Source organism: Streptomyces sp. BK208, assembly GCF_004364245.1.
In the GTDB taxonomy this organism is placed as follows: Bacteria; Actinomycetota; Actinomycetes; order Streptomycetales; family Streptomycetaceae; genus Streptomyces.
Map to the genome: position 1 here is coordinate 113,893 of NZ_SOAV01000001.1, position 57,054 is coordinate 170,946.

At 72.8% G+C, this 57,054-nt stretch carries 52 protein-coding genes and 1 pseudogene (2 of these 53 cut by a window edge); 37 read left to right on the top strand and 16 right to left on the bottom strand.

The features are described 5' to 3' along the window. From EV562_RS00555 to EV562_RS00570, 4 genes are all read left to right on the top strand, one after another. Positions 1 to 1,508 carry the 3' portion of a beta-L-arabinofuranosidase domain-containing protein gene (locus tag EV562_RS00555; RefSeq protein WP_133884621.1) on the top strand. Its footprint begins 811 nt before the window's first position, so the window shows 1,508 of its 2,319 coding nt (coding positions 812-2,319); its start codon lies off the left edge, out of view; it ends in the stop codon at positions 1,506 to 1,508. Between the two features lie 220 nt (positions 1,509 to 1,728). Then, positions 1,729 to 2,328 (top strand): helix-turn-helix domain-containing protein, encoded by a 600-nt coding sequence (locus tag EV562_RS00560; protein WP_133884622.1) that lies wholly within the window; start codon positions 1,729 to 1,731, stop codon positions 2,326 to 2,328. After that, a complete protein-coding gene (locus EV562_RS00565; protein ID WP_133884623.1) occupies positions 2,328 to 2,516 on the top strand; it encodes a hypothetical protein in 189 nt (62 codons plus the stop codon). The genes EV562_RS00560 and EV562_RS00565 overlap by 1 nt, the downstream gene beginning before the upstream one ends. 110 nt (positions 2,517 to 2,626) lie before the next feature. After that, on the top strand, positions 2,627 to 3,292 hold the full coding sequence (locus tag EV562_RS00570) for a ThuA domain-containing protein (protein ID WP_133884624.1): 666 nt from the start codon (positions 2,627 to 2,629) through the stop codon (positions 3,290 to 3,292). A gap of 87 nt (positions 3,293 to 3,379) precedes the next feature. Here EV562_RS00570 and EV562_RS00575 read toward each other — a convergent pair whose 3' ends face one another. Both EV562_RS00575 and EV562_RS00580 read right to left on the bottom strand, forming a co-directional pair. Further along, entirely contained in the window at positions 3,380 to 4,066 is a 687-nt protein-coding gene (locus EV562_RS00575) for a YoaK family protein (RefSeq protein ID WP_133884625.1), read from the bottom strand. 182 nt (positions 4,067 to 4,248) lie between these two features. Continuing rightward, positions 4,249 to 4,872: a hypothetical protein gene (locus tag EV562_RS00580; RefSeq protein ID WP_133884626.1), complete on the bottom strand. Its 624-nt coding sequence runs from the start codon at positions 4,870 to 4,872 to the stop codon at positions 4,249 to 4,251. A 170-nt stretch (positions 4,873 to 5,042) separates the two neighbouring features. Between EV562_RS00580 and EV562_RS00585 the strand changes: the two genes are divergently transcribed. Next, entirely contained in the window at positions 5,043 to 6,557 is a 1,515-nt protein-coding gene (locus tag EV562_RS00585) for a helix-turn-helix transcriptional regulator (RefSeq protein WP_133884627.1), read from the top strand. A gap of 215 nt (positions 6,558 to 6,772) precedes the next feature. On the opposite strand, the gene EV562_RS00595 is transcribed toward EV562_RS00585, so the two are convergent. The 8 genes and pseudogenes from EV562_RS00595 to EV562_RS00630 all read right to left on the bottom strand — a co-directional run bounded on the left by EV562_RS00595 (position 6,773) and on the right by EV562_RS00630 (position 13,640). Then, positions 6,773 to 7,987, bottom strand: coding sequence for a nucleotide disphospho-sugar-binding domain-containing protein (locus EV562_RS00595; protein ID WP_133884629.1), 1,215 nt, complete (start codon positions 7,985 to 7,987; stop codon positions 6,773 to 6,775). Continuing rightward, positions 7,984 to 8,784, bottom strand: a complete 801-nt coding sequence (locus EV562_RS00600; RefSeq protein ID WP_133884630.1) for a MerR family transcriptional regulator — start codon at positions 8,782 to 8,784, stop codon at positions 7,984 to 7,986. Before EV562_RS00600 ends, EV562_RS00595 begins: the two co-directional genes overlap by 4 nt. A gap of 27 nt (positions 8,785 to 8,811) precedes the next feature. Further along, positions 8,812 to 9,048 (bottom strand): annotated as a pseudogene (locus tag EV562_RS35400) (hypothetical protein); the annotation flags it as partial. Between the two features lie 121 nt (positions 9,049 to 9,169). Then, the gene (locus tag EV562_RS00610) at positions 9,170 to 9,664 is read right to left on the bottom strand and encodes a potassium channel family protein (RefSeq protein ID WP_133884631.1); all 495 of its coding nucleotides are present in this window, start codon (positions 9,662 to 9,664) and stop codon (positions 9,170 to 9,172) included. 118 nt (positions 9,665 to 9,782) lie between these two features. Continuing rightward, positions 9,783 to 10,334, bottom strand: a complete 552-nt coding sequence (locus EV562_RS00615) for an EF-hand domain-containing protein (RefSeq protein ID WP_133884632.1) — start codon at positions 10,332 to 10,334, stop codon at positions 9,783 to 9,785. Between the two features lie 191 nt (positions 10,335 to 10,525). Further along, entirely contained in the window at positions 10,526 to 10,786 is a 261-nt protein-coding gene (locus EV562_RS00620; RefSeq protein WP_133884633.1) for a helix-turn-helix transcriptional regulator, read from the bottom strand. Further along, a complete protein-coding gene (locus EV562_RS00625; protein WP_133884634.1) occupies positions 10,786 to 11,277 on the bottom strand; it encodes a DUF2975 domain-containing protein in 492 nt (163 codons plus the stop codon). The genes EV562_RS00620 and EV562_RS00625 overlap by 1 nt, the downstream gene beginning before the upstream one ends. A gap of 50 nt (positions 11,278 to 11,327) precedes the next feature. Continuing rightward, positions 11,328 to 13,640, bottom strand: a complete 2,313-nt coding sequence (locus tag EV562_RS00630) for an Orn/Lys/Arg decarboxylase N-terminal domain-containing protein (protein WP_133884635.1) — start codon at positions 13,638 to 13,640, stop codon at positions 11,328 to 11,330. Between the two features lie 125 nt (positions 13,641 to 13,765). Here EV562_RS00630 and EV562_RS35405 point away from each other — a divergent pair, with 125 nt between their 5' ends. The 4 genes from EV562_RS35405 to EV562_RS00655 all read left to right on the top strand — a co-directional run bounded on the left by EV562_RS35405 (position 13,766) and on the right by EV562_RS00655 (position 17,892). Beyond that, a complete protein-coding gene (locus tag EV562_RS35405) occupies positions 13,766 to 14,347 on the top strand; it encodes a hypothetical protein (RefSeq protein ID WP_243859939.1) in 582 nt (193 codons plus the stop codon). A 39-nt stretch (positions 14,348 to 14,386) separates the two neighbouring features. After that, positions 14,387 to 14,929, top strand: a complete 543-nt coding sequence (locus tag EV562_RS00640; protein ID WP_133884636.1) for an MOSC domain-containing protein — start codon at positions 14,387 to 14,389, stop codon at positions 14,927 to 14,929. A 374-nt stretch (positions 14,930 to 15,303) separates the two neighbouring features. Beyond that, complete coding sequence (locus EV562_RS00650; RefSeq protein ID WP_166661507.1) at positions 15,304 to 15,729, top strand: cold shock domain-containing protein; 426 nt, start codon at positions 15,304 to 15,306, stop codon at positions 15,727 to 15,729. A gap of 258 nt (positions 15,730 to 15,987) precedes the next feature. Continuing rightward, complete coding sequence (locus EV562_RS00655; RefSeq protein ID WP_166661508.1) at positions 15,988 to 17,892, top strand: ATP-binding cassette domain-containing protein; 1,905 nt, start codon at positions 15,988 to 15,990, stop codon at positions 17,890 to 17,892. Between the two features lie 170 nt (positions 17,893 to 18,062). Here the strand turns inward: EV562_RS00655 and EV562_RS00660 are convergent, their stop codons facing one another. Then, complete coding sequence (locus tag EV562_RS00660; protein ID WP_243859963.1) at positions 18,063 to 18,497, bottom strand: ATP-binding protein; 435 nt, start codon at positions 18,495 to 18,497, stop codon at positions 18,063 to 18,065. A gap of 207 nt (positions 18,498 to 18,704) precedes the next feature. On the opposite strand from EV562_RS00660, the gene EV562_RS00665 reads away from it, so the two are divergent. The 3 genes from EV562_RS00665 (at position 18,705) to EV562_RS00675 (ending at position 21,106) form a co-directional block, all read left to right on the top strand. Continuing rightward, positions 18,705 to 19,073: an STAS domain-containing protein gene (locus EV562_RS00665; protein ID WP_133884638.1), complete on the top strand. Its 369-nt coding sequence runs from the start codon at positions 18,705 to 18,707 to the stop codon at positions 19,071 to 19,073. Positions 19,074 to 19,324: 251 nt separating this feature from the next. Beyond that, positions 19,325 to 20,518 (top strand): SpoIIE family protein phosphatase, encoded by a 1,194-nt coding sequence (locus tag EV562_RS00670; RefSeq protein WP_133885332.1) that lies wholly within the window; start codon positions 19,325 to 19,327, stop codon positions 20,516 to 20,518. Between the two features lie 144 nt (positions 20,519 to 20,662). Next, complete coding sequence (locus tag EV562_RS00675) at positions 20,663 to 21,106, top strand: ATP-binding protein (RefSeq protein WP_133884639.1); 444 nt, start codon at positions 20,663 to 20,665, stop codon at positions 21,104 to 21,106. 300 nt (positions 21,107 to 21,406) lie between these two features. Here the strand turns inward: EV562_RS00675 and EV562_RS00680 are convergent, their stop codons facing one another. After that, a complete protein-coding gene (locus tag EV562_RS00680; protein ID WP_133884640.1) occupies positions 21,407 to 21,940 on the bottom strand; it encodes a hypothetical protein in 534 nt (177 codons plus the stop codon). A 99-nt stretch (positions 21,941 to 22,039) separates the two neighbouring features. After that, on the bottom strand, positions 22,040 to 22,453 hold the full coding sequence (locus EV562_RS00685; protein WP_133884641.1) for a Fur family transcriptional regulator: 414 nt from the start codon (positions 22,451 to 22,453) through the stop codon (positions 22,040 to 22,042). A 190-nt stretch (positions 22,454 to 22,643) separates the two neighbouring features. Here EV562_RS00685 and EV562_RS00690 point away from each other — a divergent pair, with 190 nt between their 5' ends. Together EV562_RS00690 and EV562_RS00695 are read left to right on the top strand one after the other, a co-directional pair. Further along, complete coding sequence (locus EV562_RS00690) at positions 22,644 to 24,107, top strand: catalase (protein ID WP_133884642.1); 1,464 nt, start codon at positions 22,644 to 22,646, stop codon at positions 24,105 to 24,107. A 99-nt stretch (positions 24,108 to 24,206) separates the two neighbouring features. Beyond that, positions 24,207 to 24,602 carry an ankyrin repeat domain-containing protein gene (locus tag EV562_RS00695; RefSeq protein WP_133884643.1) on the top strand — a complete coding sequence of 132 codons (396 nt, stop codon included), beginning with the start codon at positions 24,207 to 24,209 and terminating at the stop codon, positions 24,600 to 24,602. Positions 24,603 to 24,648: 46 nt separating this feature from the next. On the opposite strand, the gene EV562_RS00700 is transcribed toward EV562_RS00695, so the two are convergent. Further along, positions 24,649 to 25,428: an NAD(P)H-dependent oxidoreductase gene (locus tag EV562_RS00700; RefSeq protein WP_133884644.1), complete on the bottom strand. Its 780-nt coding sequence runs from the start codon at positions 25,426 to 25,428 to the stop codon at positions 24,649 to 24,651. A 144-nt stretch (positions 25,429 to 25,572) separates the two neighbouring features. On the opposite strand from EV562_RS00700, the gene EV562_RS00705 reads away from it, so the two are divergent. The 22 genes from EV562_RS00705 (at position 25,573) to EV562_RS00810 (ending at position 54,496) form a co-directional block, all read left to right on the top strand. Then, the gene (locus EV562_RS00705; protein WP_133884645.1) at positions 25,573 to 26,379 is read left to right on the top strand and encodes a helix-turn-helix transcriptional regulator; all 807 of its coding nucleotides are present in this window, start codon (positions 25,573 to 25,575) and stop codon (positions 26,377 to 26,379) included. 497 nt (positions 26,380 to 26,876) lie between these two features. Next, a complete protein-coding gene (locus EV562_RS00710) occupies positions 26,877 to 28,343 on the top strand; it encodes a sugar transferase (RefSeq protein ID WP_347877061.1) in 1,467 nt (488 codons plus the stop codon). Positions 28,344 to 28,413: 70 nt separating this feature from the next. Continuing rightward, positions 28,414 to 29,730 carry a nucleotide sugar dehydrogenase gene (locus EV562_RS00715; protein ID WP_133884647.1) on the top strand — a complete coding sequence of 439 codons (1,317 nt, stop codon included), beginning with the start codon at positions 28,414 to 28,416 and terminating at the stop codon, positions 29,728 to 29,730. After that, positions 29,711 to 31,009 carry a glycosyltransferase family 4 protein gene (locus EV562_RS00720; RefSeq protein ID WP_208298261.1) on the top strand — a complete coding sequence of 433 codons (1,299 nt, stop codon included), beginning with the start codon at positions 29,711 to 29,713 and terminating at the stop codon, positions 31,007 to 31,009. Before EV562_RS00715 ends, EV562_RS00720 begins: the two co-directional genes overlap by 20 nt. Continuing rightward, positions 31,006 to 32,373, top strand: coding sequence for a Wzz/FepE/Etk N-terminal domain-containing protein (locus EV562_RS00725; protein ID WP_133884648.1), 1,368 nt, complete (start codon positions 31,006 to 31,008; stop codon positions 32,371 to 32,373). Before EV562_RS00720 ends, EV562_RS00725 begins: the two co-directional genes overlap by 4 nt. Continuing rightward, positions 32,370 to 33,899, top strand: a complete 1,530-nt coding sequence (locus tag EV562_RS00730) for a Wzz/FepE/Etk N-terminal domain-containing protein (protein ID WP_133884649.1) — start codon at positions 32,370 to 32,372, stop codon at positions 33,897 to 33,899. The genes EV562_RS00725 and EV562_RS00730 overlap by 4 nt, the downstream gene beginning before the upstream one ends. Positions 33,900 to 33,902: 3 nt before the next feature. Next, positions 33,903 to 35,837, top strand: coding sequence for an asparagine synthase (glutamine-hydrolyzing) (gene asnB, locus EV562_RS00735; protein ID WP_133884650.1), 1,935 nt, complete (start codon positions 33,903 to 33,905; stop codon positions 35,835 to 35,837). Positions 35,838 to 35,943: 106 nt separating this feature from the next. Next, positions 35,944 to 38,142, top strand: coding sequence for a bi-domain-containing oxidoreductase (locus EV562_RS00740; RefSeq protein ID WP_208298262.1), 2,199 nt, complete (start codon positions 35,944 to 35,946; stop codon positions 38,140 to 38,142). Then, positions 38,139 to 40,097: an alginate lyase family protein gene (locus EV562_RS00745; protein ID WP_133884651.1), complete on the top strand. Its 1,959-nt coding sequence runs from the start codon at positions 38,139 to 38,141 to the stop codon at positions 40,095 to 40,097. The genes EV562_RS00740 and EV562_RS00745 overlap by 4 nt, the downstream gene beginning before the upstream one ends. 32 nt (positions 40,098 to 40,129) lie before the next feature. After that, positions 40,130 to 41,671, top strand: coding sequence for a right-handed parallel beta-helix repeat-containing protein (locus EV562_RS00750; protein WP_133884652.1), 1,542 nt, complete (start codon positions 40,130 to 40,132; stop codon positions 41,669 to 41,671). Between the two features lies 1 nt (position 41,672). Then, on the top strand, positions 41,673 to 42,908 hold the full coding sequence (locus tag EV562_RS00755) for an O-antigen ligase domain-containing protein (protein ID WP_133884653.1): 1,236 nt from the start codon (positions 41,673 to 41,675) through the stop codon (positions 42,906 to 42,908). Positions 42,909 to 42,910: 2 nt separating this feature from the next. Further along, the gene (locus EV562_RS00760) at positions 42,911 to 44,152 is read left to right on the top strand and encodes a glycosyltransferase (protein WP_133884654.1); all 1,242 of its coding nucleotides are present in this window, start codon (positions 42,911 to 42,913) and stop codon (positions 44,150 to 44,152) included. Next, a complete protein-coding gene (locus tag EV562_RS00765; protein ID WP_133884655.1) occupies positions 44,149 to 45,399 on the top strand; it encodes a class I SAM-dependent methyltransferase in 1,251 nt (416 codons plus the stop codon). The genes EV562_RS00760 and EV562_RS00765 overlap by 4 nt, the downstream gene beginning before the upstream one ends. After that, a complete protein-coding gene (locus EV562_RS00770) occupies positions 45,396 to 46,205 on the top strand; it encodes a glucose-1-phosphate cytidylyltransferase (protein ID WP_133884656.1) in 810 nt (269 codons plus the stop codon). The genes EV562_RS00765 and EV562_RS00770 overlap by 4 nt, the downstream gene beginning before the upstream one ends. Further along, entirely contained in the window at positions 46,202 to 46,849 is a 648-nt protein-coding gene (locus EV562_RS00775) for a PIG-L family deacetylase (RefSeq protein ID WP_133884657.1), read from the top strand. The genes EV562_RS00770 and EV562_RS00775 overlap by 4 nt, the downstream gene beginning before the upstream one ends. A 3-nt stretch (positions 46,850 to 46,852) precedes the next feature. Beyond that, a complete protein-coding gene (locus EV562_RS00780) occupies positions 46,853 to 47,878 on the top strand; it encodes an SDR family oxidoreductase (protein ID WP_133884658.1) in 1,026 nt (341 codons plus the stop codon). Further along, positions 47,875 to 49,149, top strand: coding sequence for a DUF4910 domain-containing protein (locus EV562_RS00785; RefSeq protein WP_133884659.1), 1,275 nt, complete (start codon positions 47,875 to 47,877; stop codon positions 49,147 to 49,149). Before EV562_RS00780 ends, EV562_RS00785 begins: the two co-directional genes overlap by 4 nt. A 5-nt stretch (positions 49,150 to 49,154) precedes the next feature. Then, positions 49,155 to 50,444: a hypothetical protein gene (locus EV562_RS00790; RefSeq protein ID WP_133885335.1), complete on the top strand. Its 1,290-nt coding sequence runs from the start codon at positions 49,155 to 49,157 to the stop codon at positions 50,442 to 50,444. Continuing rightward, on the top strand, positions 50,441 to 51,388 hold the full coding sequence (locus EV562_RS00795; RefSeq protein WP_133884660.1) for a glycosyltransferase family 2 protein: 948 nt from the start codon (positions 50,441 to 50,443) through the stop codon (positions 51,386 to 51,388). The genes EV562_RS00790 and EV562_RS00795 overlap by 4 nt, the downstream gene beginning before the upstream one ends. Beyond that, a complete protein-coding gene (locus EV562_RS00800) occupies positions 51,385 to 52,614 on the top strand; it encodes a polysaccharide pyruvyl transferase family protein (protein WP_133884661.1) in 1,230 nt (409 codons plus the stop codon). Before EV562_RS00795 ends, EV562_RS00800 begins: the two co-directional genes overlap by 4 nt. Continuing rightward, positions 52,611 to 53,162, top strand: coding sequence for a dTDP-4-dehydrorhamnose 3,5-epimerase family protein (locus EV562_RS00805; protein WP_133884662.1), 552 nt, complete (start codon positions 52,611 to 52,613; stop codon positions 53,160 to 53,162). The genes EV562_RS00800 and EV562_RS00805 overlap by 4 nt, the downstream gene beginning before the upstream one ends. An 8-nt stretch (positions 53,163 to 53,170) precedes the next feature. Next, complete coding sequence (locus tag EV562_RS00810; RefSeq protein ID WP_133884663.1) at positions 53,171 to 54,496, top strand: glutamate-1-semialdehyde 2,1-aminomutase; 1,326 nt, start codon at positions 53,171 to 53,173, stop codon at positions 54,494 to 54,496. 58 nt (positions 54,497 to 54,554) lie between these two features. On the opposite strand, the gene EV562_RS00815 is transcribed toward EV562_RS00810, so the two are convergent. Next, positions 54,555 to 55,346 (bottom strand): phosphatase PAP2 family protein, encoded by a 792-nt coding sequence (locus tag EV562_RS00815; protein WP_133884664.1) that lies wholly within the window; start codon positions 55,344 to 55,346, stop codon positions 54,555 to 54,557. A 212-nt stretch (positions 55,347 to 55,558) separates the two neighbouring features. Continuing rightward, positions 55,559 to 56,377 (bottom strand): SAM-dependent methyltransferase, encoded by an 819-nt coding sequence (locus EV562_RS00820; RefSeq protein WP_133884665.1) that lies wholly within the window; start codon positions 56,375 to 56,377, stop codon positions 55,559 to 55,561. A gap of 98 nt (positions 56,378 to 56,475) precedes the next feature. Here EV562_RS00820 and EV562_RS00825 point away from each other — a divergent pair, with 98 nt between their 5' ends. Then, positions 56,476 to 57,054 carry the 5' portion of a HEAT repeat domain-containing protein gene (locus EV562_RS00825; RefSeq protein WP_166661559.1) on the top strand. The gene runs 93 nt beyond the window's last position, so 579 of the gene's 672 nt are visible here — the first part of the coding sequence; its start codon is at positions 56,476 to 56,478; the stop codon falls past the right edge of the window.

The window sequence follows — 57,054 nt, forward strand, 5'->3', positions numbered from 1 at the left end:
ACCCGCTGGCGGCCGGCCAGGACCGGCTGTCCGGACTGCACGCCAACACCCAGGTGCCGAAGTGGATCGGTGCGGTGCGCGCGTACAAGGCCACCGGCAGCACGCGTTACCGGGACATCGCCACCAACGCCTGGAACATGTGCGTCACCACCCACACCTACGCCATCGGCGGCAACAGCCAGGCGGAACACTTCCGTGCCCCGAACGCCATCGCCGCGCACCTCGCGAACGACACCTGCGAGAGCTGCAACACCGTCAACATGCTCGGTCTCACCCGGGAACTGTTCGCGCTGACACCGGACCGGGCGGCACTGTTCGACTACTACGAGCAGGCGTGGCTCAACCACATGATCGGCCAGCAGAACCCGGCCGACCCGCACGGCCACGTCACCTACTTCACCCCGCTGAGGCCAGGCGGCCGGCGGGGTGTCGGCCCGGCGTGGGGCGGCGGCACCTGGAGCACCGACTACACCACCTTCTGGTGCTGCCAGGGCACCGGACTGGAGATGCACACACGGCTGATGGACTCCGTCTACTTCCACGACGGCGGCACCACCCTGACCGTGAACCTGTTCGTCCCCTCGGTCCTCACCTGGACCCGGCGCGGCATCACCGTCACGCAGACCACCGCGTACCCGGCGAGCGACACCACGACGCTGCGGGTCACCGGCGACGCGGGCGGCACCTGGGCGATGCGCGTCCGCATCCCCGGCTGGACCACCGGTGCCGTCATCAGCGTCAACGGCGTCGCGCAGAACGTCGCCGCCGGCCCCGGGACCTACGCGACCCTCAGCCGCGCCTGGGCCTCCGGGGACACCGTCACCGTCCGCCTGCCGATGCGCACCGTCGTACGGCCGACAGCCGACAACCCGGGCGTCGGCGCCGTCACCCACGGTCCGGTCACCCTGTCCGGCGACTACGGGGACACCGCCCTGTCCGCCCTCCCCGCACTGGACGTCGCCTCGATCAGACCGACCGGTTCCACCGGGCTCGCCTTCACCGCCACCGCGAACGGCGCCCCTGTGGACCTGGGACCCTTCCACGACGCCCACGGGCACAACTACACCGTCTACTGGAACACCAGTGGCCTCGCCTCCGTCCGCATCGCCAACGCCGCCGGCGGTCTGGTGCTGGGCATCCAGGACATGTCCACCGCCGACGGCGGCCGTGCCCTGCTCTGGACCGACTCCGGGACCGCCGACCACGACTGGGAGATGGTGCCCGACGCCGGCGGCACGCATCGTCTGCGCAACGTCCACAGCGGCAAGGTGCTGGGCGTGCTCGACATGTCCACGGCCGACGGCGCCACCGTGCTGCAGTGGACGGACAACGGCACCGCCGACCACCGGTGGACGGTCCACGACCTGGGCGACGGGACCTGCACGATCCGCAACGCCCACAGCGGGAAGCTGCTCGCGGTCCGAAACGGCTCCCCCGCGGTCGGCGCCTTCGTCGTCCAGGACGCGGACGACGGTACGGCCGACAACCGCTGGCGCATCGTGCGCTGACCGGCATCGGCCGGTGCCGCCGCCTCAGCCGGCCGGCGGGATCGACTCCTCGTGCAGCAGGTCGTCCCGTCGCTCGGGGGTGGCGTGGCGGGCCGACCTGCGCGGCCGCCCCGTCCGGTGAGGGGCGCGGGGCGCAACCGCCGAGACCGCCGGCCCTTCCGGAGAACTTGATGCAAAGACTCCGTTGCAAGTACTTCTTTGCAACGCTATCTTTGTAGGCATGAACGAGCCCCAGGACTCACCCGTCCGCAATCTCGATGCCCGATCCCTGCGTGGGCTCGCACATCCCCTGCGCATGCAGCTGCTGGACGCCCTGCGCTTCGGCGGCCCCGCCACCGCGTCCCAACTCGCCGGGAAGCTGGGCGAGTCGAGTGGTGCGACCAGTTACCACCTGCGGCAGCTCGCCCTCCACGGTTTCATCGAAGACGCCCCCGAGCGCGGCAAGGGCCGGGAGCGCTGGTGGAAGGCGGTCCACACCGGCCTGCGCTTCGACGACGCCCTGCTCACGGACGCCCGCCCGGACGTGCGCGGTGCTGCCGACCTGTACATCCACGAGGTCGCCACCACCCAGGCCCGGGACCTGTCGACCTGGCTCGGCAACCGCCCGGCATGGCCGGAGGAATGGAACCGTGCCTGGGACATGAGCAGCGCGACGCTGCGGCTGACGCCCGAACTGACCCTGGAACTCGTCGAGAAGATGCACGCGCTCGTCGACACCTACCGCGACCGGGCCGCCGACGAGGACGACACCGACACCGCCCAGGTACGCATCCACACCCATGCGTTCCCCCTCACCACGGAAGTGAAAGGCACAGCCTGATGCATCCCGAGACGCACCTCGCCCTGCACCATGTCCGCACTGCCGAACTCCGTGCCGAAGCCGACGCGTACGGTCTCGTCGCGGCGGCCCGGAAACCCCGGCACCTTCGTACCCGGCTCGGCTGGGCCCTCGTGGGGGTCGGCCTGCGGCTGGCCACCAATCCCAGGACGGCCGTCGCCCTTCCCTAGCACCGCTCACGACGCCGCCCCTGCCGTGGTCGTCGCTCGACGCGAACGTGTCGGGGGTACCGGCGGCCCGTGATGGGCACGTTGAGGATGCTTCGAGGAGGGAGCCCCACATGAGGACGCGCAAAGCCCTGGTGGTCCGCGGCGGATGGGAGGGCCACGACCCGGTCGGCTGCACCGAGGAGGTGATGCCCGCACTGGAGCGTGCGGGGTTCGAGATCGCGGTCGCCGAGGACCTGGCGGTGTACGAGGACGCGGAGGTGCTCGCCGCCACGGACCTCGTCGTGCACTCCTGGTCGGAGGGCGGGCTGACGGCGGAGCAGGAGGCGAACCTGGTCGACGCCGTCGAGGCGGGCACCGGCTTCGCCGGCTGGCACGGCGGCGTGGTCGCCACGAACGTCGCCGACCCCCGCTACCTGCGGATGGTCGGGGGCCGCTTCCTGTGGCACCCGGAGGGCTTCCAGGAGTTCACCGTACGGATCGCCGCCGCGCCGGACCGGGACGGGACGATCACCGAGGGCATCGCGGACTACGACGTGGAGACCGAGCACTACTGGGTGCTGACGGACTCACTCAACACCGTCCTCGCCACGTCCGTGCTCACCCCGGAGGCCACGGACCCGTGGGACGGCCCCGTCGAGTTCCCCGTGGTGTGGACGCGCCGCTGGGGAGCGGGGCGGGTCTTCGTCTGCACCCTCGGCCACCGCGTCGCGGACCTCCGGGTACCGCAGACGGCGGCGATCGTCCGCCGCGGGCTCGTGTGGGCGGCGCGCGCGTGACGCCCCGCTACCCGACGACGTTCCGGTCGGCCGCCCGGTCTGACGGCCGGGTTCCCCGGCTCCGGGACGGAGGCTGGGTGCGGCGCGTCAGGCCTCCTGCCGGGTCCTCGTACGGGCGGGCACGACGAGCCATGCCGCCGTCACCAGCAGCGCCGGGAGCAGCGGGGCGGCGGCGGGCAGCAGGCGCTCGACGAGGGTGGCGGCGGCCGCGCCGAGGATCAGGAGCACCATCGTGACGAGGACGCTCCACCGGATGCGCCGGGCCGTCACCGCGTCGCTCACGGCGCCGGTCAACAGCCCCGTCAGGTAAGCGGTCGGCGCGTGCGCGCCCATCGAGACACGCACGCCGGTGTTCTGGCAGCCCATCGCGGCCGCCACCGTCCCCAGCATCACCGTGCGGCCACCGCCCGAGGGGCCTCCGTCCACGGCGAGCCACCACGCCACGGCCGCCCACAGCAGGAGGAGTTCGAGAAGCATGAAGTCGGCCGGCCGCGAGCGTCCGCCGAGCCGGGCGCGGCCTGCCGTCCAGGCGGCTGCCGCCGCACCGAGCACGTAGCAGACGACCGCGACTGCGGCCAGGCCGCCGAGTGTCCGGTCTCCGCCGCCCAGACCGACCCCGATCAGCGCCGAGTTGGCGGTGACCACGCTGGTGAAGACCCCGCCCAGGGAGAGGAAGCCCCAGGCGTTGACGGCGCCGGCGGAGAAGGTCAGCAACCGCGCCGCCCAGGTCTGCGCGTACCGCCGCGACCCCGGCGGGAGACCCCCGCGCCGCATACCCTCCGTGGTCCTCTCCTCGCCTCGACCGGCCCGGACGGAATCCTCGCCGACCGGGGCGGCGGCACGGGCCACGACACGCACTCCGTTCGCGCCTCGTGGCCGGCGGACGACCGAGAGGGGCCGTCCTCCCCACCCCCGTGGGGGGAGGACGGCCCCGGTCCTTCGAGGTGGCCGACCGGTCAGTAGAGCTTGGCGACGGCCGTGGTGGTGGTCTTCTTGAAGGCGGCCACGGGCGCGTCGGTGAAGTCGCCCATCTGCCCCCACTCGACGACGGTGACGGTCCTGCCGTCCCTCCCGACCGAGAACAGGGAGATGTCGGTGGCGCCCCAGGACGTCTCGGTGTGCAGGCCCCGGACCCGGGCCCCCTCCTCGACCGCGAGCGTGCCGTAGTCGCGGCCCTCGGCCTCGACGTCGGGCGTGGACTCCTCGATGCGGTCGGCGCAGGTGCGGATCAGGTCGTCGTAGTGCTTCGCCAGGGCCTTCGCCTGAGCGGCCGTACCGGCCACGACGGTCAACTGCACGGCGCCGGTGTCCAGGTCGGTCCGGAACTGCCGGTAGCGGTAGTCGAAGGAGGGCACGCCCTCCGTGCTCACACAGAGGCCGAGTTCCTCCGGGAACCCGTCGGTGACCGGCCCGGCGGTCCAGGAGGACGTCGGGTGCGGCGGCAGTTGGGACGCGGACAGGAACGTGGGCGCGGCGGCCTTCGGTGCGGCGCCGGCGGCCGGAGCCATGAGGACGGTGCCGGCCGTGAGCGCGGCGGCGGTGAGCGCGGTGAGCGCGCTCACCGGAATGCGCAAGGACATGGATGTTCCCCCGTGGATGACGCGTGGACGTGGAGGCCGTGGCGGGCCGGTCGGGCCCGGTCCTGGCCGGTGCGGCACCGAAAGCATCGGCGGTCACGGCGGCCCGACGCAACAGCGGACGGCCGGTCGGCCGCCATGGAACCATCCCAGCCCATCTGACGTGCAGGTACATGGGGTGCCTGGGATACGTCCCGGGCCGGACGAGGTCGTACGAGGACGGGGTGGGACCTGTGTCGGCACAGGAGGACGGCGACGGCATCGACGACGTGGCCGAGTTCGCGGCGCTGCTGCGGGCGCTGAAGGAGCGCACGGACCGCAGTTACGGCTCGCTGGCCCGCCGTCTGGGCATGAACACCTCGACGCTGCACCGCTACTGCGCGGGCGACGCGGTGCCGCTCGACTTCGCGCCCGCGGAACGCTTCGCGGCGCTGTGCGGGGCGACGCCGGAGCAGCGCCTGGAACTCCACCACCGTTGGCTCCGGGCGGTGGCGGCCCGTCACCGGCCTCGTACGGCGGGGGCACAGGCGGGGGCCCCCGGCGCGGCGGCCGCGAACGCCGTGGACGGGGCGGCCCACGAGCCGGGCACAGCGGCGGCGGACGTCCCCGGACCGGGCACGGCACGAGCGGCCGACGGCGGCCCGGGCGCCGCCCCTGACACCGCGCCGAAGGTCACCGGCAGCCCGGGCAACGGAGCGGACCCGGCGCCCGGGCCGCCCCTGGCGCCTGCTCCCCGGCTGCCGAGCCGCCTGCGGCACGGCCGTGGCCGGCTCGTGGTCGCCCTGGCCTCCGTCGGCGCGGCGCTCGCCACGCTCGTGGCCCTGTCCGTGCTGCCCGACGAGGGGCCGACGTCCGCCGACGGCCCCGCGCGGCTCGCCCGCCCCACGGCGGCCCGTGCGACGGAGTCCGGTGCAGCCGAGCGGCGGAGCGCCTCGCCCAGCCCGAGCGGCGCTCCCACCCCCGGCACCTCCGAGCGGCCTTCGGGCTCCGCCACCGCCCCGGGGACGAAGCCGGGCACCTCTCCCTCCCCCGGCGCGACATCCGCCCCGCCGCACAGCGAACAGCCCGCCGGACCTCCGCTCGCCTGGTCCGTCAGTTCCCACGCCTGGAAGCTCGGTTGCGGTCACGACTACGTCATCGCCAAGCCGCCCGGCCAGGTTCCCCCTCCTCCCGCCCCGCAGGACGCGGCACCCTGGGCGGCGACGCAGAACGCGGTGCACGGCGGCGAGACCCTCGTGCAGCTGTCGGTGCAGGGGCGCAGTGACACGGCCGTCGTGCTGGAGGCGCTGCGCGTGCGCGTGGTCGGCCGTACGGCACCGGCCGAGGGCAACGCCTACGCCATGGACCAGGGCTGCGGCGGCTCGATCACTCCCCGGTCCTTCGCGGTGGACCTGGACAAGGACCGCCCCATCGCCCGCGCGGTCGCCGGGAACGACGCCGGCACACCGATCCCGGCCGTGCGCATGCCCTACCGCGTCTCGGCGAAGGACCCCGAGGTGCTCCTGATCACGGCCGGGACCAGCGCGTGCGACTGCCGCTGGTACCTCGAGCTGGACTGGTCCTCCCAGGGCCGCACCGGCACCGTACGCATCGACGACGGCGGCCGCCCGTTCCGCACCAGCGCCATCACGGGCCTGCCCAGGTACGTGTACGACACCCTGGCACGCCGGTGGGGGCCCTACAGCTGAGCCGGCCGTGCGGGCCGCCCCCGCACCGGCCCGCACGGCGGACCGGGTCGCGGTACACGGTTCACCACCGACCCCAGCGTCGGCTTGTGCGCGTACACACCGGAGCTTGTGCCCGTACACACCGCGGAGTGCGTCGGAGTGCGCAGCGGGCCGGCTGTGTCGGAGCCGCTGTCGGACGGCAGCGGACCGGCCGCGGACACCGCGCGGAATCGGCGTCATCCGTCGGTCAGTTGCCGGATGGTCCGGAGTGTCCGGCCTGCTCCGTCCTCGCTCGCCATGTGCTTCGCCGCACGTGCGGCGGCCCGGCTGTACGCCTGCTGCTGCACTGTCCGGCCGAGTGAGTCGGCGAGCCGTTCCGCGGTGAGTGACCGGAAGGGGATGGGGTCGGTGGCGGCGCCGAGGGCGGCGAGTCGCGCCGCCCAGAACGGCTGGTCCGCGGTCACCGGCACGGTGACCGCGGGTACTCCGGCGCGCAGCGCGGCGGCCGAGGTGCCGGCCCCGCCGTGGTGGACCACCGCGGCCAGCCGGGGAAAGAGCAGTGCGTGCGGCACGTCCCCGATGGTGAGTACGTCGTCCCCCTCGGCGGCGAGCCCGGCGCTGCCGGCCTGGAGGATGCCCCGCAGCCCGGCGCGGCCCAGGGCGCGCACGGCGATCTCGCTCAGCCGTGCCCCGTCGCCGGACGCCATGCTCCCGAAGCCGACGAGGACGGGCTTGGGGCCCGCGCTCAGGAAGTCCTCGATCTCGGCGGGAAGGCGTTCGGTCGCGGCGTGATGGGGCCACCAGTTGCCGGCGACCTGCAGTCCTGAGCGCCAGTCGGAGGGGCGTGACACCAGGGCCGTGCTGAAGCCGTGCAGGACGGGCCAGTTCGCCCGTTCCTGGCGTCGCCGCATCTCGGAAGGGGAGACCGGGGGAAGCGACAGGTGCCTGCGCAGTTGTGCGACCGCCGGTTCGTAGACGCGGTCGGCCATGCGCAGGGCGAAGCGTCCCGTCGCCCGGTTGGCGAGGCGGCCCAGTGAGCGGGAGCCCGTGACGACGGGTGGGAAGTCCCCGGTCGGCGCGGTGGGCTGGAGGTAGACGCCGATGCTCGGTGTGCCCGTTGCCTCGGTGAGGTGCCAGCCGAGCGGGGCGGTGGTGGCCGACAGCAGGAGCAGGTCCGCGCCGTTGTCCACCGCGTCGGCGAACCCCCGGCCCAGCTCGGTGACGAACGCGGCGGCGGTCCGCATCAGTTCGCGTCTGCCCGTGCCGCCGCCCCGGGTCCCCGTGTCGGTGGGCAGGCTGCGGAATTCCAGTCCCGCGTCGCGTACGAGCGGGGCGAAGGTGCCGGTGGCGGCGAGGACGACGTCGTGTCCGGCTCTGCTCAGTTCGGCGCCCAGGCCCGTGTACGGGGCGACGTCGCCGCGCGATCCGGCCGCGGCGATCATGATCCTCATCGTTCCTCCTCTAAGACGGGGGTGGTGCCCGCGTGCCGGGCGGCGTTGGCGTGGACCGCCTCGCGCGTGTAGGCGGCCAGACCCGGGCGCTGCTGCGACGGCGGTACGACCAGCGCGAATGCGCGTGGGTCGGTGACGAAGTCGTCCGCGATCCGCCGATGCATGTCGGGCGGGCAGGCGGTGAACCAGCGCGCGATGTGAAGGCGGTGTTCCTCGGCGAGGTCCATGGCCCGTTCGCCGTCGCTCGGCTCCCCCTCGTCGAAGACCTCCAGCAGCTCCGCGCGCCAGGCGGCGGCCTCGCCCATGAGCCGGCGCCAGTCCTCCTTGGTGTGCGCGGCGGCGCGTGCCATGGACTCGCGCTGCCCCTCCGATCGCGACCGTTTCAGCTCCGCCTCGGTGGCGTAGCTCAGGTCGAAGGTGACCTCGCCGAAGACCTCGAAGCGTTCCTGCGAGGTCAGGGACACCCCGGTCTTCTGGACCTCGATCGCCCGTTCCGCCACTTCGGCCAGCCGCTGCAGCCTGGCGATCTCCTCATGCAACTGCCGCTGCCGGGCCCGGAGCCGTTCCAGGTGATCCACCTCCGGATCCTTGAAGATCGCGGCGATCTCGTCGAGGGGGAAGCCGAGCTCACGGTAGAAGAGGATCTGCTGGAGACGGACCAGGTCGCCCTCGCCGTAGAGCCGGTATCCGGCTCGGCTGCGGTCGCCGGGCGACAGCAGGCCCGCCTTGTCGTAGTGATGCAGTGTCCGCACGGTCACCCCGGCGAAGGCCGCGACCTGCCCCACGGAGTAGCTCATCCACCTGCCCTTTCGTCGGCACGAGTCTCAAGCCTGACGTAGGGGGAGGGTCAACTCGCCCTCGAAGGGACGGGCGTCACGAGGGGTGCTACGGAGCGGGATCCTCAGGCGGAAGACGGCCCCCGGGCCGGGGGCGTGCCCGGCGGTGAGGTCGGCGTCGCGGGCACGAGCGATCTGGCGGGCCGCGGCAAGGCCCGGCCGGATCCGGGCGGGGACCGGGGGGGCGCGGGCGCGGTAGGAGCGGTCGAAGACGCAGGGGAGGTTCCCGTCGGGGAGCCCGGCCGTGGTCAGTGCGTGCGAGGCGGTGACGGCCCCCCGACGATCGATGAGGCTGGCAGCACCGGGGTCACGGCCCGCGTGCCCGCCGTTCTCCCCGTGCGGGCCGTCACCGGGGTTGGCCGCCGCGGTGGTCGTCGAGCCGTCGCTCCAGCCGGTCGAAACGCTCGTGCAGCGCTCGGGTCGCCTGCGTGTACACCTCTTCGGCCGCCTTCTCGGTGTGGCGCACGAAGTGACCCCGGCGTTCCTGTTCCCTCCCGACGAACCAGGTGGCCAGGGCTGCGGTGACCAGACCGAAGGACGTGATCCCGGCGACCATCACCACCACGGCCACGATGCGTCCCCACAGGGTCACGGGATAGAGGTCGCCGTAGCCGACGGTCGTCGCGGTCTCCACGGACCACCACAGGGCCCGCGGATAGGTGGTCAGCTGCGCCCCCGGTGCGCCGCGCTCGGCGAGGACGGCGAAGTACGAACCCACGAGGACCACGATCACCAGGAGGGCCGCGGCGGCGCACGAAGCCTTCAGGTGCAGCGACCTGCCCTGGCGTCCGAGCAGGAGGTCGACCAATCTGGCCAGGAGACCGGACAGCATGCGTGGCATGCTCCGTCACGGGTTCACCCGGAGAGGCGACAACGCGCCGTGCCCAGTCGATCCCACCCGAACAGAGGCATGCGGTACGGCGACGCGACGGGCGGGGAGCGCTGCGCGTTCTCGGGTCTCAGCGGGGTGAACGGCCCGCCACGGGGCCGCACATGTAGTTGCCCGGCTCGGCCGGGTCGTCGCTGGTCCAGAACTGGATCCACAGTGCGGCGAATTCGGACCGGCCGAGATGCCCGTCGGCGTCCTGGTCGAGCCGGTCGAACACGTCCTCCGTCGTGGTCTCCCGTCCGTGCCACAGGTCGATCAGCTGCTGGTGCTCGCTCCGGGAGATGCGGCCGTCGCCGTTCTCGTCCACCGCGTCGAAGACCGTGTCGGCGGTGGCGGCGACCGCACCCCGCATGGAGGGCAGCCGGTCGACCATGGCGAGGAGGTCGTCCATGTCGATCCTGCCGTCGTGGTCCGAATCGACGGTCTCCGCCAGTTGCTGCCACCACCCCAGCAGCACGCTCTCCACCCGCGTCGCCAGCTCCGCGTCCGTCCTCACGCGCGGCAGGCGGCCCCATCGCGTGGCGAGGGCCTCGAAGTCCTCCTCTTCCAGGTAGCCGTCGCCGTTCACGTCGAAGGCGTCGAACATGTCCTGCAGCTTGCTCCGCTGAAACTCACTGGCCATCACAAGCCCCCTTCTCTGCGGTGCTGAGGGGATGATGTCCGCGCGCGCGGGCCGCCCAACGGCTTGTGGGAGCGCGAAGAGTCCCTGTGACGCCTCCGGGTGCCGGGCGAATGCACCGAGCGCCTGTTTGGGACGACGGCGAAGCGGTCGGTGTCCGGCGTCGCCGGGGCGTGAGTCCGGGCGGCGCGGGGCTAGGAGCCCGGGCCGGTGGCGGACGCCGCCCCCGACGGGACGTCCTCGGCCGGCGCGGCGGCCTCCCAGCGCAGCAGGTCACCCGGCTGGCAGTCCAGCACCTCGCACAGGGCCGCGAGCGTGGTGAACCGCACCGCCTTGGCGCGGCCGTTCTTGAGCACGGCCAGGTTGGCGGGGGTGATGCCGACCCGGTCCGCCAGCTCCCCCACGGACATCTTGCGCCTGGCCAGCATCACGTCGATGTCCACGACGATCGGCATCAGATCACCTCGGCCAGCTCGGCCCGCAACCGCGACGCCTCGATGTCCCGCGCGACGGCCTGGGCGAGCAGCATGCGCATCACCAGGACGACGAGCGCGACGCCGAAGACGGCCAGCGCCGCCCCGCACAGCAGGAGCACGACACCCGGGGCGACGGCCTCGCCCGGCGCCAGGACGACGCCGAGCGCGAACACCAGCAGGGAAGCGGCCAGGAAAGCTCCGATCACCCAGTGCACGTAGCGGAAGGCGGCGAGGGAGAAGACGGTGCCGCGTCGCACCATCGTCACCAACCGCCACACGCAGACCAGGACGACCTGGGCCGCCACCACGCCGAGGACCACGACCACGAGGATCGGGACGAGCCGGCCGGAGAGGGCACTGCCCTCGATGTCGGCGGCCAGCAGGACGGCCATCACCGTCTGCACGAACACCGAGCCGGCGAGCAGTGCCGCGAGCACAGCGCGCAGGGCGAGCACGGTCAGTTTTCCCATCGCCACTCCTTCGATCGAACTACGATGGGAATCTATCGCTTTTCGATAGGTCAGGCAAGGCGCAGGCACTCGATCCGGTAGTCGCCGCTGTCGGGGTCCCGCTCCACTCCGTGGGTCTCGCTGTGGAAGCCGGGGAAGCGGCGGTCGAAGGACTCCAGTGCGCTCATGTAGCGCAGCAGGGGGCCGTCGGGATCGCCCACCGCCTCGCCCGGCATCAGCACCGGGATGCCCGGCGGGGTGACGGTCACCATGGCCGCCGCCACCCGGCCGGACGCCTGCCCCAGCGGCACCCGCTCGGTACCGCCGCGCAGCAGGCGCTGGTAGCAGTGCTGCGGCGGGACCACGGGCGCCGGCAGCTCCTGGAAGGCCCGGTCGAGCAGCTCGACCAGGCGTACGGAGCGCAGCTGCCCGTGCATCTCCTGGCACAGCTCGCGCAGGCCCCGTCCCGCGTAACGTCCCGGGTGCCCGGCGGTCAGGCCGGGCAGCACACGGTCGAGCGGCGCGTCGGCGTCGTACAGGGCCTTGAAGTCCATCAGCGCGTCCAGCAGGGTGCCCCACTTCCCCTTGGTGATGCCCATGGAGAACAGGACGAGCGTGGTGTAGCTGTCCGTCTTCTCCACCACGATGTCCCGGGTGGCGAGATAGGCGGTGAGCACTCGGGCCGGGATGCCCCAGTCGGCCATGTCGCCCGTGGCGTCGACTCCCGGGCAGGTCAGGGTGACCTTGACCGGATCGAGCATGCAGTAGCCCCGCGTCAGCCCCGGGAAGCCGTGCCAGGCCGCCCCGGGTTCCAGGTGCCAGCAGGACGGCTCGGTGCGCAGCAGGTCCGCCGGGGCCTCCTCGAAGGGCAGCCGATCGCCGTTCGCCGGGTCCGTCACCGCATCCGGCTGCCACACGCCGAAGAACCACGGCGGCCGGTCCCCGGCGGCCTCGATACGTCGCCGCACCCGCACCATCTCCTGCCGGAACCGGACGGCCTCGGTCACCGCCTCGTCCACCAGGCACTCGCCCTGCGGGCCGTCCATCATGGCGGCCGCCACGTCCAGCGACGCGATCATCGGATACAGCGGGGAGGTGGTGCCGTGCATCATCAACGCCTCGTTGAACCGGTGATGCTCCACCGGCGCCCGCGGTGCGGGCCGCACGTGCACCATGGCGCTCTGGGACAGCGCGGCCAGCAGCTTGTGGGTGGACTGCGTGGCGAAGACGGTGGGACGCTCGGGCCCGGGGAAACCGGCCGGGCCGACGGACATGCCGTACCGGCCGGCGTACAGCGGGTGGAAGCGCGCGTAGGCGAACCACGCCTCGTCGAAGTGCAGCCGCGGCGTGCTGGCGGCGAAGGCCCGTGCCGTTGCCAAGGCGTCGTAACACAGGCCGTCGTACGTCGAGTTGGTGAAGACGGCGTACTCCGCGCCCTCGGACGACGCCTCGCGGGCCAGTGGGTTGGAGCTGATCCGGGCGGTGACCGAGGCGGCGTCGATCTCCGCCGGGGGCAGCGGCCCGGCGAGGCCGTAGCCGTTGCGGGTGGGCACCAGGTAGACGGGGCGAGCCCCGGAGACGACCAGCCCGTGCAGCACGGACTTGTGGCAGTTGCGGTCCACCAGGGCGATCTCGTCCCGGGCGACGCTGAAGTGCCCCACCACGCGATTGCACGTGGAGTCGCCCTGGAGGACGAAGTAGGTGAGGTCCGCGCCGAAGACCCGGGCGGCGTTGCGCTCGGCCTCGCCGATGGGGCCCGTGTGCTCGAAGAGGGAGCCGAGCGCCTCGACCGAGATGGAGAGGTCGCTGCGCAGCAGCCGCTCACCGAAGTAGTCGTGGAAGGCCCGCCCCACGGGCGATTTCAGGAAGGCGACTCCCCCGGCGTGCGCGGGTGTGTGCCAGGAGTAGGCGTGCGCGTCGTCGAAGCGTCGCAACGCGCGGAAGAACGGTGGGAGGACGGCCTCCTGGTAGGCGCGGGCGGCGGCGGTGACCCGCCCGGCGATGAAGGACGGGGTGTCCTCCAGGGGCCAGACGTATCCGACGACCGATTCCGACACCCACAGCGGCAGGTCCCGCACGCCCTCGTCCGCCATGACGAGGAACACCGGCAGACGGTGGAAGCGGCGGCCGATGTGACGCAGGACGGCGGCGCCGCCGGACTCGGCGTCAGCGCGGCCGCCGGCCGGCAGGTCCCAGGCCACCAGCGCGGCCGCCACCCCCGCCTCGGTACGCAGCACGGCGTCCGCGTCACCGGCGTCGGACACCCAGCGCACAGCGCACCCGCCCGCCTCGATCCCGTCCCGGATCCTGCGCAGCTGCCCCGCGCCCACGCCCTCACCGCGTGCCTGCTCCGGCACCGCGATCAGAATGGTGCTGTCGGTCATGTGCTCCCCCTCCCCATGCCCCGCGGCCCCGCCTCACCGGCGGACCGTGCCGCTCCCTCCAGTGTCCGAGCCACACGCCGGGGGAAGGGGAGGGCCCGGTCGAAACCACCCGGTCGGTGACGGCCGTGGCACGGGCGCCGGACCGAGGCACGGGTCCGGCGCGCGACGCCGGCTGCGCGGGCGACGCGCTCCCGCACAACCGGCACGCCGTGTGTACGGACGAGGCAGCCGACAGGCCGCACCCGACCCGCCCGGCTCCGGCCGTCCGCAGACCCTCTCGCGCGAGGACGGCGAACGGCGCCTGCGACGCACTCGTAGCCGGGCTCGACAGCCCCGCGCTGCGGATCCCGGCCGCGTGCACGCGCGCGGAGGCGGACTACGACGTACCCGACCCGCTTCCCCCGGCCCTCGACGAACTGGGCCTCGCCCTCCATCCCGCGGCGAGTGCTGCCGGTCGGGAGGGTGCGGTACGTGCGCTCGCCACCCTGATGCCGGACGGCGAGCCGACGCCGCGCGAGCCGGCCTTCAGGGTGCACCAGCGCCTCGGGCACGAGTTCCCGCCGGCCGAGCCGCTCGCGCGGCTGGACGACGAGTACGACCTGCTCGCCTACGACGGCGGGAGACCGACCGAGGTGGACGCCGAGGACCGGGCGGAAGCCCTTCGGCTTGCCCGGCACCCTCGTCCCGACTCGGGGCGCACGGGTTAGGGTCGTTGTCGATCAGTGTCTTCGGGGAGGGGTTGCAGGATGAACAGCATGGTTACGGCGGTCAGCAGCAACGGCACGTACTCGTTCACCAAGCCGAACCGGGACAGCATCAGGCTGCTCGCCGGGCTCGGTGTCGAGGGGGACGTGCACGCCGGTGTGACGGTCAAGCACCGCTCGCGGATCGCGCAGGACCCCACCCAGCCGAACCTGCGCCAGGTCCACCTCATCCACGAAGAGCTCTTCGCCGAGGTCGGCGCGGAGGGGTTCGAGGTGGCGCCCGGTGACCTGGGCGAGAACATCACCACCCGCGGCATCGATCTGCTGGGGCTGCCCGTCGGCACACTGCTGCGCGTCGGTGACGAGGCCGTGCTGGAGGTGACCGGCCTGCGCAATCCCTGTCTGCAGATCGACAACTTCCAGGACGGGCTCCTGAAGCGGGTGGTGGGCCGTGACGAGGCCGGGAACATCGTGCGCAAGGCCGGCATCATGAGCATCGTGAAGCACGGTGGCACGGTGCGCCCCGGTGACACGATCACGGCGGAGCTCCCCAGTGAGCCGCACCGCCCCCTCGATCGGGTCTGACGCCCTGCGGGTGCTGGTGGGGGTGCACTACCCGCACGACGTGCTCGCGGGCGCGACGCTCGGCGGTGCGGTCGTCTGGGCGTTGCTCCTCGCCTTCCTGCCCCTGGCCCAGGGGCCGGCCTCACGATGCCGGGCCCCGTCCCACCACTGCCTAAAGTCCAATCGACATGCTCCCCGGCCCGCCGCCCACGCGGGGCCTCATGGTGACCGGCAGGGACCTGCGGTCGGCGGCACCGGGCGGCGCCCGCCGCACCGCCGGACCGGTGCCGCCGGGCAGGGGCGGCTTCCGGCTGCTGCGCGGGCCGGTGGTTAGCATGGCCCGTGGTTCCGGGGAAGGGCCTCGGGCCGTGTGTTCGCAGAGGTTGGGGGTCCGTATGGTCGCGGGTCGTGTGGTTCGCTTCGACAGTACGCGGGGCTATGGGTTCATCGCGCCGGACGACGGCGGCGAGGACATCTTCCTGCACGTGAACGACCTGCTCATTCCCGAGGAGAGCGTGCGCTCGGGCCTGGTCGTCGAGTTCGAGGTGGAGAGTGGTGACCGGGGGCTCAAGGCGTCGGGCATCCGGCTGGCCGAGGGCGAGCGGCAGACTCAGCGCCGCTCCCGGTCCGCCGGGCTCCGGCCCGCGGAGTCCGACGAGGACGGCCAGCCGATGTGCGACGTGCTGAGCCCCGAGGAGTACCGGCGTGAGGTGACGGAGCTGCTGCTGACCGCCGGCCCGCAGCTGACGGCGGAACAGATCCTGACCATCCGCGGCGCGCTCGTGAAGTCGGGCGAGGGCCACGGCTGGGTCGAGGACTGAGGACCCCGGACACACGGGAGGGGGAGGCCCGGACCGGCCTGCGAGCCGCTGTTCCGGGCCGGGGCCGCGTCGTCGGCGTTTCGGCCAACCTCCGTGCACCTCGCACCCGTTGCCGGGCCTGGGTCCGTGCACCTGGCACGCACCGCCACGCGCGGTTTCCGGGGGTTCCGGCGGCGACCGAAACACATGTGTTCGATATCCCGGTGCGGTCGTTGAGCAGGACGATCCTGCTCGACGACGACCGCCAAGGGGGACACTTTGACCTCGACCGCAGCCAACGGACCGCAGTCCGCCGCAGCCCCTCCACCGCCACCGCCACCGCCGCAGCCGGCCGAGATCACCTACCGCGGGCGGTACTCGGTCAATCCTCTCGCCGAGGTCTCCTTCCGGCGGATGTGCGCACAGATCCCGGCCGTCCTCGGCCGGATCGTCCGTCTGTGCCGGCGGACCGACCGGCAGGCCGTGCGACTGCTGCTCGGCTGCCAGGTGGTCACCGGCGTGTCGGCCGCCGTGCTGCTGACCGCCACCGCTCGCGCCATGGAGCCCGTCCTCGGCGGCGGCTCCGCCGGTGACCGGCTGCACGGAGCCTTCCCGGCGCTGGTGGTCGTCGCGATCGCCGCCGCGTTCGGCCGCTGCGCGGCGGCGCTGGCCACCTATGCCGAGCGGCGGATCACTCCGCGGCTGACGACGGAGGCCGACAGCGCCCTGGTCGAGGCCGTGTGCCGGGTGGAAGCGTCCGCGTACGCGCAGGAGGGCTTCGCGGACCGGCACGAGGCCGCCGAGATGGGCGTGATCCGCACCCAGGTGATGGTCACCGACGCCCAGCGGTTCCTGTCCGCCGTGATCCGGATGGTCACGGCCGGCGGCGTGCTGTCGGTGCTCAACCCGTTGATGCTGCCGCTGCTCCTGCTCGCCGTCCTGCCGGCCGGCGCCGGTGCGGTCCTGACCGCCCGCGTCGACTACGAGGTCCACTACGCCAACATCGCCGACCGCAACGTACGCGGCATGATGCGCTGGTGGGCGACGACGTCGAAGTACGGCGACGAGGTCCGCGCCAACTCGATGACCGACTACCTCGTCCACTGGTACCGGTCCCTGTCCGACCGGTGCGACCGGCGGACCCTGGCGGCCGCGCCCCGCACCCTGCGGATCGCGGTGCTGTCCGCGGCGGCCGGTGGCGTCTTCCTGGTCGCGACCTGGGGAGTCCTCGCCTGGCTCGCCGTCTCGGGCCGGGTCGCGCCGGCCGTCGCGGCCACGGCCGTCATCGCCGTGCAGACCACGCTCGCCGCACTCTCCCAGGTCGTCGTCAACGGCGCCGCGGTCTTCCACACCAGCCTCTACCTGAGCGACATGCAGGCCTTCCTCGACGACGCGGCGGCCCGTGCACCGCGTCGCGGGCCCGGCAGGCACCACGGGCCCACCGAGCAGATCCGGCTCGAAGAGGTCTCCTACCGGTACCCCGGCAAGGAGGAGCCGGCCGTCGGCGGCGTCAGTCTGACCCTGGAGCGGGGCCAGATCCTCGCCGTCGTCGGGGCGAACGGCTCGGGCAAGTCCACGCTGACCCGCCTGCTGACCGGCATCTACCTGCCGGACAAGGGCAGGGTCACCTGGAACGGCGCGGACCTCGCCGAGGTGGACCCGGCCTCCGTGTGGGCCCACGTCGGCCTGGTGCCGCAGATCTTCGCCCAGTGGCCGATGCCGGTCCGCGAGAACGTCACCCTCGGCCAGCCCCGCACCCACGACGACACCCCGGTGTGGGAGGCCGTCGACGCGGTCGGCCTGCGCGAAGCCGTCGACAGGCTCCCCGCGGGCCTGGACACCCTGCTGTCCCGCGACGTCTTCGGGGGCACCGAGCTCTCCGGCGGCCAGTGGCAGCGGGTGGCGTGCGCACGCGCCCTGTACCGGCGCCCGGGGCTGCTGATCCTCGACGAGCCGACGTCCCAGATGGATCCGCGCGGCGAGCACCAGATCTTCGAGCGGATCAAGGCCGTCGCCGCCGAGCGCATCACGATCGTGGTCACCCACCGTCTGGAGAACACGAAGATCGCCGATCACATCGTCGTCATGGAGCACGGCCGGATCACCGAGCAGGGCAGATACGACGAACTGGTCCACGCCGGCGGGACCTTCGCCGAACTCCTGGCGCTGTCCCAGGACCGCTGACCGTGCGGGATCCCGGGCCGCGTGAGCCGCCGCGGACGGTGAGCCGGTAGCCCGCGGGGCCGGTGAAGCCGGACGCCGGCCCGAAGGGGCCCTACTGCTCCGGCCCCGCCACCTCGGCACCGGGCCGGCCGCGCGGCACGTCCGCGGCGGTGAGCGTCAGGGGTGCCAGGTCACCGGGACGCCGCAGGACGTACCGCGGCGACGTCACGGGGGTCGTCGCCCAGGGCGAGACGCACGGTGATCCGCTTGCCGACCGGCTCGCGACGCGCTTCGAAGCCCTGGGCGACAGCCATCACGATCTCCAGGCCGTGCTGCCCGACCCGGCCGGCGTCCGCGGCTCGGGCGATCGGCAGCACCGGGTCGGAGTCCCACACCGCGACCTCCACCGTGCCCTCGTCCAGCCGCAGATCCATCAGGGCGGGGCCCGGGGCGTACTTGCGCGCGTTGGTGACCAGTTCGCTGACGACGAGCTGGGTCAGGTCCATGGCACGCTGCGACACGAGCACACCGTGCTCGCTCTGCGCCCGGGTCAGGAACGTACCGGCCAGGTGGCGGGCCCGCGCGATGCAGCCGCCGTCACCGTCCAGTGCCGCACCGGCCCGCATGCCCCGGCCGCCCGACGCCGCGCCGTCCTGCCCCACCGGCTCTGATTCCATTACGACCGCCATTCGTTCCCCCCTTGCACGGACGTGCACGTACCCCCGTATCCGCACGGCACACCAGGACCTCCTGTTGTGTGCGCCACACGTGAGCGCCGGCCGGAGTGAGGGCTCCCCTGCGCATATGCCAGCGAGTGTGCCAGGATCACCGTCATGGCTGACGCAGAGACAACAGGCACCGAACACGCCGAGCAGCTGTCGGCCGTCGTCACGGACCGCGACGGCGTCCGCGTGGTGACCCTGGCCGGGGAGATCGACCACCACACCGGTGACACGCTGCGCCGGGGCCTCGACGGGACCGGCGTCCCGGGCCTGCGTGTCGTGGCCGACATGCACCAGGTCACCTTCATGGACTCCAGTGGCATAAACATCCTCATCGCCGCCCACACCGCCCTCATGGAGGCGGGCGGCTGGCTGCGGGTGGCCGCCGCCCGCAACGCCGTGAAGCGAACCCTCGGCCTCGTGGGCGTCGACGCCTTCATCGACTGCCGCGACACGCTCGAAGAGGCGCTCGCCGACTGACACCGGCGGGTGCCGCGTCCGAAGGGCCGACCCCCGCTCAGGTGCGAGGATGGTCGTATGGACGTGCGGAGCATGAACCACGTGCCCATGTCCGGCCCGGCAGACGGGTCGGACATGCCGGCACGGGCCGCCTCCCCCGCCTCGCGGAGAAACCGGTGACGTGCCGGCCCGGCGACGGCGACGAGCCCGGTGCGCCCGCGACCGCCGAACCCGGCACCTCCACGGCTCCCGGCGCTCCCGGCGAGGCTCGGGTGCCCCTTGCGGCCCTGCTGGAGGAGAGCACCGAGGACCTGTACGAGAACGCACCGTGCGGGTATCTGTCCACCCTGCTGGACGGGGACATCGCCAAGATCAACCGGCGGTTGCTGGACTGGCTCGGCTACCGGCGTGAGGACGTGGTCGGGCACAAGCGGTTCGCCGACCTGCTCACCGTCGGGGGCAAGGTCTACTACGAGACGCATGTCGCGCCGCTGCTGCGCATGCAGGGGGAGCTCAGCGGCGTAGCGCTGGAACTGAGGGCGGCGGACGGCAGCCGGCTGCCCGTGCTGGCCACCTCCACCGTGAAGACCGGCGGCGACGGGCAGCCGCTGCTGATCCGCATCACCCTCTCCGACGCCCGCGACCGCCGGGCCTACGAGACCGAACTGCTGCGGGCCCGGCAGGAGGCCGAGCGAGAACGCGAACGGATCCAGCGTCTGGCCACCACGCTGCAGCGGACCCTGCTGCCTCCCGTCCTGGACGACGTGCCCGGGCTGGAGGTGGCGGCGCACTACCACATCGCCTCTCCTGACGACGTCGGAGGCGACTTCTACGATCTCTTCCCCCTCTCCCACGGCAAATGGGGCATGTTCCTGGGTGACGTGTGCGGCAAGGGAGCCGCCGCGGCGGCGATCACCTCACTGGCCCGGTACACGCTGCGGGCGGCCGCCGTCTACGACCCCGACCCGGCCGCCGTCCTCGGTAACCTGAACACCGTGCTCAACCACGAGTACAACGGCGACGACCCCCGGTTCTGCACGGTTGTCTTCGGTCTGCTCACCGCGGACGGCCGGGGCGGCTTCCGCATCACCCTGGCCGGCGGAGGACACCCGCCCGCGCTGGTGATGCGCGCCGACGGAAGCGCCGACTACCTGCCCACGCCGGGCGGACAGCTCATCGGGGTCCTGCCGGACGCCGACATCGTCTCCGTCCCGGTCCACCTCTCCCCCGGTGACACCCTGCTCCTCTACACCGACGGACTCACCGAGGCCCACACCGACCAGTCCGGCGGACGCTACGGCGACGAGGCCCTGCTGGACTTCGCCCGGGCGCTGGCCCCCACCACCGCGTCCGCGACCGTCGAGGCCCTGAGCGGTCTGCTCGACGCCCTCGGAACCGGCGTGGACGACGACACGGCGCTCCTGGCCGTCACCGTGCCCCGGCGCACCGGTGAAGAGGAGCAGTGAACCACCGCGCGATGCCCGCGCCGGGGCGGATGCCCGGCGGCGGGTGAGCGGACCTCGGCCCCTCGGCGGCCCCGTCACCGCGTCAACCCGGCCCCAGGGGGTAGACGAGCCTCGACGAGGCCAGGCCAGGGAAGGATCTTCACAGTGGACAAGGCATCGGTCAGGGCGGTGGGCTGGGCCCGGTCGCTGCCGTTGAGCAGCGACGTGAAGACGGCACGGGACTGGTCCCGGGAGCGTCTGCAGACGCTCGGCTGGACCGCCAGCGCCCCGCAGACGGTGGACGCGGTTCTGCTGACCGTCTCGGAGTTGGTGACCAACGCCCACGTCCACGCCCACAGCAGCGCACAACTGGTCATGACGTGGGACACCCGCTGCCTGCACGTCGCCGTCCACGACAACTCTTCCCGTCTGCCCACGCCCCGGCAGCCCAGCACCGAGAACCTCGGTGGGCGGGGCATGTTCCTCGTCGACGCCCTGGCGGACAGCTGGGAGGCGCGCCCGTGCCCCTACGGCAAGGCCATCGTGGCCTGCTTCCGGCCGCCCGCCGCGGCCGGACACGGCGAGCGGCAGCCGCAGCACGCAGGGTGACCGCCCTCTCCGGGTCGACGCCGGTCCTTCAAGAGGCCGCCCGCGTGACTGAATCCGGGGCACCGGAGCACGCACACCGCGCCGGGCCGGCCTGCCTTTCGACGACCCGAACGGCACCGAAAAGCGGGCCGGCCACTCGCTGCCGCGCCGCCTCCCCCGTCCCGAACGGAGCCTGACGGGACGGGTTCCGCTCGGAGGAGGTCACGCGGCACCGTCTCGTTCCGGGTGCGGGAGAACACGCGGCGGTCCGACTCGTGGCCGTCCAGGGTGGCCCCCGCCCGTGGCGGCGCTGACCGGCCGCTACTCGATCAGCGCGTCCGCGACGATGATGACGAGACCGATCAGCATGTCCATCGCCCCCGCGCGGCAGGCGGAGAGCCGGCTGAGCCCGGCGGCGCGGGCCGCGAGGACGCCGAGTCCGAAGAGGCAGACGGTGTTGAGCAGCAGGGCGGTGTCGGCAGCCGTGTCCTCCGACCACCATCCGGCCAAGGCCGCCAGCAGCATCGCCACGGTCGGCAGTACGGCGGCGACCAGGGGCCATTCGGCGAGCACCGCCCGCAGTCTGCCCGGTCCGGCCTTCCCGTCGCCGGCCGCGCGCTGGGCGATGACGTGCGCGTACCCGTGGGCGGCGGCCGAGGTCAGCGCCGTGAGCAGGACCCACAGCGCGTCCTGCCCGGGGTCCGCCTCCTCCCCCGGAACATCGAGGGCGGCCACCAGGGCACTGGCGAGCACCAGGCCGTAGATCCCGGTGAACAGCCAGCGCTCCGGCCGGCGCCGCAGGATTCCCTTCGGCGCGGTGCCGTCGGCGTGGACGTGAGGGGCGCGTTCGGGCATCGCATCGCCTCGGTGCGGAGGGAGGAATCGGTCACCCCATGCTCGCCCGCGGGGCACCGCGAGGCACGCCGCCACGCGGCGGGTGCGGGTGTCGCGAGGTCAGGCGGCGCAGTCGGGGCAAATGCCCCGATACGTCACCTCGACCTCGGAGACCGTGAAACCGAAGGCCTGGGAGGGCGGGAGGTCGGCGAGCGGGTCGCCCGTCGGCCGCACGTCGCGCATCGCGCCGCAGCGGGCGCAGAGCAGGTGATGGTGGGGACGGTGCGCGTTCGGGTCGTAGCGCTTGGCGCGGCCGTCCGTGGACACCTCGAGGACCTCGCCGCGCTGCACCAGTTCACGCAGGGTGTTGTACACCGTCGCCCGGGAGATCTCGGGCAGTCGCTCGGCGGCGCGGGCGTGCACCTCGTCGGCGGTCAGGTGGATGTGGTCCCCGTCGAGGACCTCGGCGACCACGCGCCGCTGCGCCGTAAGGCGCCAGCCGCGTTCGCGAAGCCTCACCAGGAGATCACTCATGCGCCGCACCCTAGCAGGGATGGCCGCCAATTCAAGAGTCGATATCGCTCTGGATGGCACCTTGCCTTAGATTCCGTCCAATGTAGGGTGGTGCCCATCGACGCGCGGGGCTGCTCGCCCCGGACTGCCGGACGGCCGGGACCGTCGGGCCTCGTTAACGCATGCGAAGAACCATTCCGAGGAGCAAGCCTTGCCTGAGAACAACCAGAAGCCGCTGACCACGGTTGCCGGCGCGCCGGTTCCCGACAACCAGAACAGCCTGACGTCCGGTCCGCGCGGCCCGATGCTGCTGCAGGACGTGTGGTTCCTGGAGAAGCTCGCCCACTTCGACCGCGAGGTCATTCCGGAGCGCCGGATGCACGCCAAGGGCTCGGGCGCCTTCGGCACCTTCACGGTGACCCACGACATCACGCGGTACACCAGCGCGAAGATCTTCTCCGAGATCGGCAAGAAGACCCCGCTCTTCACCCGGTTCTCCACGGTCGCCGGTGAGCGCGGCGCCGCCGACGCGGAGCGCGACATCCGCGGTTTCGCCGTGAAGTTCTACACGGAGGAGGGGAACTGGGACCTGGTCGGCAACAACACCCCAGTGTTCTTCTTCCGCGACCCGCTGAAGTTCCCGGACCTCAACCACGCGGTGAAGCGCGACCCGCGCACCAACCTGCGAAACGCCGAGAACAACTGGGACTTCTGGACCAACCTCCCCGAGGCCCTGCACCAGGTCACGATCGTCATGTCGGACCGCGGCATCCCGGCCACCTACCGGCACATGCACGGCTTCGGCTCGCACACCTACAGCCTTATCAACGCCGAGGGCGAGCGGTTCTGGGTGAAGTTCCACCACCGCACGCAGCAGGGCATCAAGAACCTCACCGACGCCGAGGCCGAGGCCCTCGTCGGCAAGGACCGCGAGTCCCACCAGCGCGACCTCTTCGACTCGATCGAGAACGGCGACTTCCCGAAGTGGAAGCTGTTCATCCAGGTCATGCCGGAGGCCGACGCGGAGAACTACCGCTTCCACCCCTTCGACCTCACCAAGGTCTGGTCGAAGAAGGACTACCCGCTGATCGAGGTCGGCGAGTGGGAGCTCAACCGCAACCCCGACAACTACTTCGCGGACGTCGAGCAGGCCGCCTTCAGCCCGGCCAACGTGGTCCCCGGCATCAGCTTCTCCCCCGACCGGATGCTGCAGGGCCGGCTGTTCTCCTACGGCGACGCCCAGCGCTACCGCCTCGGCGTCAACCACCACCAGATTCCCGTCAACGCGCCGAAGAACCCGGTGAACTCCTACCACCGCGACGGCGGCATGCGCGTCGACGGCAACCAGGGCGCCACCCCGGGCATCGAGCCCAACTCCTACGGCCGCTGGCAGGAGCAGCCCGCCTACCGCGAGCCGGCCCTGGCCGTGGGTGCCGTCGCCGACCGGTTCAACTACCGCGAGGACGACGACAACTACTACGAGCAGCCCGGCAACCTGTTCCGCCAGATGAGCCCGGAGCAGCAGCAGGTCCTCTTCGAGAACACGGCCCGCGCGATCGACGGCGCCTCCGAGCAGACCGTCGCGCGGCACATCGCCAACTGCACCAAGGCCGACCCGGCCTACGGCGAGGGCGTCCGCAAGGCGATCGAGGCCCTGGCCACCGGCAACCTCTGACCGTCCGGTCGGAAAAGACGTACGGCAGGCCGCACCGCGCCGGCGTGGACACCCCCCGTGGTGTCCGCGCCGGCGCGGGCGCGATGCCGCGGAGACTTCATGGACATGCACAGCAGCGGCGGGCTGACTCCCGAGCAGACGGAGCGCGTCGTGGCCATCGCGATGGACCTGGCCCGGGAGGGCGACACCGGGCAGCTGGTGGAGTTCGTGACGCACGGACTGCCGGTGGACGTACGCGACCCGGCGGGCAACACCCTGCTCATGCTCGCCGCGTACCACGGTCACGCCGACACCGTGCGGAGCCTGATCCGGCACGGCGCCGACCCCGACCTCCGCAACGACCGGGACCAGTCGCCCATCGCCGGCGCCCTGTTCAAGGGGGCCGACGACGTGGTGGCGGTGCTGCGCGCGGCAGGCGCCGACCTGGACGCCGGTACGCCGAGCGCGCGGGCCGCGGCGTCGATGTTCGGCCGGGACCACCTGCTCGCGGGCTGATCCGTCCCCCGGCCGGCGCCCGCCGTCCGGCACCGGCCAGCACCTCCTAGCCCCGCACGTGCAGGCCGAAACCCCTGCTGCCCGGCGCCTCCAGACCCTCCCTGAGCCGCAGGGACGGGATCTCGTAGTCACCGCCGTTCTGAGGCCGGAAGGCGATCGGCTCGGTCGTCTCCAGCGACAGCAGCCGCTCCTTCCATGCCTTCGCGGCGTCCGCGAAGGCACTGCCGGTGATCCTGTCGGCGCCGTACAGCACGAACGGCGGCAGCACCTCCAGGCCGGGGTAGTAGAGGATGCCGTGGTGGATCGGGAACAGCAGGTCCTCGATGGGGCCGTTGACTCCGCGGTCGGTGTAGTGGGCCTCCGGTCCCCCGACGGTCACCGACAGGATCGCCCGCCGGCCCCGCAGCGTTCCCTCGCCGTAACGCTCGCCGTACCGGGTCTCGTCGTGCACGCCGACGCCGTACGCGAAACGGTGGGTGAAGACGCGGTCCACCCAGCCCTTGAGGATCGCCGGCATCGAGTACCACCACAGCGGGAACTGGAGGACGACGGTGTCCGCCCACAGCAGTTTCTCCTGTTCGGCCGCCACGTCCGGGGTGAGGGCGCCGGCCTCGTGCGCCCGGCCGGAGCTCGGCACCACCCGCAGCGGGTGTGTGGCGTGCTCCCCGTAGTCCGCCGCGTCCACCGCGGCCTTCCAGTCCATCGCGTACAGGTCGCTCACCCGCACCTCGTGACCGGCGGCTTCGAGGGTGGACACCGCGATGTCCTTCAGCGAGCCGTTCAGCGAGTGCGGCTCGGGGTGCGCGTGCACGATGAGCGTCTTCATGGCTGTTCCCTTCGACGAGATCGGTCACCACGGATGCTCGGCCCTCGCGGCCGCGTTGTTCAGGGGCGCCGCTTCCGTCGGACGGGACTTCCTGGTACCGGCAGGACCACCCTCGTGCGAGCCGCCGGAGCCATACTGGGAGCCATGGACGATCTCGCGGGCTTTCTGCGCACCCGGCGCTCCCGGGTCGCCCCCTCCTCGGTCGGTGTCCCCACCGACAGCCGACGCCGCGTCCAGGGACTGCGCCGCGAGGAGGTCGCGCACCTGTCCGGCGTGAGCGTCGACTACTACGTGCGCCTGGAGCAGGGCCGCGCCACCCAGCCCTCCGAACAGGTCCTCGACGCCCTGGCCCGGGTCCTCGGCCTCGACGAGACCGAACGCGGACACCTGGAGCGGCTCGCGCGCCAGCGCCGCCGCCGGGTGAAGTCACCCGGCGGACGCCTGCGCCCGGAGCTGCTGCGCGTGCTGGACCTGGTCCCCGACGCGCCCGCCCTGATCATGGACCATCGCCTGGACGTGCTCGCCGGCAACCGCCTCGCCGGGCTCCTCTACGGCCGGCCGACGAAGGGGCTCAACACCGCCCGGCACATCTTCCTGGAGGAGACCGAGCGCGGCCTGTACGCCGACTGGGAGACCTGCACCCTCGACGCGGTCGGGCACCTGCGCCTGGCGGCCGGGAAGTACCCCGACGACCCTCGCCTGGCCTCGCTCATCGGCGAACTGGCCATGGGCAGCGAGCGCTTCCGCCGCCTCTGGGCACGCGCGGACGTGCGGGCCCGCACCCACGGGCGCAAGGCGTACCGGCACCCGCTGGTCGGGCTGCTGGAGCTGCACCAGGAGAACTTCGCGCTGCCGGACGAGTCGGGCATGGAACTGCTGGTGCTGTCGGCCGCGCCCGGAAGCCCCACGGAGGACGGACTGCGCCTGCTGGGCACGCTCGGCGACGACTGACGGCCGCACATTCGTACGGATCCGGCGAGTTCGCGCACCGAAATTCCGGCCGTCGATGGCTTGATCCATCGGTGCGTGTGCGCATGGAACGCGGAAAATCAACGCCCGACGCGTTACTCAGGAAAGCGAAGTGGCGCAAACACATCCTTGGGGTTTCACCGGCTCGTTGATCAACTCACAAAGCTTGACCATGAATTGCACACATCCTCTCTACACGGTGGCCCCCATGGTCTAGATTGACCGTGCTTCAGCTGTTCAGGCATGAAGCGACCGGGGGTAATGATCTTCAGTTCGGGGGCAGGGGGGTCTGCTGCTGTCACTGTGAGTCGTTCACATTTGCGTGATCGAGCCGGGACGTCGTGCGCGGGCAGGCGGGGGCCGCCCGTGGGGAGGAACAGCGCGGCGCGGGAGGCGGGGGCCTCCCGAGGGGGAGGAACAGTGCTAGGCGAACACGTCGAACCACTGGGAACCTGGGGGGTTCTGTGCGGCAAGGGGGATTGGTCAGCGCGTTTCCGTCTGCGCGCGGGCAGGTGGCGGACGGGGCGCTCAGCCGGCCCGCGATCGACTGGGAGCAGCGGTACCGCCGTACCGTGATCACCAGCGACACCGTGACCACTGCCTTCGTGGTGGCGGGCATAGGCAATTTCTTCGGAGTCCGTGACGCGGCCAACTGGCACGAGAAATGGGGAATTCTCGCTTTCGGCACCGAGCTGCTCGTGCTGGGCGCGCTCGCGGTCAGCCGTTCGTGGTCCCCGGCCGTGCTCGGCCAGGGCGCCGAGGAATTCCGTCGGCTCGGGCGCTCGCTGTTCATGGCGACCGTCTTCCTGGCGCTCGGTGGAATCGCTCTCACCTCACGCAACATCAAATTGTGGATCTTCGTCGCGGTCCCCGCGATCGCGGTCGTCACCATGGTCGCGCGGTATCTGCTGCGGCTGTGGCTGCACCGGCAGCGCAAGGAAGGACGGTGCCTGAGACCGGTGCTCGCCGCCGGCAGCCCGGCCACCGTGCGCGACCTGATAGCCCGGACCCGGCGCTTCCCGCACCTCGGCTGGCGCGTGGACGCGGTGTGCACGACGGACGGCAGCGAGCTCGACGACGGTGACCAGTTGGAGGGTGTGCCGGTCGTCGGCCCGCTGGCGGACGTCGCCGACCACGTCCGCCGGGACGGCTACCGCGTCGTCGCGGTCACCCCGGACCCGCACTGGTCGCCGGACCGGCTGCAGCGGCTCGCCTGGAACCTGGAGGGCAGCGACGCCGAGATGGTCGTGGCCCCCGTGCTGATGGAGGTGGCCGGTCCCCGGCTGCACGTCGACGCGGTGCTCGGCATACCCCTGCTGCGGGTCAGCATGCCGACCTTCACCGGGGGCCGCCGGGCGGTCAAGGCGGTGGTCGACCGGCTGGGCGCGGCGATCCTGCTGACGTTGTTCGCGCCCCTGATGGTGTCCGTCGCGCTGCTGGTCGTGCTGGACAGCCGGGGCGGCGCGTTCTACCGCCAGCGCAGGGTCGGCAAGGACGGCCGCGAGTTCACCATCCTGAAGTTCCGCACCATGGTCGCCGGCGCCGACCGGGCGCGCGCCGCGCTGGCCGATCGCAACGAGGGCGCGGGCCTGCTGTTCAAGCTCCGCCGGGATCCGCGGGTGACGCGGGTGGGTGCGGTGCTGCGCCGGTACTCGGTCGACGAACTGCCGCAGCTCCTCAACGTCCTCACCGGGTCGATGTCGCTGGTCGGTCCGCGGCCGCCGCTGCCGGAGGAGTCCGCCGCGTACGGCCCGGACATCCGAAGGCGGCTGCTGGTCAAGCCCGGCCTCACCGGCCTGTGGCAGATCAGCGGACGCAGCGACCTGCCGTGGGAGGAGGCGGTCCGCCTGGACCTGCGGTACGTGGAGGACTGGTCACTGGCCCTGGACACGGTGATCTTGTGGAAGACGCTGCGTGCGGTGGTGCACGGGCAGGGGGCGTACTGATGCGCGGCGGTCGCCGGACCGGCGCGCGGATCGCAGGCCGTCGGGGTCTGCCTGGGGGGAGGAACGGGTCATGAGAGTCAGTGTTTTCGGCCTGGGCTACGTGGGCTGCGTGTCGGCCGCGTGCCTGGCCGGTATGGGGCACGAGGTCGTCGGGGTGGACGTGAACCAGGTGAAGGTCGCCCTGGTCAACGACGGCAGGGCGCCGGTGGTCGAGGAGCGCATCGGCGAGCTGATCGCCGAGGTCGTGGGCACCGGGGCGCTGCGCGCCACCACCGACGTCCGTGAAGCGATCAGGGAGAGCGAGATATCCCTGGTCTGCGTGGGCACTCCGTCGGAGCCCAACGGCAGCCTGTGCACGACGTACTTGGAGCGGGTCACCGAGGAGATCGGCACCGCGCTGGCGGAGCGCGGCGGGCGGCACACCGTGGTGTTCCGCAGCACCATGCTGCCGGGCACCTGCACCGACCTGCTGGTGCCGATCCTGGAGAAGTACGTCGGCGGCACGGCGGGGGTGGACTTCGGGGTCGCGGTCAACCCGGAGTTCCTGCGCGAGGGCACGAGTGTGCGCGACTTCTTCGACCCGCCGAAGACCGTCGTCGGCGAACTCGACCCGGCGAGCGGCGACGCGGTGCTGGCGCTGTACGACAGCCTGCCCGGCGAGGTGTTCCGGGTGCCGGTCGCCACCGCCGAGGCGATCAAGTACGCGGACAACGCCTTCCACGGCCTGAAGATCGGCTTCGCCAACGAGCTGGGCGCGGTGTGCCAGGCGCTCGGGGTGGACTCGCACCAGGTGATGGACGTGTTCCTGGCCGACCGCAAGCTGAACATCAGCCCCGCGTACCTGCGCCCCGGCTTCGCCTTCGGCGGCTCCTGCCTCCCCAAGGACCTGCGCAGCCTGGTCCACGCGGCGCGGCGGGCCGACGTCTCCGTGCCCATCCTGTCCCATGTGCTGCCCTCCAACACCGCGCACCTGGAGCGCGCGGTGGAGCTGGTGGAGCGCGCGGGCAAGCGCCGGGTGGGGCTGTTCGGCCTGTCCTTCAAACCCGGCACCGACGACCTGCGCGAGAGCCCGCTCGTCGAGCTGGCGGAGCGGCTCTTCGGCAAGGGGTACGACCTGAAGATCCACGACGCCAACGTGAGCCTGTCCCGGCTGCTCGGCGCCAACCGCGAGTACGTCGAGAACCGGCTGCCGCACCTCGCGCAACTGCTCGCGGACTCCGTCGACGAGGTCCTGGACCACGCCGAGGTGTGCCTGGTGGGGACCAGGGACCCGGCCGTGCTGGCGGCGCTGCCCCGTGGCGGCGGCCCGTTGCTGATCGATCTCGTCCACCTTCCCGACGCCGACGCGCGCCGGGCCGAACCGGGGTATGTGGGCCTTGCCTGGTGACACGACGTCCGGTGGCGCGCCGCTCGGCGGCGCCGGCGACCGGCCGGGACGGCGCGCGCTGATCCTGGTGGAGAACCTGTCGGTGCCCTTCGACCGGCGGGTGTGGCAGGAGTGCACGACGCTGCGCGACGCGGGCTGGGAGGTCCACGTCGTCTGTCCCCGCGGGACCACGCGGGACACGGAGGCGGAGACGGAGATCGACGGTGTCCGCATCCACCGCTACCCGTTGCGCGCGGCCACCGGGGGTCCGGCCGGCTACCTGCGCGAGTACGGGGCGGCGCTCTGGCACACGGCCCGGCTGGCCCGCAAGGTCGGCCCGGTGCACGTGGTCCACGCCTGCAACCCGCCCGACCTGCTGTTCCTGCCGGCTCTGTGGCTCAAGCGGCGCGGCTCGCGGTTCGTCTTCGACCAGCACGACCTGATACCTGAGCTGTACCTCTCCCGGTTCGGCCGCGGCAAGGACCTGCTGTACCGCGCGGTGTGCGCCCTGGAACGGATGACGTACCGGGCGGCGGACATCGTGCTCGCCACGAACGAGAGCTACAAGGACGTCGCGGTACGCCGTGGCGGCCGCCGCCCGGAGGACGTCTTCGTGGTGCGCAGCGCCCCGGCGACCGACCGGTTCCAGCCGGTGCCGCCCGAGCCGGGGCTGAAGCGCGGCAAGCCCCATCTGCTCTGCTACCTCGGCGTCATGGGCCCTCAGGACGGTGTCGACTACGCGTTGCGGGCCCTCGCAAGGCTGCGGGACGAGCTCGGACGGACCGACTGGCACGCGGTGTTCGTCGGCTCGGGTGACGCGTTCGAGGCGATGGTGGAGCTGTCCCGGTCGCTCGGACTGGCCGACCGGGTGCAGTTCACCGGACGCATCCCGGACGCCGACCTGGTGCGCTACCTCTCCACGGCGGACGTGTGCCTCTCCCCCGACCCGCGCAATCCGCTCAACGACGTGTCGACCATGAACAAGGTCCTGGAGTACATGGCGATGGGCCGGCCGATCGTCTCCTTCGACCTGCGGGAGGCGCGGGTCTCCGCCGGTGACGCCGCCGTCTACGCGCCCGCCAACGACGAGACCGCGTTCGCCCGGCTGGTCGCGCAGTTGCTGGACGACCCGGACCGGCGGGCCCGGATGGGCAAGATCGGCGAGGAACGGATCAACGGTCAGCTCTCCTGGCGGAACTCGCAGGCGTCGCTGCTCGCCGCGTACGACGCCGCCTGCCGCGGTCGCGTACCGGGACCGACGGGCACGGCGGACAAGGCAAGGAGAAGGCCGCGCAGTTGAGCGATGACACGATACGCCTGGTCACGGTCGGGCGGATTCTCCGTCGACGGTGGCGGCTGCTCGCCGTCCTCGTCGTGGTGGGCGCGCTCGCCGGCTACGGCGTCTCGTCGCTGTTCCCGCCGCGCTACACGGCGTCCGCCTCGGTCCTGCTGCCGGGGCAGTGGGAGCAGCGCGAGCTGCTCACCCAGGTGGAGATCGCGACCAGTTCGTCGGTGGTCGACCGGGCGGGTGACACCCTGGGCTGGAGCGGCGTCAGCGACAGCGAGCTGCGCGACCGGGTGAGCGCCGAGATGGCGGACGGCAACATCATCAAGATCTCCGGGACCGCCGACACCCCGGAGCGTGCGCAGCGGCTCTCCGACGAAGTGGCCCAGCAGTTCGTGACGTACGCGGCGCGCATCGCGAACGGCACCACCGATCCCGACGGGGCGACGGGACCGGAGGCGCTGCGCCGGCAGGTGAAGCGCACCAACGAGCGCATCACCGACCTGGCCGAGGCCGCCGACCCGGGGCAGACCGTGGAGAGCGTGCAGGCCCGCACGGAGCTGGAGAAGCTGCGCACCGCGCTGCAGGACGCCATGGAGAAGCTGGAGGAGACCGACCAGGCGCACGGCAGGGGCAGCATGGTCGTCATGGGGCCGTCCCCCCGTCCGACCGGCGAGGCTCCGCCGACGCGGACGCAGCTGGTCGGCGGCGGGGCGCTGCTGTTCTTCGTGCTGGCGGTCGTCGGCCATCTCGCCGCCGCACGGGTGAACCGGCGGCTGCGCCTCGAACCGGAGATCGTCGCCGCGCTGGGGGCGGCGCTGCTGGGGACCGTCGACGTACCCGCCGAGCGGCGCGCGGGCCGGCCGAAGGCCCGTGGTGCGCGGGCGCGTTTGCGTCGGCTGCTGGGCGTCGACACCCGGTGGGACCTGCCGGTGCCGTCGGCGTCCGGCGACGAGGCCGGCCGGCGGCTCAGGTACCGGCGGGTGTGTGCCCGCCTGCGGGAGCGTGCGCCGGCCCTCCGACGGCTGCTGGTCGTCGTACCGGACGACGACGAGGTCGCCCGCCGGGCCGCCGGGCAGCTCGCCGACGAGGCCGCGGGCGACCCGCTGCTGCGGCTGGTGGAGGTGTCGGTGCCCCGGCCGATGGTGCCGGACCGCGGCACCGAGTCTGGTGTCCTGGTGGTGCTCAGCGCGGGCGCGCGGACCGCCGAGGAACTCGCCGGTGTCGCCGAGGCGTGTGCGGACGGCGGGCACGAGGTCGTCGGCGTCGTGATCGCCGAAGCCGTCCGGGCCCGTCCGGCGGAGCCGGTCCGCCGGCCCGTGGAACCCGTCGTCGCGGCGGCCCCGGTGCCCGACCACGCGACGGGAGGCTCCGCATGACGACGAGTACGGCCGACCGGTCGTCGGCCTCCGCTCCCCTGCTGGACCTGCACTCCCTGGTGGTGGCGGTACGCAGGCGGCGCCGTCTGTGGGGCGCCCTGGCCCTGCTCGGTCTGCTGGCCGGCGCCGGCGTGGCGGTCCTGCTGCCGCCGCGGCCCGCCGCGGTGACCAAGGTGCTGGTCGCGCACAAGGAGGACCAGCCCAACGACACCGGAACGCTGATCCGCACCGACGTGGAGCTGCTGGCCACCACCCGGATCGCCGAACAGGCCCTGCGCACCCTCGGCTCCCGGGAGAACCCGGAAGACTTCATGCAGGACTACCGGGGCACCGGACTGACCAACAACCTGATGCAGATCGATGTGACGGGCGACAGCGACGCGGAGGCGGTGGCCCGGGCCAGGGCACTGGCCGACGCGTTCGTCGCGGACCACGTACGGCGCATGCGGAAGTCCGCCGAGGCCGAGGCGGACGCCCTGCTCGGTCAGCGCGACCGGATGCGCAAGGAACTCACCGAGGTCAACGCGGCGATCGGGGACCGCTCACCCGGGGAGGACCCGAAGGCGTCGGCGGGCATCGAGTCCCTCTACGCGCGCCGGGCCGAACTCGACTCGCGGATCGCCGAGTTCGACCAGCGCGCGGCGGAGGCGCGCACCGGCACGCCCGCGGTCGTCGCCGGCACCCAGATCGTGGACGCCCCGCACGCGGTCCGGCACTCGCTGCCCCGGACCGTGGGCACCGACGGTGCGATCGGACTCGTGCTCGGGCTGGTCCTCGGGCTCGTGCTGGCCTCGGTCGGCGCGGTGGTCGCGGACCGTCCCGTGCTGCGCCGGGACATCGCGGCGAACCTGGGCGCCTCGGTCCTCGCGGAGCTGCGCCGCGTTCCCCGCCGCTCGGCCGGACGGTGGCGGCGCCGGCGCACCCGGGCGGCACGTGAACGGCTCACCACCACCCTGGCCCGCATCGTGCGCGGCTCCGCGGAACCCGTGTCGCTGCTGGAACTGGGCTGCGCGCGGGCGACCGGCGCCATCGCCCTGGACGTCGCCGGGGCGCTGGAGGCGGACGGGCCCGTGGCCGTCGTCGACGCTCTGCCCGGCACGCCGCTCGCGGACGCCCGCCGCGGCTCCCCGGGGCCGGCCGTGCTCAGCGGTGAACGCGCCGCGGCCGAGCCGCACCCGGGGCGCCGGCTCGGCGTCGGCTCGGTCGCCCCCGGCACCGCGTGGACGGACCTGCAGTACCTCGGCACCCGGACGGTGCTCGTCGTGCGGGCCGGGCACGGCAGCGCCGCGTGGCTGCACACGGTGGCGCGGCAGCTCGCGGACCAGCGCATCACGGTGCTCGGGGTGGTGCTGATCGACCCCGATCCGCGCGACCGGACCGACGGCACCCTGTGGGACGGGCCGCGCGTCGCCCCGCGCGCCCTCGACGAACGGCCCAGGCGGCACAACGGAACGGTGCGGACCAGGACGGAGCGGCCGTCGATGCCGGCCGCACGGGTCCCGGACAGCGAGCAGGAGGCGCGGTAGCACATGTGCGGCATCGCAGGCACGTACCACTGGCCGGACGGAAAGGCCGTGACCGACCGGCTCACCGATGTCCTCGCCCACCGCGGGCCGGACGGGGCGGGACGCTACAGCCACGCCGCCGGTGACGGCGAGGTGCAGCTCGGCCACCGCCGGCTGGCCATCGTCGACCTGTCCGGGACCGGCGCCCAGCCCATGGTGTCGGACGGGCTCGCCCTCACGTACAACGGCGAGCTGTACAACGCGCCCGAACTGCGCGGCGAGCTGGAGTCCACCGGGGTGCGCTTTCGCGGTACCTCGGACACGGAGGTGGTGCTGGAGGCCTGGCGCCGGTGGGGCACGGACTGCCTGGCGCGGCTGCGCGGCATGTTCGCGTTCGCGGTCTTCGACGAGCGCACCGGTGAACTGGTGCTCGCCCGCGACCAGCTCGGCATCAAGCCCCTGTTCCTGCTCCGGCGCGGCGGGGGCCTGGTGTTCGCCTCCGAGCTCAAGGCGCTCGCCGCGGTGACCGGCGGGAAGCTGGAGGTGGACCACGCGGCGCTGGTCGCCTCGCTGCTGTACTACTGGGTGCCGGACTCGCGGTGCGCCTTCCGCGAGGCGGAGAAGCTGCCGCCGGGGAGCTGGCTGCGCTGCCGGCCCGACGGACGGGTGGAGCGCGGCCGGTACTGGAACCTGAAGGACGTCGCCGCCGAGGGTGCGGAGCGGGCCCGCAGCGGTGAGCTGCCGGACCTCGGCGCCGTCGTCGAGGAGTCGACCCGGCACCACCTGCTCTCCGACGTGCCCGTGGCGACCTTCCTCTCCGGCGGGCTTGACTCCAGCTACCTGACCGCGCTGGCGGCCCGCCACCGGCCGGGGATCTCCGCCTACACGATCGGGTTCCGCGCCGAGGACGCCAGGTTCGAGGCGATGCCGGACGACCTGCGCTACGCCCGGCAGGTGGCCGCCCGGTTCGGCGTCGACCTGCACGAGATCGAGATCGCCCCCGACGTGCTGGACCTGCTGCCCCGGATGACGTACCACCTGGACGAGCCGATCGGCGACCCGGCCGCGATCAACACGTTCCTGATCTGCTCGGCCGCCAGGGAGGCCGGGGTCAAGGTGATGCTCTCGGGGATGGGCGCGGACGAGCTGTTCGCCGGGTACCGCAAGCACCTGGCCAATCTGCTGGCGCTGCGCTACCAGCGCGTCCCGCGGCCGGTGCGGCGCGGCGTGTCCGCGGCCGTGGACCGGCTGCCGGTCGCGACGAGGCGCCGGGGACTGCGCTCGGTGCGCTTCGCCAAGCGGTTCCTCTCCTTCGCGGACCTGCCGGAGGAGACCGCGTTCCGGCGCAGCTACACCATGTACGACCGGGAGGAGCTGCTCGGCCTGATCGACCCGGACCTGGCGGGCACGGTCGAGGACGTGCTGACGGAGCACGCGGACGTCTACGAGGACAACGAGCTCGACGACTTCGTGAACCGCATGTGCCTGGGGGACGCCCGGATGTTCCTGCCGGGCCTCAACCTCGCCTACACGGACCGCTCCAGCATGGCCGCGTCGACCGAGGTGCGGGTGCCGTTCGTGGACGTCGAGGTGGTGAGGGCGGCGTTCGCCGTGCCCGGTGACCGCAAGATCGTCGGACGGCAGGGCAAGGCCGCCCTCAAGGAGGCGGCCACCTCGGTGCTGCCCCGGGAGATCGTGTACCGGCCCAAGGGCCTGTTCAGCGCGCCGCTGCGGGCCTGGATGAGCCGGGACCTGGCGCCGCTGGTGCGCGAGGTGGTCAACGACGGCGAACTGGTCCGTTCCGGGTTCCTGCGCCGCGACGCGCTGCGGCGCCTGGTCGCCGAGGACACCGCCGGGCAGCGGGACTTCTCCAAGCACCTGTGGCACGTGCTGACCCTCGAGTACTGGTACCGCGGCGCGACCTCGGGAGTCGGCCAGAGCTCCCCGTCGGCGGTGTAGGACGCGCCGGGCGCGCGGCCCCCGCGCCCGGACGAGCGGCACAGGGACGACCGGCGCAGAGACGACGGGCACACAGACAACCGGCACACGGACAAGAGGACTTCGAGTGAAACAGGTCGTGCAGAACTACAAGAGCGGCGAGCTGGCGCTGCTCGACGTGCCGGTGCCGGGCTGCAAGCCGGGCGGTGTGCTGGTGCGGACCTCCTATTCGCTGATCTCCACCGGCACCGAGCTGATGAAGGTGTCCGAGGCCGGCATGTCGATGCTGGGCAAGGCCCGTTCCCGGCCGGACCAGGTGGCCAAGGTCGTGCAGAGCGTGGCCACCAACGGGGTGCCCGCCACCTACCGCAAGGTGATGGGCAAGCTGGACTCCTACACACCGCTCGGCTACTCGCTGTGCGGGGTGGTCGAGCAGGTCGGCACCGGGATCGACGACGTGAAGGCCGGCGACCTCGTGGCCTGCGCCGGCAACGAGCACGCGTTGCACGCCGAGCTGAACTGGGTGCCGAAGAACCTCTACGCGCCGGTGCCGGACGGCCTCGCGCCGCGGCACGCGGCCTTCGGCACCGTCGGCTCGATCGCGCTGCAGGGCGTCCGCCAGGGCGAGTCGCGGCTCGGCGAGGTGGCACTGGTCGTCGGGCTCGGGCTGATCGGGCAGCTGGTGGTGCAGCTGCTCACCGCCTCGGGCGTCCGGGTCGTCGGAGCCGATCCCGACCCCGCGCGCTGCGAGCTGGCCGAGCGGCTGGGCGCGGCGGCCTGCGGCGATCCCGCGTCGCCGGCCGTGGCGGGCGCCGTCGCCGAACTCACCGGCGGCCACGGCGTGGACCAGGTGTACCTGGCCGCCGGCGGGGGCAGCAACCAGCCCGTCGAGCTGGCCGCGCGGCTGTGCCGGGACCGCGGGCGGGTCGTCGACATCGGCAAGTGCCGCCTGGACCTGCCGTGGAACGCGTACTACGAGAAGGAGCTCGACGTCCGGTTCTCCCGCTCCTACGGCCCCGGGCGCTACGACCCGGAGTACGAGCTGGAGGGGCGGGACTACCCGATCGGCTACGTGCGCTGGACCGAGCGGCGCAACCTGGCGTGCTTCCTCGATCTCGCCGCCCGCGGCCGCGTCGACGTGGAGCCCCTGATCTCGCACACGGCCGCATTCGACGACGCCGTCGAGACGTACCGGCGTCTCGAGGACGGCGAGCTGAAGGCCGTGGCCGTGCTGTTCCGGTACCCCGGGCAGGACGCCGAGGGGCAGGCTCCGGCCGAGGCCCCGGTGGTGACCGTGCCCGCCGTGCCCGCCCCCGTGACCGGGAAGCGGAGCCCGGTCAGGGGAGCGCGGACGCCGGTGCGCCTGGCGTTCGTCGGCGCGGGGAACTACGCCGGCTCGATGCTGCTGCCCCATCTGGCACAGCGCGACGGGGTCGAGCTGTCGACGGTCGTCACCACGACGGCGCTGTCCGCGGCCAACGCGCAGCGGAAGTTCGGGTTCGCGACGGCGACGACCGACCTCGACGCGGTGCTCGGCGACGCGTCCGTCGACGCGGTGTTCGTGGTCACCCGGCACAGCTCGCACGCCGAACTGACCCGGAAGGCGCTGCTGGCCGGCAAGGCCGTGTTCGTGGAGAAGCCGCTGGCGCTCACCGGGGACGAGCTGGCCGGGGTGCTCGCGGCGGTGGAGGAGTCGGGCAACGACCGGCTGCAGGTGGGCTTCAACCGCCGGTTCGCCCCCCTGCTGCAACAGGCCGGGCAGCGGTTCGGCGCCCGCTCCGGGCCGGCGAGCCTGCGCTACCTGGTCAACGCGGGCCGGCTCGACCACGGCAGCTGGTACCTGCGGCAGGACACGGAGGGCTCGCGGTTCGCGGGCGAGGGCGGGCACTTCATCGACACGGCGAGCCGCCTGATCGGCGCCGACCCGGTCTCGGTGTACGCGCTCGCCGCGTCGGGCAACGAGGACCTTCAGGTCGTGCTGGGTTATCCGGACGGGTCCACCGCCACCATCAGCTACGTCACCACCGGCGCGTCCGGCTTCCCCAAGGAGACCCTGGACCTGGTCGCGGACGGCAAGGTGCTGCAGCTCGACGACTTCGTCCGTACCTCGGTCTACGACGGCCGCAAGAGGTGGGTCAGTTCACGGCTGCCCAAGGCCCGGGACAAGGGTCAGTCGGCGGAGCTCGCGGCGTTCGTCAGGGCGGTGCGGACCGGCGGGCCGATGCCGGTGCCGCTCCGCTCCCTGGTCGCCACCACGGCGGCCACCCTGGCGGTGCGGGCCTCGCTGGCCGCCGGCACTCCGGTGACCCTGGCGGAGGCGCGATGACCCTGAGCGCGGGCTGGTACCTGCGGCGGCTGTCCCGCATGGGGCCGCGAGAGGTCGGCGGCCGGGTGGGCGACGCGGTGCGCAGGCGGCGATGGCGTTCGGCACAGCCGGTCGCCCCGCGCGTGACCGGCGCCCGGTTCACCGCGGTACTGCCCCCCGGGACGATCGCCGCGGTGCCGCCGGACGCCGCCGAGCGCCTCGTCGCCCAGGCGGACCGGCTGATGGCCGGGAGCGTCGAGTACTTCGGTGTGCTCCGCGACGACCTGGCCGAGCCCGACTGGTGGTACGACCCGAAGACCGGGCGCCGCGCGCCGGGGGGCTACGCCTTCGACGTGCCGTACCGCGACGAGGACACGGCCGGGGACATCAAGCAGATCTGGGAGCCGTCGCGGCACCAGTACCTCACCGTGCTGGCCGCCGCCTACGCGGTCACCGGGGACGAGCGGTACGCCGAGCGGGTGGCCGAGCACCTGCGGTCCTGGTGGGCGTCGAACGCGCCGCTGCGCGGGGTGCACTGGGTCAGCGGCATCGAGCTGGGCATCCGGCTGCTGTCCTGGGTGTGGATCCGCCGGCTGCTCGACGGCTGGCCGGGCGCGCCCGCCCTGTTCGAGGACAACCCGGTGGCGCTGCGGCAGATCTGGCACCATCAGCGGTGGCTGGCCGCCTTCCCCAGCCGGGGGTCGTCGGCCAACAACCACGTCGTCGCCGAGGCCGCCGGGCAGTTCGCCGCGGCCTGCGCCTTCGGGTGGTTCCCCTCCTCCGCGCGCTGGCGGGACGACGCGCTGCGCTCGCTGGAGCGGCATCTGCGCGGCAACACGTTCCCCTCCGGCCTCAACCGCGAGCTGGCCACCGAGTACCACGGGCTGGTGCTGGAACTCGGCCTGGCCGCGCTGGCGGAGGCGGACGCTGCCGGTGTGCCGGTGCCCGCGACGGTCCGGCTGGTGCTGCTGCGGATGACCGACGCGCTCGCCGCCGTGGTGGACGACCGGCTGCGGCCGCCGCGCCAGGGAGACGCGGACGACGGACACGGCCTGGTCGTGGACGGGGCGGGCACCGACCGCTGGGCCTCGCTGCTGGCCACCGGCGACGCCGTGTTCGGATCGCTTCCCTGGTGGCCCGAGGTGTCCGGCACCGACGTGCGCACCGGGCTGCTGGCCGCGCTGATCCTGCCGTACGCGAAACAGGGCGACGCGCCGGCCGTGACCCGCCCGGCGCGCAGGCCGGCCCATTTCGCGGATGCCGGGCTCACCGTCCTGCGCGGTCCTTCGGGCATCTGGTGCCGCTGCGACGGCGGTCCGCACGGCTTCCTGTCCATCGCCGCGCACGCCCACGCCGACGCGCTGTCCGTGGAGGTGCGGCACGACGGCGTCGAGGTGCTCGCCGACCCGGGGACGTTCTGCTACCACGGGCAGCCCGAGTGGCGGCGGTACTTCCGGTCGACGCTCGGCCACAACACCCTGGAGCTGGACGGCGCCGACCAGTCGGGCTCCGGCGGTCCGTTCCTGTGGACCCGGCACGCCCGCAGTCGCGTCCTGGCCGTGGCGGCGGCCGAGGATGGGGTGTCGCGCTGGTGCGCCGAGCACGACGGGTACGGCCCGTCCGTGCACCGCCGCCGGGTGGAGCTGACCGCGGCGAGCCGTGAGCTGCGGGTGGTGGACGAGGTGCGCGGCCCGCGCCGGGCCGTGCGCCTGGCGTTCCACCTCGGCCCGGCGATCACCGCCGACCTAGCGGGCAGCCGCGCCGTGCTCACCTGGAGCCGGGACGGCGAGGAGCGCTCGGCGGTGCTCGACCTGCCGGGCGAGCTGTCCTGGCGCGCGCATCGCGGGGAGACCGACCCGCCGCTGGGCTGGTACTCGCCGGGCTTCGGGCGCAAGGAGCCCGCCACCACGCTGGTCGGCTCCGGCTTCACCGACGGCGCACGGGGGTTCACCACCGTGCTCGGGTTTCACGGCTAGGCACAGGAACCAGGAACAGGAAGGGGGGACTCATGGGGAACACGTGGCGGGGCCGGGTGCTGTCGGCCGCGACGCCGTCGGCACTGGGGCTGGCGCTGCTGGCGACCGGCTGCGCCGGCACGCCGGACGATCCGGCGCCGAAACCGTCCGCCTCCCCCTCCCCCTCCGGTGCGCCGGCCGCGGCCCGGGTGTGCGCGAAGCCCGCGGCCGGGCCGGCCGAGGCGCCCGAGGGAGCGGTGACGGTCGATCCGGACGTCGTCGGTGACCTGGCCGCCAAGACCCGGACCAGCCCCGCGCACACCACGTTCTGGCTCCGCCCGGGCAGGCACCGGCTCGCGTCCGACCGCTACTCCCAGGTCGTCCCCAAGGCGGGCAACCGGTACGTCGGGGCGCCGGGCGCGGTGCTCGACGGGCAGAAGACCAACCAGTACGCCTTCGGCGGGAAGGCACCCGACGTCAACCTCGGCCATCTCACCGTGCAGGGCTTCGCCGCGCCGCACGACGAGGGCGTGGTCAACCACGACTCGGCCGACGGATGGCTGATCGAGCACGCCACGATCCAGTACAACTCCGGCGCGGGGCTCATGGCCGGCGACCGGCAGCGGGTCCGCGCCAGTTGCCTGCGCGGCAACGGGCAGTACGGCATCAACGCCTACAAGGGCGACGGCGTCATCGGCGGCCTGGTGCTCGAGGGCAACGAGATCGTGGACAACAACACCGGCGACTGGGAGCGGAAGCGGCCGGGCTGCGGCTGCACCGGAGGCGTCAAGTTCTGGGCGGTCCAGGGCGCCGACGTCCGGGGCAACTGGGTGCACCACAACCGCGGGACGGGGTTGTGGGCGGACACCAACAACAACGACTTCCTGATCGAGCACAACGTGCTGGAGGACAACCAGGGTGCCGCGCTGATCTACGAGACCAGCTACAACGCGGTCGTCCGCGAGAACACGATCCGGCGCAACAACTGGGTCGAGGGCCGTGAGAACACCGAGGGCGGCGACACCTTCCCGTTCGCCACCGTCTACATCTCCGAGTCCGGCGGCGAGCCGCGGATCGCGGCCCGCACGGACGAGATCGAGATCTACCGCAACGTGCTGGAGGACAACTGGTCCGGGATCACCCTGTGGGAGAACGCCGACCGGTTCTGCAACAGCCCCGCCAACACCTCGTCCGGCGACTGCACCCTGCTGGTGAACGACGTCGATCGCTGCGTGCGCCCGGCGATCGCCGAGGCACCCCTGTACGCCGACTGCCGGTGGAAGACCCAGCGGGTGGACATCCACCACAACCGCTTCGTCCTGGACAGGACCGCCGTCGAGTGCACGGCGAACTGCGACCGCATGGCGCTGCTCGCCAACTACGGCACTTATCCGGACTGGTCCCCGTACCAGGGCGAGCGGGTGGCCGAGGCCGTCACCCTCCGGCAGCACAACCGCTGGCACGACAACGTCTACGTGGGGCCGTGGCGGTTCGTCGTCCACGACCCCGGCCGGGTCCTCGACTCCCGGGGGTGGCGGGGCGCGCCCTACCGGCAGGACTCGGGCAGCACCTTCCGTGCGGGTAGGGGTGGTTGAGATGGACGCGGACCGTTCACCGAAGCTGGTCGGCACGGCCTGGGGGCTGCTGGTACTCAACACGCTCGGCTCCACGGGGGCGGAGACGGTCGTCCCGCTGCCCCGCTCGCTCATCCAGATGGTCACCATGGGCGCGCTGGCCGTCGCGTTCACCCTGGCGCTCGCCCTCAACGTCCGGCTGCGGGTGCGCCCCAGTGCCTACCTGCTCCTGCTCACCCTGCTGCTGGTACCGAGCCTGATCTCCAGCGCCGACCTGGAGTCCGGGTTCGGGGCGCTGTTCCGCTGCGCCCGGCTGGCTCTCTTCGTCGCCACGCTGTGGCTGCTCAGCCGCTGGTGGGACGGCGGCACGACCTTCGTACGGCATCACATCAGGCTGTACTTCCTGGTCCTGTGCTCGGTGGCCGCCGGGGCGCTCGTCTCGCCGGGTGCGGCCATGCCCGACCTCTACGGCGGTCGGCTGGTCGGCGCGCTGTGGCCGCTCACCCCGCCGCAGATCGGACAGTACGCCGCGGTGATCATCGGGCTCACCGTGCTGCTCCTGCTGAGCCGCCGCACCGACCGGCGCGGCGCGGCGATCGTCATCGTGCCCTCGCTGGTGCTGCTGCTGCTGACCCACACCCGTACGGCCACGCTCGGTCTGCTCGTCGGTCTGGCGCTCGCGATCGGCTCGCTCACCCTGACCAGCGCCGCCGCCCGCCGGTTCTTCTCCTGGGCGGTGCTGTGCGCCGCGGTGGCCGCGGTGGTGTTCGCCTCGGCGCTGCGGGCGTGGTTCCTGCGGGGGCAGACCGAGGAGAACTTCAGCAACCTCACCGGCCGCGCCAAGGTCTGGGACGCCCTGCTGGCGGCGCCCCGGACGACCGGGGAGAAGGTGTTCGGCCTGGGGCTGGGCGACAAGTCGTTCGACGGGCTGCCGATCGACAACAGCTGGCTGGCTGTGTACCACGAGCAGGGCCTGATCGGCGTCGCCCTGGTGGCGACGGTCTTCGTCGTGCTGGGCGGTGTCGCGCTGCTGCGGCCGCCGTCCCCGGCGAGGGCCTGCGCGATCTTCCTGATCGGTTACTGCGGGCTGGCGTCGTACACCGAGGCGGGCCTCGGCGACGCCTCGCCGTATCTGCTGCACCTGGCGGTGGCCGCCTCCCTGCTGGCGCCCCCGGCGCCCCCGGCCGCTCCCCCGCCGGCTCCCGACATCCCCCGGCGCCGCGTCCCGCGTTGGGCCCGCACCTCGGAGGTGACCTGATCATGCACGTCCTCGTGGTGCACAACCGCTACAACTCGGCGCAGCCGAGCGGCGAGAACAACGTCGTCGACCAGGAGGTCGAGCTGCTGCGCGCGGCCGGTCACCGGGTCGGGGTGTTCGAGCGGCGCAGCGACGACATCGCCGGCCGGTCGCTGCCGGGCAAGGTCGCGGTGCCGCTCCTGGTGCCGTGGAACCCGGCGGTCCGCTCGGAGCTGGCCGCCCGGCTGCGGGCCGAGCGGCCGGACGTGGTGCACGTGCACAACGTCTTCCCGCTGCTGTCGCCCGCGGTCCTCGCGGCCTGCGCCGACGCCGGGGTGCCGGCCGTCGCCACGCTGCACAACTACACGCAGATCTGTCCGCCCGGCACGCTGCAGCGCGAGGGCCGGCCGTGTACCGAGTGCGTCGGGACGGCGCCGCTGCCCGCCGTGCGGCACGGCTGCTACCGGAACTCGCGGCTGGCGACGGTGCCGCTCGCGCTCAGCCTGTCGGTCAACCGGCGGCGCTGGTGGTCCGGGGTGGAGCGGTTCTTCTGCATCTCGGCGGCGCAGCGCGAGGTCCTGGTGCGGGCCGGCATGCCGGCCGGGCGGCTGGCGGTGAAGCACAACTTCGTGCCCGATCCGGACGTCCGCCGCTCGGGCCCCGGCGAGCACCTGCTCTACCTGGGCCGGCTCGCCGAGGCCAAGGGCGTACGGCTGCTGATGGCCGCGTGGGACGAGATCGCCGCGGGCGGCGGTGTGGGCGTGCCGCTCGTCATCGCCGGGGCGGGGCCGCTGGAGGACGAGGTCACCGCCTGGGCCGCGGGCCGGGACGACGTGCGCCACGTCGGCCTGTACGACCCGGAGCAGTGCCGCCGGGCGATCGCCCGGTCGGTGGCCGTGGTGGCTCCCTCGACGTGGCTGGAGGCCTTCGGCCTGGTGGTCGTGGAGGCGATGGCGGCGGGGGTGCCGACCGTCGCCGCCGGGCACGGAGCCTTCGTCGAGCTGGTCGAGGACGGGGGGACCGGGTTGCTGCACCGGCCGGGCGAGGCCGCCTCGCTCGCCGCGTGCCTGCGCCGGATCACGGCCGAGCCGGACCTGAACCGGCGGATGGGCCTGGCGGCCCGGCGCCGTTACGAACGGGGTTTCAGCCCGGAGGTCGGGCTGGAGCGTCTGGAGGAGGGGTACCGCACCGCGATCGCGGTGCGGTCAGCACTGGCCCGCGGCGGGGACACCCCCGCGGGCAGGGGGGATGGGGGCAGTAGATGACACGATGCCGACTCTGCGGTTCGGCGGCGATGGAGAGCGTCGTCGACCTGGGAGCGACTCCGCCGTGCGAGAGCTTCCTCGCGGCGGACCGACTGGACCGGCCGGAGCCGACGTACCCGCTGCACCTGCGGGTCTGCACCGACTGCTGGCTGGCGCAGATTCCCGCACTGATCACGCCGGAGGAGACCTTCACGCAGTACGCGTACTTCTCCTCCTACTCGACCTCGTGGGTGGAGCACGCGCGCACCTTCGTCGCCGGCGCCGTGGAGCGGCTGGGCCTGGGCCCGGACGCCTTCGTGGTCGAGGTCGCGAGCAACGACGGGTACCTGCTGAGGCACATGGTGGACCGCGGGATCCGCTGCCTCGGCATCGAGCCGTCGGTCAACGTGGGCGCGGCGGCGCGGGAGGCGGGCGTGCCCACGCTCACGGAGTTCCTGAGCCCGGAGACCGGCGCGGGCGTCCGCGCCGAGCACGGTCCCGCGGACCTCGTCGTGGCCAACAACGTGTACGCGCACATTCCCGACGTGGTCGGCTTCACCCGGGGGCTGCGCGCCCTGGTCGCCGACGACGGCTGGGTCTCCGTCGAGGTGCAGCACCTGCTGACGCTGATCGAGGAGAACCAGTACGACACGATCTACCACGAGCACTTCCAGTACTACACGGTCGCGTCCGCGATCCGCGCGCTGGCGAGCGGCGGGCTGACGCTGGTGGACGTCGAGCTGCTGCCCACGCACGGGGGTTCCATCCGGCTGTGGGCCCGGCCCGCCGAGGTGGCCGGTGAGCCGAGCGGGCGGGTGGCCGACGTGCTGGACCGGGAGAAGGCGGCCGGGCTGCAGGAGCTGTCCGGGTACACGGAGTTCTCCGCCCGGGTCGCGAAGGTCCGCCGTGACCTGCTGCGGTTCCTGGTCGAGGCGGCCGAGCGCGGTGAGACGGTGGTCGGCTACGGGGCGCCGGGCAAGGGCAACACCCTGCTCAACCACTGCGGCATCCGGCCCGACCTGCTCGCGTACACCGTCGACCGCAACCCCTACAAGCACGGCAGGTTCACCCCGGGCACCCGCATCCCGATCCTGTCCCCCGAGCGGATCGCCGCCGACCGGCCGGACTACGTCCTGGTCCTCCCGTGGAACCTGCGGGCCGAGCTGGTCGAGCAGCTCTCCTTCGTGCACGAGTGGGGCGGCCGGCTGGTCTTCCCCATCCCGGAACTGAGCATCGTCGAGGCCGCGTCCCGAGAGGTCACAGCATGAAGGTCGTACTGTTCTGCGGCGGTTACGGGATGCGGATGCGCGAGGGCGCCTCCGACGACGTGCCGAAGCCCATGGCGATGGTCGGCCCGCGGCCGCTGATCTGGCACGTGATGCGCTATTACGCGCACTACGGGCACAAGGAGTTCATACTCTGCCTCGGATACGGGGCGCACCACATCAAGGAGTTCTTCCTCAACTACGAGGAGACGACGTCCAACGACTTCGTGCTGCGGGGCGGCCGGACCGAGCTGCTGTCCACCGACATAGCCGACTGGACGATCACCTTCGCGCAGACCGGTATCGAGTCGCCGATCGGTGAGCGGCTGCGCCGGGTGCGGCACCACCTGGACGGCGACGAGATGTTCCTCGCCAACTACGCCGACGTGCTCACCGACGCTCCGCTGCCCGAGATGATCGACTCCTTCGCCCGACGCGACGCGGGCGCCTCGATGATGGTGGTGCCGCCCCAGTCCTCGTTCCACTGCGTGGACCTCGGCGAGGACGGCCTGGTGGGGGGCATCACCGCGGTCAGCGACCTGCCGCTGTGGGAGAACGGCGGCTACTTCGTGCTCCGCCAGGAGGTCTTCGACCACATCCCCGAGGGCGGTGACCTGGTGGCCGACGGCTGCACCGAACTGGCCAAGCGCGGGCGGCTGGTGGCGCACCAGCACCGCGGCTTCTGGAAGCCGACCGACACCGTGAAGGAGCGGGCCGCGCTCGACGCCGCCTACACCCGCGGGGAACGCCCGTGGGCCGTGTGGGAGCGGGACGGCGCGACGCCGTACGCCGGGGTGGGGTCCGCGTGATCCGGCTCGGTGCCGGGCCCGCGGACCGGGTCGTCGCGGTGGGTGCGCACTGCGACGACATCGCCATCGGCGCCGGAGGCACCCTGCTGACGGTGTGCCGGGCACGGCCGGGGGTGCGTGTCGACGCGCTGGTGCTCTCCGGCGGTGGCGGCGAGCGGGAGCAGGAGGAGCGGGACGCGCTCACCGCCTTCTGCCCGGGCGCGGACCTGCGGGTGACCGTGCTCAAGCTGCCGGACGGCCGCATGCCGGCGCACTGGGAGGAGGCCAAGGCCGCGGTCGAGGAGCTGCGGGAGCGGACCGAGCCGGACCTCGTGCTGTCCCCGCGCACCGACGACGCCCACCAGGACCACCGCGGCCTGGCGAAGCTCATGACCACGGCGTTCCGGGACCACCTCGTGCTCCGTTACGAGATCGTCAAGTGGGACGGCGACCTCGGCCGCCCGTCGGCGTACCAGCCGTTGACGCCGGAGGTCGCCGAGGAGAAGGTGCGGCTGCTGCAGGAGCACTACCCCTCGCAGCGGCACCGGCCCTGGTACGACCGGGAGGCCTTCCTCGGCCTCGCCCGGATCCGCGGCATCGAATGCCACGCCCGCTACGCCGAGGCGTTCGACGTCGCCAAACTCACTCTCAACCTGGGGGGTTGAACCTTGCGCGTACTGCTCACCGGACACCAGGGCTACCTGGGCACCGTGATGGCCCCGGTCCTCGAGGCCGCCGGACACGAGGTCGTCGGCCTCGACGCCGGCCTGTTCGCCGACTGCGTCCTGGGACCGGCGCCCGACGACCCGCCGGGGCAGCGGGTGGACCTGCGCGACGTGACGGCCGAGCACGTGGCCGGGGTGGACGCGGTGATCCACCTGGCCGCGCTCTCCAACGACCCGCTGGGCTCGCTGGCGCCGGAGCTGACCTACGACATCAACCACCACGCCTCCGTACGGCTCGCCCGGCTGGCCCGCGACGCGGGCGTGCAGCGCTTCCTGTACGCGTCCACGTGCTCGGTCTACGGCGCCGCGGGCGGCGGCGAACTGGTGACCGAGGACGCGCCGCTGCGGCCGGTGACGCCGTACGCGGAGTCCAAGGTGCGGGTGGAGGACGACCTGCACGCGCTGTCCGACGGCGACTTCAGCCCGGTGTACATGCGCAACGCCACCGCGTTCGGGTACTCGCCCCGGCTGCGCGCCGACATCGTGCTGAACAACCTGGTGGGTCACGCGCTGCTGTCCGGCGAGGTCCTGGTGCTCTCCGACGGCACCCCCTGGCGGCCGCTGGTGCACGCGGCCGACATCGCCCGGGCCTTCACGGCGGCTCTGGAGGCGCCGCGCGAGGCGGTGCACGACCGGGCGTTCAACATCGGCAGCGAGGTCAACAACGTCACGGTCGCCGAGATCGCCGAGGAGGTCGCCGCGGCGGTGTCCGGCTCGAAGGTGGTGATCACCGGGGAGACCGGAGCCGATCCGCGCTCCTACCGGGTGGACTTCTCCCGGTTCCGCACGGCGCTCCCCGGCTTCGACTGCGAGTGGACGGTGAAGCAGGGCGCCCTGGAACTCGCCGACGCCTACCGGAAGCACGGGCTGACCCGGGAGGACTTCGAGCGCCGCTTCACCCGGCTGGCCGTGCTGCGCGAGGCCTCCGGGACCGGTGCCGTCGACGACACCCTGCGGTGGCGCCGATGACCGAGCCCGGGGAGGAGATGTACGCGCTGGTGGAGCGGCTGTACCCGCTGTGCCGGAGCATCACGGGCGACGGTGTGCGCGCGACCCTGCGGATCGTCGACGAGTACATCCCTCTGCACGTGCACGAGGTGCCGACCGGGACGCAGGTCCTGGACTGGACGGTGCCGCAGGAGTGGAACATCCGGGACGCGTACGTCGCCGACGCGTCCGGCCGCCGGGTCGTCGACTTCGCCGCGTCGAACCTCCATGTGCTCGGCTACAGCGTGCCGGTGTCGGCGACCATGCCGCTGGCGGAGCTGCGCCCGCACCTGCACACCCTGCCGGAACAGCCGTCCCTGGTGCCGTACCGCACCAGCTACTACCAGCCCCGGTGGGGTTTCTGCCTGGCCCAGGAGACCCTGGACGCGCTTCCCGAGGGCGACTACGAGGTCCGCGTCGACTCCACGCTGGCCGACGGGCATCTCACCTACGCCGAGCACGTGGTCCCCGGGCAGGTCACCGACGAGGTGCTCGTCTCCTGCCACGTCTGCCACCCGTCGCTGGCCAACGACAACATGGCCGGTGTCGCGGTGGCGGTGTTCCTGGCCAGGGCGCTGGCGGAGCGGCAGCCGTACTACACCTACCGGTTCGTCTTCGCGCCCGGCACCATCGGGGCGATCACCTGGCTGGCCCGCAACCGGGAGCGGGTGGAGCGGGTCAAGCACGGTCTGGTGCTGGCCTGCGCGGGCGACCCGGGGCAGCTGACGTACAAGCAGAGCCGGCGCGGTGACGCGGAGATCGACCGGGTGCTGCGGCATGTGCTCACCGCCTCCGAACGTCCGCACCGCGTAGCCGAGTTCACGCCGTACGGCTACGACGAGCGCCAGTACTGCTCGCCCGGGTTCGACCTCGGTGTGGGTTCGCTCACCCGGACCCCCTACGCGGGCTACCCCGAGTACCACACCTCGGCGGACGACCTGGACCTCGTCTCCCCGGCGGCGATGGCGGACACCCTCGCCGTCTGCCGCGAGGCGTTCGGGCTCCTGGACCGCAACCGGCGGTACGTCAACCTCAGCCCGTACGGGGAACCGCAGTTGGGCAGGCGTGGGCTGTACGAATCGCTCGGCGGGCGCAGCGACGCGCAGCAGGCCCAGATGGCCATGCTGTGGGTGCTCAGCCTCTCCGACGGCGAGCACAGCCTGCTGGACGTCGCCCAGCGCTCCGGGCTGCCGTTCGACACCGTAGCCGTCGCGGCCGACGCCCTGCACGGCGCCGGACTGATCAAGGCATGACGCCGATGACCGTCGAGGGGGAGAAGTCCACCACACCGGCACAGCCCGCCCGGCGGGGTGTCGTCGGCAGGCTGTCCTGGGGGCTGGCCGACCAGGCGGCCTCCAGCCTGTCCAACTTCGTGGTGGGCGTCTACGTGGCGCGCTCGCTGGGACTGACCGCCTTCGGCGTGTTCAGTCTGGCCTGGGTGACCTACGGTGTGGTGCTCAACGTCTCCCGCGGGCTGGCCACCGATCCCCTCGTGGTCCGCTTCAGCGGCGTACCGGAAGCGTCCTGGCGCGGGGCGGTGGCACGGTCCTCGGGTACCGCGCTCCTCGTCGGCAGCGGTATCGGCACGGTGAGTCTGGTCACCGGGCTCGTCATCGGCGGCCAGGTGGGGGCCGCGTTCGCCGCCCTGGGCGTCGTGCTGCCGGGGCTGCTGCTGCAGGACGCCTGGCGGTACTCGTTCTTCGCCGCCGGAGCCGGCCGCAAGGCGTTCGTCAACGACGTCGTGTGGGCGGTCGCGCTCGTCCCGGCGATGGTGGTGGCGGCCCACGTGGGCAGCGTGACGGCCTTCCTCCTCGCCTGGGGCGGCTCCGCCGCGGCGGCCGCCGTCCACGGCTGTTTCCAGTCCGGCATCCGGCCCCGGGTGGCCGGGGCCCGCGAGTGGCACCGCGACCACCGCGACCTCGGATACCGGTACCTGGCCGAGAACGTCGGTGTCAGCGGCGCGAGCCAGATACGCGCGTACGGGCTCGGCGCGATCGTCGGGGTCGGCGCGGTGGGCGTGATCCGCGGCGCGGAGCTCCTGCTCGGCCCGTTCCTCGCGGTGCTGATGGGTCTGTCACTGGTCACCGTGGCGGAGTCGGCGCGGGTGCTCCGCCAGGCCCCGGAGCGGCTCGGGAGGTTCTGCTTCCTGCTCGGCGCCGGTCAGTCCGTCGCCGCCGTGCTCTGGGGCGCGGCACTGCTGCTGGTGCCGGACCGGCTCGGCGGGCTCGTGCTCGGTGACGTCTGGAGCGCCTCCTCGGAGCTCATCGTGCCGGTCACGCTCAGCGTCGCGGGCGCCGGGCTCGGCACCGGCGCGGCGGCGGGTCTGCGGGCGCTCGCCGCGGCCCGGCGCAGTCTGCGCTGTCAGTTGTTCGCCTCCGCCTGCTACGTCGCCGGCGGGCTCGGCGGCGCGGTCGCGGGCGGCACGGTCGGTTCGGCCTGGGGCGCCGCCGCCGCCTCCGTCTGCGGTTCGGCCGTGTGGTGGCTGCAGCTGCGGGCCGCCCTGCGCGAGCGCCACGACCTTTCCCTTCCCGAAGTGAGGACCACATGACCCCCCACCCCCGGCTGAGCATCGGCCTTCCCGTCTACAACGGCGAGGAGTATCTGGCCGAGTCGCTGGACGCCCTCCTCGGGCAGACCTACGAGGACTTCGAACTGGTGATCTCCGACAACGCGTCGACCGACGGCACGCAGGACATCTGCCGCCGGTACGCGGCGCGGGACTCCCGCATCCGGTACATCCGGCTGCCCCGGAACATCGGCGCCGCCCCGAACCACAACTACGTGTTCACCGAGTGCCGGGGTGAGCTGTTCAAGTGGGCCTCGCACGACGACCTCTACGCCCGGGACCTGCTGCGCCGCTGCGTCGAGGCGCTGGACGAGCGGCCGGAGGTGGTCCTCGCGCACAGCGGCCAGGCGGTCATCGACGGGGACGGCAAGGTGAAGGTCCCCTACGCGTACGGTCTCGCCACCGACTCGCCGCGTGCCCCGGAGCGCTTCCGCAGCCTGCTGTTCGAGCCCGGGGGCGACGACTTCTACGGGGTGATGCGGGCCGACACCCTGCGCCGCGTGAAACCGCACGACAGCTATCACCACGCGGACCGCACGTTCGTCGCCGAGATCACCCTGCACGGGCCCTTCCACCAAGTGCCGGAGCTGCTGTACTTCCGCCGCGACCACCCCACCCGTGCCGAACGGGCGAACCCGTCCAAGCGGTCCCGGTGCGTCAACCTGGATCCGCGCCGGGCCGGGCCACTGCACCCGACACCCCGCCTGCTCGCCGAGTACGTCTGGGGGTTCGTCTCCGCGATCGGGCGGGCCCCGCTGTCCTCGGCCGACCGGCGCGCGTGCCACCGGCAGCTGGCCGCGTGGCTGACCAGCCGGGTCCGTCCCGGTGCCGGCGAGCGGGTCGAGGACCGCGCTCCGGTCGGGCCGGGCAGGCTCAGCGTCTCCGTCGACTCCCTCGTCGCCGGCCGCGGGAAGGGGCAGGCATGACTTCCCACGAGAAGCCGCTGCGGATCGGCCTGTTCGGTCTGCTCGGATCGGGCAACAGCGGCAACGACGGTTCGCTCGAGACCGTGCTCGGCCATCTCCGCACCGCGTATCCCGGGGCGGTCGTGGACGCCATGTGCGGCGGTCCCGAGCTCGTCGCGACGCGGTACGGAATCCCCGCGACACGGCTGAACTGGTACCGAGGGGAGTACAGGACCGCGTCACGGGTGAACGCCGTCGCGGCGAAGGGGCTGGGCAAACTCGTCGACGTCGTGCGCACCGCCGCCTGGGTGCGCCGGCACGACGCCGTGATCGTGCCGGGCACGGGCGTGCTGGAGACCACGCTGCCGCTCAGGCCGTGGGGCTTTCCGTACTCGCTGTTCCTGCTCTGTGCGGCGGGACGGCTGACCGGCACCCGGGTCGGGCTGGTCAGCGTCGGTGCCGGCCCGATCGGCAACCGGCCGACGCGTGTCCTGACCCGCTGGTCGACACGGCTGGCCGCGTACCGGTCCTACCGCGACACCCATTCGCGCGACGCGATGCGGGCGATGGGCGTGGACACGGCGCGGGACGAGGTCTACGCGGACCTGGTGTTCGCCCTGCCGGCGCCGGTGGCGAACGAGCCCGCGGGCGCGCCGGGCCCGGTCTGCGTCGGCGTCATGGACTTCCACGGCAACAACGACGAACGCGACCGGGCCGAGGAGATCCACCGGCGCTACCTGGACGGGACGACGCGTTTCGTGCGCGCGCTCGTCGCCGACAACCGGCCGGTCCGGCTGCTCACCGGCGACGAACTCGACCGGCCGGTGGCCGCGGCGATCGTCGACGCGGTGGGCTCCCCCCTGGTCACCGTCGCCGAGGCGGCCTCGCTGGCCGACCTGATGAAGGAGACGGCGTGCGCCGACGCCGTGGTGGCGACCCGCTACCACAACATCGTGTGCGCGCTGAAGGTCGGCGCCCCGACCCTCGCGCTCAGCTACTCGGCCAAGAGCGACACCCTCATGGCCGAGATGGGCATGGGCGCGTACTGCCACCCGGCCCGTGAGACCGACGCCGACCGGCTGCTCGAACAGTTCCGGGAGCTGGAGCGGAACTCGGCACACGTGCGGCGCACCCTGTCCGAGCGGAACCTGGCCGTCGCCCGGCGCGTGCAGCAGCAGTACACCGCCCTGGCCGCGGCGCTGTTCCCGGCGCACCACCCCACCCACGCCCTGCGGGAGACACCATGAAGGCGAGAGAAGTTCCCGAGATCGCCGGCGCGTACCTGTTCGAGCCGACGCCGCACGCCGACGAACGCGGCTTCTTCTGCCGCACCTTCGACGCCGACGTGGTCCGCTCGGTGGGTCTGGACCCGGCGGCCTTCGTCCAGGACAGCGTGTCCCGCTCGGTCCGCGGCGTGCTGCGCGGCATGCACCTGCGCTCCGGCGCCGGAGAGGCCAAGCTGGTGCGGTGCTCGCACGGGGCCGTCTTCGACGTGATCGTCGACCTGAGGCCCGACTCGCCGACGTACCTGGGCCGGGCCTCCTTCGAGCTGTCCGGCGAGACCCAGACGACTCTCTACGTACCGGCGGGATGTGCGCACGGCTTCCAGTCGCTGACGGACCCCTCCGACGTCTCGTACCGGATCGACCGCCCGCACGATCCCGCCGAGGACGTGACGATCGCCTTCGACGATCCGGACCTCGCCATCGACTGGCCGCTGCCGGTCACCTCGGCGTCCGAGCGGGACCGGCGGGCACCGAGCCTCGCCGAGGTCCTCAAGCACAGGGAAGGGTGACGGCCCGAGTGAACGCGGAAGAACCGAGTCTGCCCCGGTCGTCGCGGGCGAACGAGCGGTTGCACGCCATGGTCCCCGGGGGCGCGCACACCTACGCCAAGGGCGACGACCAGTACCCGGAGGACCTGGCGCCGGTGATCAGCCACGGCAGCGGTGCCCACGTGTGGGACGTCGACGGCAACCGCTACATCGAGTACGGCTCCGGCCTGCGCTCGGTCAGCCTCGGTCACGCCCACCCCCGCGTGACAGAAGCCGTGCGGCGGGAACTCGACCGGGGCGGCAACTTCGTCCGGCCGTCCGTGGTGGAGGTCGATGCGGCGGAGCACTTCCTCGCGACCGTGCCGACGGCCGAGATGGTGAAGTTCGCCAAGAACGGCTCCGACGCCACCACGGCCGCCGTGCGCCTGGCCCGCGCGGCCACCGGGCGCCCGCGGGTGGCCGTCTGCGCCGACCATCCGTTCTTCTCCGTCGACGACTGGTTCATCGGCACCACGCCGATGTCCGCCGGCGTCCCGGCCGCGACCGACGCACTCACCGTGGCGTTCCCCTACGGGGACCTGGCCGCCACGGAGGAGATGCTCACCCGGCACCGGGACGAGGTGGCCTGCCTGATCCTGGAACCCGCCACGCACGCGGAGCCGCCGCCCGGTTACCTCGCCGGGCTGCGCGACCTGGCCCACCGGCACGGCTGCGTCCTCGTCTTCGACGAGATGATCACCGGCTTCCGCTGGTCGGAGGCGGGCGCCCAGAGCCTGTACGGCGTCGTCCCCGACCTCTCCACGTTCGGCAAGGCGCTGGGCAACGGGTTCGCGGTCTCCGCGCTGGCCGGACGCCGGGACCTGATGGAGCGGGGCGGGCTGCGCCACTCCGGTGAGCGGGTGTTCCTGCTGTCCACCACCCACGGCGCGGAGACGCACGCTCTGGCGGCGGCGATGGCGGTGCAGGCCACCTACGTGGCGGAGGGCGTCACCGCGCGGCTGCACGTCCTCGGGGAACGGCTGGCGGCGGGTGTCCGCGAGGCGGCGGCCGGTATGGGTGTCGGCGACCACGTCGTCGTCCGGGGCCGGGCCAGCAACCTGGTCTTCGCCACCCTCGACGAGAACGGGCGGCCGTCGCAGGAGTACCGCACCCTCTTCCTGCGGCGGCTCCTCGCGGGCGGCGTGCTGGCCCCGTCGTTCGTGGTGAGCGCCGCGCTCAGCGACGCCGACATCGACCAGACCGTCGACGTGGTGGCACAGGCCTGTGCGGTGTACCGGAAGGCCCTGGACGCCGCCGACCCCACACCGTGGATGGGCGGGCGGGCGGTGAAACCGGTGTTCCGCCGCACGGTGTGAGCCGCGGAGGCGGAGGGCCGTTGACGCGACAGGCCGTCAGCAGATGCCGTCGCCGGCATCACTGACGGCCGGCGTCGGCCCTCCGGTCGGCGGCCCGGGCGGGCGGCGCACCGGACATCCGGGCGTGCCTCTCGCCTTGCCGGTCGGACTGCCTGCACACTCTCCGCGCGGCCAGCCGGTCGGCCGTCGCGTCGACCAGGCAGGCGGTCACCGGCACCACCGCGAGCGCGGTGCACCATCCGCCCACGGTGTCGGTCGGGTAGTGCGAGCCCAGGACGACCTGCGCCCAGCCCATGACCGCGCCGGCCACCAGCCCCGCGGCGAACACGCACGTCACGCCGGCCACCCTGCCGAGGCCGAGCCGGCCGGTCGCGAGCAGCGACACCATGAGGGCGATCGCGGTGAGGAAGGCGGTGTGTCCGCTCGGGTAGGACAGGTTGTCGCCGTGGATCGTACGTCCCACCACGGGCTTGAGCAGGGTCGTCGCCCCCACGGTCAGGCCGGTGCCGGTCACGAGGAACACGGCCGCGCGCGGGTCCCGCAGCAGCAGGCAGCCCGTCACGAGCACCGCGACCAGCAGCGCGGCCCCCACCGGCTCCCCCACGAAGTCCGTGGCCGAGGCGACGTGCCGCCACGGCGCCCCCGCCCCGTCCACCGCCGTCCAGATCCGCAGGTCCGTGGTGCCGGGCTCGCTGTCGCGGGCGTACGCCGCCCCGAGGGCGACGACCACCGACGCGGCCAGGGACGCGATCACGCCCAGCCACACGCGCAGCGGCGGCGCCAGCACCGCCGACGCCGGCCGGGCGGTCGCCCGCCCGCTTTCCCCGGGGGGCCTGCGGTACTCTCCCACGTCCTCGTCCACTCCCCCGCGTCGCCCGGCTCACGGGCGTACCGCCGATCAACCTCGGGCCGAGGCCACGGTAGTCGCTCCCGCGGGCCGGACAACAGCCGATTCGGGCCATTGCGCAAAGGGTGCCGCGAATCGTTCGGCGATGTCCCGGAACTCCCCTCCGCCGGCGCGGCCGTCGTCCGAGCCGCCCCGGACCGCGGCCCGGCACCGTGCTACGCCTTGCGGGCCATCCCGGCGGCGATGAGGTGCTCCCAGACGGTCAACTCCCGCTCGCCGCCGTCGCCCGCCGGGCCGCGGCCGGGCTCGGGGCGCCACCGGGGCGCCGGCACTATCCCGGGCTCCAGGATCTCCAGGCCGTCCAGCAGGGCCTCGATCTCCGCGTCGGTCCGCCACCTGCCGCGGCCGAACGTGCCCTGGAGGACCTTCTCGGCCTGCACCGTCTCGGGGTTGTCCCCGGAACGGAAGTGGCTGACGAAGAAGTGGCTCCCGGACGGCACCTGGTCCCGCCAGTACCGGACGATCCCGGCGGGGTCCTCCTCGTCGTTGACGTGGTGGAGGACGGCGCTGAACATGACGGCGACGGGGCGGTCGAAGTCGATCAGTTCCCGGGTGTCCGGGTGGTTCCTGATCGCCTCGGGATCGCGTACGTCGACGGGCACGACCCGGGTGCGGTCGTTCTCCTCGAGCAGCGCACGCCCGTGGACCAGGACCTGGGGATCGGTGTCGACGTACACCACCCTCGCTCCCGGCGCGCGCCGTTGGGCGACCTGGTGCACGTTGTCGGCGGTGGGCAGGCCGCTGCCCAGGTCGATGAACTGCCGCACTCCGGCCGTCGTGACGAGCTCCCCGACCGCCCGGGTCAGTGCCGCGCGGTTGGCGAACGCGATCGCCACCGAACCGGGGAGGTCGCGCTTGAACACGTCACCGATCTCCCGGTCCACCGCGTAGTTGTCCTTGCCACCGAGCAGGTAGTCGTAGACCCGGGCGATGCTGGGTCTGGTGCTGTCGATGGAGGAACTCTCTCCCGTCATGGCGCTCATCTTCTCCCCCGCCGAGGCGCCCCGGCCACCACTTCCTTGACCTTGACACGGTGAGAAGGTCTTCACTGCTCGCCGAGGAGGTGGTCCCCATGACCATGACGGGGCAGGACACGGACCCGGTGCGAGCGCTCCGGGGTCTGGAGAACGGATCGGCGACCGTGCGGTTGCGGGCGGCCCTGGCCGTCGGCACGACACCGGACCCGCGCTTCGTCGACGCGCTCGTCGAACGGTCAGCGGTCGAACCGGAGTTCTTCGTTCGCGACATGCTGACCTGGGCGCTCACCCGGCACCCGGTGTCCCTGACGCTCCCGCGGCTGGTCCGTGAGGTGGGCTCGACGCGTCCGCAGGCACGGAGTCAGGCGCTGCACACGCTGTCCAAGATCGGGGACCGGCGGGCGTGGCCGGTGATCACTGCGGCGGTGCTGACCGACGCCGACGACGAGGTGGCGCGCAGTGCCTGGCGGGCCGCCGTCCTGCTCGTCCCCGAGGGCGAGGAGACCGCGCTGACCTCGGTGCTGGCGACGCAGTTGGGCCGCGGCGACCGTCACACGCAGCTGAGTCTCAGCCGGGCGCTGGTGGCGCTCGGTGAGGCGGTCGTGGCGGTTCTGGAGACCGCGGCGAAGGCGCCGGCCGAGCCCGTACGGGCGCACGCCCTCGCCACCCTCCGG

Coding starts and splice junctions, on each gene's coding strand:
- EV562_RS00580 (WP_133884626.1), bottom strand. CDS start 4,872: ATGTCCTTGCGCATTCCGGTGAGCGCGCTCACCGCGCTCACCGCCGCC.
- EV562_RS00630 (WP_133884635.1), bottom strand. CDS start 13,640: ATGACCGACAGCACCATTCTGATCGCGGTGCCGGAGCAGGCACGCGGT.
- EV562_RS00755 (WP_133884653.1), top strand. CDS start 41,673: ATGGACGCGGACCGTTCACCGAAGCTGGTCGGCACGGCCTGGGGGCTG.
- EV562_RS00705 (WP_133884645.1), top strand. CDS start 25,573: ATGGACGATCTCGCGGGCTTTCTGCGCACCCGGCGCTCCCGGGTCGCC.
- EV562_RS00610 (WP_133884631.1), bottom strand. CDS start 9,664: ATGCCACGCATGCTGTCCGGTCTCCTGGCCAGATTGGTCGACCTCCTG.
- EV562_RS00760 (WP_133884654.1), top strand. CDS start 42,911: ATGCACGTCCTCGTGGTGCACAACCGCTACAACTCGGCGCAGCCGAGC.
- EV562_RS00820 (WP_133884665.1), bottom strand. CDS start 56,377: ATGACGGGAGAGAGTTCCTCCATCGACAGCACCAGACCCAGCATCGCC.
- EV562_RS00650 (WP_166661507.1), top strand. CDS start 15,304: ATGGTCGCGGGTCGTGTGGTTCGCTTCGACAGTACGCGGGGCTATGGG.
- EV562_RS00695 (WP_133884643.1), top strand. CDS start 24,207: ATGGACATGCACAGCAGCGGCGGGCTGACTCCCGAGCAGACGGAGCGC.
- EV562_RS00585 (WP_133884627.1), top strand. CDS start 5,043: ATGGGGTGCCTGGGATACGTCCCGGGCCGGACGAGGTCGTACGAGGAC.
- EV562_RS00715 (WP_133884647.1), top strand. CDS start 28,414: ATGAGAGTCAGTGTTTTCGGCCTGGGCTACGTGGGCTGCGTGTCGGCC.
- EV562_RS00600 (WP_133884630.1), bottom strand. CDS start 8,784: ATGAGCTACTCCGTGGGGCAGGTCGCGGCCTTCGCCGGGGTGACCGTG.
- EV562_RS00595 (WP_133884629.1), bottom strand. CDS start 7,987: ATGAGGATCATGATCGCCGCGGCCGGATCGCGCGGCGACGTCGCCCCG.
- EV562_RS00795 (WP_133884660.1), top strand. CDS start 50,441: ATGACCCCCCACCCCCGGCTGAGCATCGGCCTTCCCGTCTACAACGGC.
- EV562_RS00785 (WP_133884659.1), top strand. CDS start 47,875: ATGACCGAGCCCGGGGAGGAGATGTACGCGCTGGTGGAGCGGCTGTAC.
- EV562_RS00665 (WP_133884638.1), top strand. CDS start 18,705: ATGGCTGACGCAGAGACAACAGGCACCGAACACGCCGAGCAGCTGTCG.
- EV562_RS00615 (WP_133884632.1), bottom strand. CDS start 10,334: ATGGCCAGTGAGTTTCAGCGGAGCAAGCTGCAGGACATGTTCGACGCC.
- EV562_RS00700 (WP_133884644.1), bottom strand. CDS start 25,428: ATGAAGACGCTCATCGTGCACGCGCACCCCGAGCCGCACTCGCTGAAC.
- EV562_RS00625 (WP_133884634.1), bottom strand. CDS start 11,277: ATGGGAAAACTGACCGTGCTCGCCCTGCGCGCTGTGCTCGCGGCACTG.
- EV562_RS00560 (WP_133884622.1), top strand. CDS start 1,729: ATGAACGAGCCCCAGGACTCACCCGTCCGCAATCTCGATGCCCGATCC.
- EV562_RS00660 (WP_243859963.1), bottom strand. CDS start 18,497: ATGCGGGCCGGTGCGGCACTGGACGGTGACGGCGGCTGCATCGCGCGG.
- EV562_RS00730 (WP_133884649.1), top strand. CDS start 32,370: ATGACGACGAGTACGGCCGACCGGTCGTCGGCCTCCGCTCCCCTGCTG.
- EV562_RS00685 (WP_133884641.1), bottom strand. CDS start 22,453: ATGAGTGATCTCCTGGTGAGGCTTCGCGAACGCGGCTGGCGCCTTACG.
- EV562_RS00640 (WP_133884636.1), top strand. CDS start 14,387: ATGAACAGCATGGTTACGGCGGTCAGCAGCAACGGCACGTACTCGTTC.
- EV562_RS00680 (WP_133884640.1), bottom strand. CDS start 21,940: ATGCCCGAACGCGCCCCTCACGTCCACGCCGACGGCACCGCGCCGAAG.
- EV562_RS00565 (WP_133884623.1), top strand. CDS start 2,328: ATGCATCCCGAGACGCACCTCGCCCTGCACCATGTCCGCACTGCCGAA.
- EV562_RS00750 (WP_133884652.1), top strand. CDS start 40,130: ATGGGGAACACGTGGCGGGGCCGGGTGCTGTCGGCCGCGACGCCGTCG.
- EV562_RS00790 (WP_133885335.1), top strand. CDS start 49,155: ATGACCGTCGAGGGGGAGAAGTCCACCACACCGGCACAGCCCGCCCGG.
- EV562_RS00800 (WP_133884661.1), top strand. CDS start 51,385: ATGACTTCCCACGAGAAGCCGCTGCGGATCGGCCTGTTCGGTCTGCTC.
- EV562_RS00765 (WP_133884655.1), top strand. CDS start 44,149: ATGACACGATGCCGACTCTGCGGTTCGGCGGCGATGGAGAGCGTCGTC.
- EV562_RS00720 (WP_208298261.1), top strand. CDS start 29,711: ATGTGGGCCTTGCCTGGTGACACGACGTCCGGTGGCGCGCCGCTCGGC.
- EV562_RS00575 (WP_133884625.1), bottom strand. CDS start 4,066: ATGCGGCGCGGGGGTCTCCCGCCGGGGTCGCGGCGGTACGCGCAGACC.
- EV562_RS00805 (WP_133884662.1), top strand. CDS start 52,611: ATGAAGGCGAGAGAAGTTCCCGAGATCGCCGGCGCGTACCTGTTCGAG.
- EV562_RS00745 (WP_133884651.1), top strand. CDS start 38,139: ATGACCCTGAGCGCGGGCTGGTACCTGCGGCGGCTGTCCCGCATGGGG.
- EV562_RS00770 (WP_133884656.1), top strand. CDS start 45,396: ATGAAGGTCGTACTGTTCTGCGGCGGTTACGGGATGCGGATGCGCGAG.
- EV562_RS00570 (WP_133884624.1), top strand. CDS start 2,627: ATGAGGACGCGCAAAGCCCTGGTGGTCCGCGGCGGATGGGAGGGCCAC.
- asnB (WP_133884650.1), top strand. CDS start 33,903: ATGTGCGGCATCGCAGGCACGTACCACTGGCCGGACGGAAAGGCCGTG.
- EV562_RS00620 (WP_133884633.1), bottom strand. CDS start 10,786: ATGCCGATCGTCGTGGACATCGACGTGATGCTGGCCAGGCGCAAGATG.